Source organism: Roseateles sp. FW305-36 (assembly GCF_058787015.1).
Genome location: NZ_JBYSZK010000016.1, coordinates 108,005 through 165,178 on the forward strand (window position 1 = coordinate 108,005; position 57,174 = coordinate 165,178).

Sequence of the window (57,174 nt, forward strand, 5' to 3'; positions counted from 1 at the left end):
GGCCTTGACGGCCGGCCAGGCGCCCAGGTCGACGCCGGCATAGGGCGCCCAGTTCAGCACGACGGCCAGGTAGATGTCGGCAATGCCATAGCTGCCCTCGAGGTGCTCATGCTGCTGCAGATGCGCTTCCAGCGCGCCCAGGCGCAGGGCCGCCTTGTCCATCGAATAGGCCTTCACCTCGGCGCTGGCCTTGGGGTCCAGCAGCGGCACGAAGACGGCCTTGTGCAACTCGGTGCCGATGAAACCCAGCCACTGGCGCACGCGAGCCCGCGCATCGGCCGCCGTGGGCAGCAGGCCCGCCTCAGGCCAGGCTTCGGCCAGGTACTGCAGCACGGCCGGGTTCTCGGTCAGCACCCAGCCTTCGGGCGTGCGCAGCGCCGGCACCTGGCCCATCGGATTGATCTGCCAGTAGTCGCGGCCATCCAGCGTGCGCTTGGCCTTGCCGTCGACCTGCGTGAAGCGCGCCTCGGCGCCCACTTCATACAGCACGGTGCGACTCGCCAGCGAACAGGCCATGGGGGAAAAGAACAACTCCATCTCGGTCTCCAACAGTGTTTTTGTACTGTATTGAATAGAATTCACTGTCGTCAATGAATTTCGTTCATCGTGGTACAAAAATCTGAAGAAGAAGGGAAGCCGGCGTCACGTCCGCGGGGACGGCCGCGCAGCTTCGACACCGAAGCCACGCTGGCCCAGGCGACCCTGGCCTTCTGGCAGCGTGGCTATGCGTCGACGTCGATGGACGACCTCAGCGCCGCCACCGGCCTGAACCGGCCCAGCCTGTACGGTGCCTTCGGCGACAAGCACGAGCTCTATCTGCAGGCGCTGCGCCTGTACACCGAGCAGTCCAACGCGGCCATCGCGGCGGCGCTGGAGGGGCGCTCGCTGCGCGACGGGCTGCTGCGGGTCTACGAACTGGCCCTGCAGCTCTACTACCCGGCCGACGAGGCCGCCCGCGGCTGCCTGCTGATCGGCACCGCGGCCACCGAGGCGCCGCGCGACGAGGCCATCCGCCAGCAGCTGGGCGATTCGTTGCGGGGCTTCAATGCCGCCTTCGAGCTGCGGCTGCAACGAGCCGTCGATGAGGGTGAATTGCCGGCCGGCACCGACGCCACGATGCGCGCCCAGCTCGCCTCTGCGGTGCTGCATTCGATGGCGCTGCGCGCGCGTGCGGGCGATCCGCGCAGCGAACTCGCCGCCCTGGCCCGGGCCGGGGTCGAGATGGTCTGCGGCTAGTCGGCTGGGAACAGGCGCTCGATGACCACGTCGATGACCATGCCGCACAGGCTGTAGATCAGCGAGCCGATCAGCGCGGCGGCGAAGCCGGTCACGGCCAGGCCGTCCAGCAGGGTGGCTGCCATCCAGAACATCAGCGCGTTGATGATGAACAGGAAGAGGCCCAGGCTGAGCACCGTCACCGGCAACGTCAGCAGCACCAGCAGCGGGCGCAGCAGCGTGTTCAGCAGGCCGAGCACGAAAGCCGCGATCAGCGCCGACGTGAAGCTCTTGACGATGACGCCGGGATAGAGGTGGGCCACCAGCAGCAGGGCACCGGCGAGCAGCAGCCAACGAACGAGGACCTTGGTCATGGCCGCGAGCATATCGGGCGGCGCCCGCTCGGGTGTCGCGCCACCGCCGCAGCTTGATAGAAGTTAAATAGGAATCGTTCGCATTCGTGTTAAGATTTTCCTCGAATTGAACCGAACGCCCTGCCCGTGAAGCCGCTCGCCTTTGTCGCCCCCACCTCGGTTGTCGTGCCACCACGGCCGACCGTGGCGCGCCCGATGCAGCCGCGACCGAGCTTTGCGGAGATGTCGCGCCCGCCGCGCAGCCGTCGCCTGCTGCTGGTCGGCATCGCCGCCCTGCATCTGCTGGGCCTGTGGGGCCTGAGCCAGGTGCAGGACCTGCGCCGCAAGGTGGCCCAGGTCGCGCCTGTCGTCGTGCGCCTGATCGCGCCGATCGAGCCGCCCAAGCCCCGGCCTCCGATCCCGGTTGCACTGCCGCAGATGCAGGCGCCGGCGTTGACGATGGTCGAGCCCCCGCTGATCGCTGTCGCGACGGCACCGGCTCCTTCTCCCGTCGTCGCCGCCCTGCCGCCGCCTCCGCCAGCTGTTGTACCGGTGCAGACGACGCCGGCGCCCGTCATCCAGCTCACGCCGCCGCCCGCTCCGCAGATCAAGCAGATCCCGGCCAGCGCGGTGCGCTATCTGAAGGAGCCGAACACCACGGTGCCGCTGATGTCGCGGCGGCTACGCGAGTCCGGCACCGTGCACCTGCGCATCGTCGTCGACGTGCGCGGCCAGCCGCGTGAGATCACGCTGGCCAAGTCTTCGGGCTTTGCCCGCCTGGACGAGCAGGCGCTGCAGGACATGCGCGCAGCCCGCTTCGTCCCCTATACGGAGAACGGCCAGGCCGTCGAGTGGGAGGTCACCGCGCCCGTGTTCTACCCACTCGATCGCTGACCCCCTTTTCCTTTCCCGAGTAGCCATGCCGTGGGCGGCGCCTTGCGCCGTCAGGGGCAAAGCCATGCCCATCCACGATCCATCGGAAATTTCCATGTCCCGCAAGCACAAATCGAACAGGGCTCCGGCCCTGCTGCCCCTGGGCGCCCTTGCCGCCGGCTTCGGCCTGGCCACGGCTGCCCTGGCCCAGACCACTCCCGCCGAGAAGGCGCCCGCCAAGGAAGAGAGCGTGCTGCCCACGGTGCGCGCCAAGGTCAATGTCGAGCCGCAGGGCAAAGACGGCTACCAGGCCACCGAGACCCGCATCGGCAAGGGCAAGCAGGACATCCGCGACATTCCGCAGTCGCTGACCGTCGTCACCGAGAAGCTCATCGACGATCGCAACCTCGACAACGTCAAGGAAGTGCTGAAGAACACCGCCGGCATCACCTTCCAGGCGGCCGAAGGGGGCGAGGAAGACATCAAGATCCACGGCATCTCGCTGCAGAGCACCGGCGACATCTTCATCGACGGCATGCGTGACCCGGCCTTCTACGACCGCGACACCTTCTTCCTCGACAAGGTCGAACTGCTGCGCGGCTCCGGCGCGCTGATGTTCGGCCGCGGCTCCAGCGGCGGCGCCGTCAACCAGGTCACCAAGCAGGCCCTGCTGGCCGACCAGAACCAGATCGACGTGACCATGGCCAGCCACAGCGGCATGCGCCTCGTCGGCGACCTGAACAAGCGCCTGGGCGAAACGTCGGCGCTGCGCGTCGGCGTGATGGCCACCGATGCCGACAACGACGGCGCCGGCACCTCGCTGGACAAGCGCGGCCTCGCCGGCAACCTGCGCTGGGGCATCGACGAGCAGGACGAATTCAGCCTGACCCTCTACGCCCTGGACAACAACAACGGCATGAACTACGGCATGCCCTGGATCAAGCCGACGCTGACCGCGCCCACCAGCGCGACGACGCTGCTGCCGCTGGACCCGACGGCCTACTACGGCATGGCCAGCGACTACAACAAGGGCTCGGCCAACTACGGCATGCTGACCCACACCCACCGCTTCAGCCCCAACGTCGAGCTCGTCACCAAGGCCCGCTATGCGTCCTACACGCGGGACCAGCGCGCCGGCACGGTGCGCTTCGCCGCAGCCAACCTGCAGCCCACCAAGGTGGCCGTGTCTCTCGACACCTTCGGCCCCAACGCCGTCATCAACCGCGGCACCCAGCTCAAGGTGCAGGACATGCAAACGGTCACCGCGCAGAGCGACCTGAGCGCCAAGTTCAAGGCCGCCGGCATGGACCACAACCTGCAGACCGGCGTGGACTTCTCGCAGGAAAAGAAGCAGGTCTACGCGGCCTACTCAGCGGCCCAAGGCGGCGTCGTGCCGACCAAGCCGACCACCACCATCGGCGCACCGGACGACGGCGCCTGGATCGACGAAGGCAAGCGCAGCTTCCGCACCAACAACGACTACGTCTCCAAGGGCTATGGCGCCTATGTGCAGGACCTGATCCAGGTCGCGCCGATGTGGAAGCTGCTGGCCGGCCTGCGCTACGACAGGCTCGACGGCGACTACAGCGTCTACAACATCCCCAACAACGCCGCGACGCCGGTCACGACCCAGCCCTATGCGATGCGCATCTCGGAGTGGAGCAAGCGCGCCGCCGTGCTGTTCCAGCCCAGCGCCCAGTTGTCCTTGCACCTGATGGGCGCAACGTCCTTCAACACCTCGGGCGACACCTATTCGCTGAGCGCCGCCAACGCCAACATCCCGCCCGAGAAGTCGGTCAACCTCGAGCTCGGCGGTCAGTACGACTCGGCCGACGGCAAGCTGACGACGCGCTTCGGCATCTTCCGCGCCACCAAGCTGCATGAGCGCAATACCGACCCGCTGACCAACCTGGTCGAGTTGTCCGGCAAACGCCACGCGCAGGGCATCGACGTCGACATCACCGGCCGCATCACGGCCGACTGGGAAGTTTTCGGCAACTTCACGTGGATGCCGACAGCCATCATCGACATCGCCGCCGAAGGTGCCGAAGGCCGGGGCGCGCGTCCGTCGCTGACGCCGCGCTATTCGGGCAGCCTGTGGACGACCTACAAACTCACGCCGCAATGGCGCGTCGGTGGCGGCGTCAACGCACGCAGCGGCCAGCAGCCCAACCGCAACCCCGGCTTCTACGCACCCAAGTTCATCATCGCCAACCTGATGGCCGAGTACACGGTCGTCGAGGACGCGCTGCTGTTCCGCCTCAACATCGACAATGTGGCCAACAAGCTCTACGCCGACACGCTCTACACGGGCCACTATGTGCCCGGCAAGGGCCGGGTCGTCGCGCTGACCGGCACCTACAAGTTCTAATCCCGAAAGACCTGCGCACCGCCATGCTGCTGAAGATCCCCCAGATCCTCGACGCTGCCGGCGTGGCTCGCGCCCGCGAACTGCTGGCCATCGCCCCTTGGGCCGATGGCCGCACGACCGCCGGTCGCCAGGCCGCCCAGGTCAAGAACAACGAACAGCTGCAACCCGGCAGCGAACAGCAGCGCGAGCTGCAGGCCCTGGTGCTGCAGGCGCTGGAGAAGCATCCCGTCTTCTTCTCCGCCACGCTGCCCAAGCGCGTGCTGCCGCCGCTGTTCAACCGCTACGGCGGCACGACCAACGCCTACGGCAGCCATGTCGACCAAGCCGTGCGCTACCTGCCCGGGGGCCTGCAGCGCGTGCGCACCGACATTTCCTGCACGCTTTTCTTGAGCGAGCCGTCCGAGTACGACGGCGGCGAGCTGGTCATCGAACACGCCTACGGCGAGCAGCGCGTCAAGCTCGCGGCCGGCGACATGGTCGTCTACCCAGGCAACAGCGTGCACCGCGTCGAGCCGGTCACGCGCGGTGCGCGCCTGGCCAGCTTCTTCTGGATCGAGAGCATGGTGCGCGCCGACGAGCAGCGCCGCTTGCTCTACGAGATGGACATGAGCCTGATGAAGTTGCGCGGCGAGTTGGGCGAGACGGAAGAGTTGGTCCAGCTCACCGGCACGTATCACAACCTCCTCAGGATGTGGGCCGACACGTGACGGCACCGCGCATCGAATCGCTGCCGGAAGGCCGGGCCAACCTGGCCGATTTCGAGGCGCCCGCAAAAGCGCGCATCGACGCCCCCGCCTGGGCCTATCTGAACGGCGGCGCGGCCGACGAGATCACGCTGCGCGCCAACCGCGCCGCCTGGGACGCGATCAAGCTGCATCCGCGCGTGCTGCGCGACCTGTCCGGTGGCCACACCCGCGTGAGCCTGCTCGGCCGCGAGCTGCGCCACCCCATCCTGCTGGCGCCCATCGCCTACCAGCGCCTCTTCCACGCCGACGGCGAGCTGGCCATCGCCCATGCCGCCGCCGCCCAGGAGGCCGGCCTCATCCTCAGCGCCCAGGCCAGCGTCGACATGGAGGCCGTCGCGACGCCCATGTTGGCGGACGCGTCCGCCGGTCCGCTCTGGTTCCAGCTCTACTGGCGCGACGACCGCGACTTCATGCGTGCCCTGCTGCGCCGCATCGAGGCGGCCGGCTTCCAGGCCTTGGTGCTGACCGTCGACGCGCCCGTGCACGGCGCGCGCGATCGCGAACGCCGCACCGGCTTCAAGCTGCCCGACGACATCCGCGCCGTCAACCTCGGCGGCATCAAGAGGCCGCTCACCCTGCAGCCCGGCCAGAGCGCACTCTTCGACGGGCTGATGCCGCGTGCAGCGACTTGGGGCGAGATCGACTGGCTGCGCGCCGAGAGCAAGCTGCCGCTGCTGCTCAAGGGCGTCACCCATGCCGACGATACGCGCGAGGCCATCGCCCGCGGCGTGACCGGCTTCATCGTCAGCAACCACGGCGGCCGCGCGCTGGACACGCTGCCCCCCACCGCCGAGCTGCTGCCGCCACTGCGCGCGGCCCTCGGTCCCGACGTGCCCCTGCTCGTCGACGGCGGCATCCGCCGCGGCACCGACGTTCTCAAGGCCATGGCCCTCGGCGCCAACGCCGTGCTGCTGGGCCGCCCCTATGTCCACGCCCTCGCCGCCAGCGGCGCTCTCGGCGTGGCCCATGCGCTGCGACTGCTGCGCGACGAGCTGGAGATCGCCATGGCCCTCTCCGGCTGCAAGACTCTCGCCGACGCCGGCCCGGCGCTGCTCTGGCCCGGTAACTCCCGTTGAAGGACTCCCCATGAAATATTTCGCTCCCCTGCTCCTCGCTGTCACCGCCTCTACCGCCTTCGCCCACGGCAACGTCTCCTGCCCGGCCATGCCCAAGGAAGAGATGAAGCCGCAGATGGAACTGCAAAAGAAGCTGGAAGGCGAAGGCTGGAAGGTCCGCGTGGTGAAGAACTACAACGGCTGCTACGAGGTCTACGGCTTCGATGGCGCCGGCAAGAAGGCCGAGGCCTTCTTCAACCCGAAGACCTTCGAGCGCGTCTATCCGGAGGGCGAGCAGCCCGCCGAGAAGAAGTAATCGGCGATGCGCATCCGCGTCTGGGACGGCCTCGTTCGCCTGCTGCACTGGACGCTGGCGGCCGCCGTCGCGACCGCCTGGATCAGCGGCCACTGGCCGCCCAGCCATTTCGACGAATGGCACCACACCGCCGGCTATGTGGCCGCCGCGGCCGTGGCGCTGCGGCTGATCTGGGGCTTCACCGGCGGCCGCTATGCGCGCCTCGCGCAGTTCGTGCGCGGCCCGCGCGCCGTGCTGGCCTATGCCCGCTCGATGCGCGCCGGCCATGAGCCGCGCTACATCGGCCATAACCCGTTGGGTGGATGGATGGTGCTGGCGCTGTGGTCCACCGCCGCGGCGCTGTCGCTGACAGGCTGGCTCTACACGACCGACTGGCTGTGGGGCTACGAGTGGCTGTCGGACCTGCACGCCTGGCTGGCCTGGGGCATCGCCACCCTCGTCATCGGCCATCTCGGCGGTGTCGTCGTGACCAGTTGGCGGCATCGCGAGAACCTCGTCGGCGCGATGTTCAGCGGCTCCAAGCGCGCCGCCGATGGCGACGACGTCGCCTGACTGCAAGCCTCGAGAAGGCCCAAGTGATGCGGCCTCGCGACATGCAGGGCCTCAAAGGGCCGATTTCATGGGCCTCTGCGGGTCATCCCCTCTATGAAAGCCTTCTCTTCCCCTGGGGAGCGCAGTACCATCGCCGCCGCAGGGTGCTAGAGAGTATTGAAGGCTTACGCGGCCTTCACCCGGACCCGGCACATCAACAACCTTTGATGGAGTGAATCGACATGGCAACTGCGAAGAAGGCCGCGCCCGCGAAGAAGGCGGCACCGGCAAAGAAGGCCGCCCCGGCGAAGAAGGCGGCGCCCGCGAAGGCGCCTGCTGCCAAGAAGGCAGCTCCGGCCAAGAAGGCCGCGCCCGCGAAGAAGGCAGCTCCGGCCAAGAAGGCCGCAGCCCCCGCCAAGAAGCGCACGCCCAACGCCGCCTTCATGAAGGCACTGACCCCCAGCGCGGCCCTGGCCGCCATCGTCGGCGCAGCACCCCTGCCGCGCACCGACGTGACCAAGAAGGTCTGGGAATACATCAAGAAGAACAAGCTCCAGGACGAGCTGCAGAAGCGCGTCATCAACGCCGACGCCAAGCTGAAGGAAATCTTCGGCAAGGCCAAGGCCGACATGTTCGAGATGACCAAGCTGATCAACAGCCACCTGAAGTGAAGCGGCGCCGCGCTTGCCGCGGCCTCGTCAACGCAAGCCCGGTTCCACCGGGCTTTTTTTCGTCCGTTCCTGCCTGGCTACTCGCAGGTAGCCAGTCCTTCGCAAGGCGTCAGACAGCACGCAGGTGCTGTCCTCGGTCCTTGTCATGCCTGTCTGCTCGTAGGCAGCCAGTCCTTCGCAAGGCGTCAGACAGCACGCAGGTGCTGTCCTCGGTCCTTGCTCAGCCCAGCAGCTTGCGTAGCCCGGCTTGCAGCACCGGCACGTCGATGGGCTTGAGCCAGTAGTCGTCGAAGCCCGCCGCGCGGGCGGCGCGCACGACGGCACCGGGGTTGTCGGCCGACAGGGCCACCCAACGCACGTCTCGCAGCGCCTCGGTCAGGGCTGCATCGGCGGCCACGCGTGCACGCAGCTCCAGGCCCGTCATGTCGGGCAGGTGCATGTCCACCAGCACCAGGGCCGGGGGGCACTCCGCCAGCGCCGCCAAGGCCTCGGCGCCCGTCTCCACCATGCGCAACTCCCAATCCGGCAGCAGCCGGAACACCTCCTCCATCAGGATCAGGTGGATGCGGTCGTCTTCGACGTAAAGCACCAGCGGCGCGGCGCGGTCGGGCATGGGGAGGTCTGGGGGCAGGAACAGCGGCAGGCACGATAGCAGCAATGACCGGGTTGCCCGGTGGTGTGCAACTGCCAATCGTTTTCAAGGATTTGCGTGATTTATCGCACTCCGCGCCCACCCCCACTTTGCGGGTCTTCAACGAGTACAAACCCTCTATCTCCCTAATACTAGGGACATGCGCCCTGGTTCGGGCGCGACCCTTTTCTGGGCCCCGCATGTCCCTGATCGCCACGCTCGCTCTCGCCGTATCCGCCGGCTCCACGCTGCCCCAGTGCAGCTGGGACCGTCCGGGCGTCAACCCTTTCATGGGTGACGTGGTCGCGGCGGTCGATCACTACAAGGACATCCCGGCCGCCACTCGTGAAAAGCTGAAGGCCCGGATGAAGGCGCGCAGCTATGACGACATCGCCGTCATCGAACGCGACGGCATCACAGGCAAGGCGAGCTACGCCCCCGAGATCCGCGACATGCATTTCGGCCCCGGCGCCATCTGCCGCACCGTGACACGCACCAAGTGGACCGCCACGACGCAGGAGCGCGGCCTGGTCTATTGCGAGGACGGCCAGTGCATCCTCGTGCCCACCGTCTGCCGCAACGTCAGCCGCATCCGCCGCCTGGACAAACCCACTGCCGTCGCGCCCGCGCGCGCCGCCAATGTCGCCTCGTCGACCCGCGAGGGCCAGGAGACCGCGCCCCTGGAATTCGAAGCGCCGGCTGCCGGCCCGGCCCCCGCCGCGGCACCGGACAGCTTCGCCGCCACGTCCGGCGTGCCAACGCTGGCCAGCGCGCCCGTCCCACCCGGTTCGCTCCTGACCGGCGGCCCTGGTGGCCCCGTCATCATCGGCATGCCGCCGTTGCCGCCCGGTACGGTGACCACCGACCTGGCCCATACGCCGGCCGTGCCCGAGCCCGGCACCTGGGCCATGATTGCCCTGGGCCTGCTGGTCGTCATCTTCCGGGCCCGCCAGCGCAGGCCCTGATCAGCGCTTCCTGAGCAGCGGCGCCAGATAGCGCCCCGTGTGGCTGGCCTCGCAGGCCGCCACGTCCTCGGGCGTGCCGGCCACCAGCAGCGTGCCGCCGCCTGAGCCGCCTTCCGGCCCCATGTCGACGAGCCAGTCGGCCGTCTTGATGACGTCCAGGTTGTGCTCGATGACGACGATGGTGTTGCCCGCGTCGCGCAGCTGGTGCAGCACCTTCATCAGCAAGGCGATATCGGCGAAATGCAGGCCGGTGGTCGGTTCGTCCAGGATGTAGAGGGTGCGCCCCGTGTCGCGCTTGCTCAGCTCCAGCGCCAGCTTGACGCGCTGGGCCTCGCCGCCCGACAGCGTCGTCGCGCTCTGGCCCAGCTTCACATAGCCCAGGCCCACGTCCAGCAGCGTCTGCAGCTTGCGCGCGAGAGTGGGCACGGCGTTGAAGAGCTCGAAGGCGTCCTCCACCGTCATGTTCAGCACCTGGGTGATGTTCTTGCCCTTGTAGAGCACCTCCAGCGTCTCGCGGTTGTAGCGCCGGCCCTGGCAGACGTCGCAGGGCACGTAGACGTCGGGCAGAAAGTGCATCTCCACCTTCAGCACGCCGTCGCCCTGGCAGGCCTCGCAGCGGCCACCGGCGACGTTGAAACTGAAGCGCCCCGGGCCATAGCCGCGTTCGCGCGCCGTGTTCATCTCGGCGAACAACTCGCGGATGGGCGTGAACAGGCCGGTATAAGTGGCCGGGTTGGAGCGCGGCGTGCGGCCGATGGGCGACTGGTCGACGTTGATGACCTTGTCGAAGGCATCCAGGCCCTCGATCTCGTCGTGGGCAGCCGGGTCGGCGTGGCTCTGGTAAAGCTTCTTGGCGACGGCGGCGTACAGGGTGTCGTTGACCAGGGTGCTCTTGCCCGACCCGGACACACCGGTCACGCAGGTGAAGAGGCCCACCGGGATCTCGACCGTCACGCCCTTGAGGTTGTTGCCGCGCGCGTTGACGATGCGCATCACCTCGCCCGAGGCCTTGTGGCGTGCCACCGGCACTTCGATGCGCGCCGTGCCGCTCAGGTACTGGCCGGTCAGCGACTGCGGATTGGCCGCCACCTGGTCGGGCGTGCCCTGGGCCATGACCTGGCCGCCATGCACGCCGGCGCCGGGGCCGAGGTCCAGCACCCAGTCGGCCGCGCGGATGGCGTCCTCATCGTGTTCCACCACCAGCACCGAATTGCCCAGGTCGCGCAGGCGCCTCAGCGTCGCGATGAGGCGGTCGTTGTCGCGCTGGTGCAGGCCGATGCTGGGCTCGTCCAGCACATACATGACGCCGGTCAGGCCGGAGCCGATCTGTGAAGCCAGCCGGATGCGCTGGGCCTCGCCGCCCGACAGGGTCTCGGCGCTGCGGTCCAGGCTCAGGTAGTTCAGGCCGACGTCGTTGAGGAAGCGCAGCCGCGATGCGATCTCGCGGATGACCTTGTCGCCGATCTCGGCCTTGTTGCCCTTGAGCTTGAGCGACTCGAAATAGTCCAGGCATTCGCGCAGCGTCGAATGCTCGACCTCGTAGATGGGCCGGCCGCGCACGCCTGCCGGCGCATCGGCCGGCTGCAGCACCACATGGCGCGCCTCGCGCCGCAGCCGCGAGCCCTCGCAGGACGGGCAGGGCTTGGCCGCCATATAGCGGGCCAGATCCTCGCGCACGGCGGCCGAATCGGTCTCCTTGTAGCGCCGCTGCAGATTGGGCAGGATGCCCTCGAAAGGATGCTGGCGCTTGACCGAGCGCTTCTTGCCCGAGGCCGATTCGGCCTGGTAGACGAAGCTGATGTCTTCTTGTCCAGAGCCGCGCAGCAGCACCTCCTGGGCCGTGGCGGGCAGGTTTTCCCAGGGCATCTCGACGTCGAACTTGTAGTGGGCGGCGACCGACTCCAGCAGCGAGAAGGTGTAGGGGTTGCGGCGGTCCCAGCCCTTCACAGCACCGCTGGCAAGGCTCAGCGTCGGGAAGGCGACGACACGGTCGGCGTCGAACACCGTCACCTGGCCCAGGCCCTCGCAGCTCGGGCAGGCGCCCACCGGCGAATTGAAGGAGAACAGCCGCGGCTCCAGCTCGGGCAGCGAATAGGAGCAGATCGGGCAGGCGAACTTGCTGGAGAACAGCGTCGTCTGCTCGTTGTCCATGTTCATGACCAGGGCCCGGCCGTCGGCCAGCCGCAGCGCCGCCTCGAAGCTTTCGGCCAGGCGCTGGCGCAGGCTGTCGGCCGAATCGTGGCGCAGCTTGATGCGGTCGATGACGACGTCGATGTCGTGCTTTTCGGCCTTCTTCAGCGCCGGGATGTCGGGCGCCTCCACCGTCGCGCCGTCGACGCGGAAGCGCACATAGCCTTGGGCCTGCAGGTCCTGGAAAAGCTCGACGAACTCGCCCTTGCGGTCGCGCACCACCGGCGCCAGCAGCATCAGCTTGCTCTCGTCCGGCATGGCCAGCACGGCGTCCACCATCTGGCTGACCGACTGCGCCTCCAGCGGCAGGTCGTGGTCGGGGCAAAAGGGCGTGCCGGCGCGGGCATAGAGCAGGCGCAGGTAGTCGTGGATCTCGGTGACCGTGCCGACCGTCGAGCGCGGGTTGTGCGAGGTGGCCTTCTGCTCGATGGAGATCGCCGGGGACAGACCCTCGATGATGTCCACGTCGGGCTTGTCCATCAGCTGCAGGAACTGGCGCGCGTAGCTGGACAGGCTCTCGACGTAACGCCGCTGCCCCTCGGCATACAGGGTGTCGAAGGCGAGCGAGGACTTGCCTGATCCCGACAGGCCCGTGATGACGACCAGCGCATGCCGCGGCAGGTCGACATCGATGTTCTTCAGGTTGTGGGTGCGCGCGCCGCGCACGCGAATGAATCTGGATTCGGGGACTTCGGGCAGATCCGGGAGAGCCATGGCAGTTTTCACAAGCGAACCGGCCATGATAGGCCGCCACAATCCGCCGCGTCCAAACACCGACTGGGAGGTCCCGATGAGGACGTTGCTTGGCATGCTGGCCCTGGCCATCGGCTGCGCTTTTGTCACCCCGCCCGCCGAGGCCGCACCGCCGGTCACGGCCTTCTTCAAGCGCCCCGGCATCAGCCAGCCCAAGCTCAGCCCCAGCGGCCGCTACCTGGCCGTGCTGGCGGCGGGCAAGGGCGACCGCGTCTGGCTGGCCGTCATGGATCTGCAGGACCTGACCATGCCCAAGATCGTCGCCGGCTTCCATGACGCCGACATCGGCAACCACCACTGGGTCAACGAGGACCGCCTGGTCTTTCAGGTCAGCAACTCGCCCGACGGCAGCACCCGCGTCTTCCAGCCCGGCCTGTGGGCGGTGGATCGCGACGGCAGCAAATACCGCCAGCTGATCAACAGCGACAAACAGTGGCTCAGCAACACCAGCAGCCTCATCAACGACCGGCGGCTGGAGGCCAACTGGCGCTTCTTCGACACCCTGCCCGACGGTGGCGACGAGATCCTCGTCAGGCGGCTGCGCTGGGCCCACGAGAAGGAAAGCACCGGCATGCAGCTGGTGCGGCTGGACACCCGCACCGGCCTCACCCGCAACCTCAACCAGGGCCTGCCCGACAACGTCATCGACTGGAAGGTGGACTGGCGCGGCGAACCGCGCGCCGTCGAGGCGCTGGCCCAGGGCGGCGTCAAGGGCTATCTGCGCCAGGCCGACGGCAGCTGGAAGCTCTGGTACGAAGACACCGCCCATCGCCGCCAGGGTTTCCGTCCCTACTGGTTCGGGCCGGAGGGACAGACCCTGGTCGAGGCCAGCTACCACGGCTATGGCGCCCTGTTCCGGCTCGATCCCAAGACCCAGCAGCCCGAGGCCGAGCCGCTGATCAGCTTCAAGGGCTATGACTTCGACGGCGCGCTGGTCTTCGATCCGGTTGCCAAGCGCCTGCTCGGGCTGCGCTACGAGACCGACGCGCCGGGCACCCTCTGGCTGGACGCCACCATGAAGGCCCGCCAGGCCGACATCGACGCCCAGCTGCCCGGCACCGTCAACCGCATCGAGTGCGAACGCTGCCTGGACGTCGCCAACCTCGTCGTCACCTCCATCTCGGACCAGATGCCGCCGCGCTACTGGCTCTACAAGCCGGCCGACAAGAGCATCCAGCCCCTGGCCGGCACGCGGCTCGACCTGCCGCTGCGCGAGATGGGCCAGCGCGACGTCGTGCGCTTCAAAGCCCGCGACGGCCTGGAGATCCCGCTGCTCGTCACCCAGCCGCCCGGCAAACCGGCGCCGCGCCCGACCGTGGTGCTGGTGCATGGCGGTCCCTATGTGCGCGGCACGCACTGGCGCTGGGAGGCCAAGGCCCAGTTCCTGGCCAGCCGCGGCTATCTGGTGCTGGAGCCCGAGTTCCGCGGCAGTACCGGCTACGGCTTCCAGCTCTTTCACGCCGGCTGGAAGCAGTGGGGCCTGGCCATGCAGGACGACCTCGCCGACACCCTGGCCTATGCGGTCAAGCAGGGCTGGGCCGACCCGAAGCGCGTCTGCATCATGGGCGCCAGCTACGGGGGCTATGCCGCCATGATGGGCGCGGTGACCCAGGGCGATCTGTTCAAGTGCGCCGTCAACTGGGTCGGTGTCACCGACATCGGGCTGATGAGCAGCATCCAGTGGAGCGACGCTTCCGAGGAGTGGAAGCAGTACGGCATGAAACAGCTGGTGGCCGATCCCGACACCGACGCCGAACAGATCCGCAAGACCTCGCCGTTGGCCCGCGCCGCCGAGATCCGCATGCCGCTGCTGATGGCTTATGGCGGCGAAGACCGCCGCGTGCCCCTGAAGCACGGCACCGACCTCAAGGCCGCCCTGCGCCCCGACCAGCCCCTGGAATGGGTGGTCTACCCCGAAGAAGGCCACGGCTGGTTCGATCTCAAGACCAACGAAGACTTCTGGGGCCGCGTCGAGCGCTTCCTGGCCCGCCATATCGGCAACGCCCAACCCTGATGATGAAACTTACTCTCTTTTCCCTGCTGCTCGCCGCCTCCATCGTCCAGGCCGCCCCGCCCAGCATCGACGACTTCCAGCGTCCGCCGGCCTTCTCCGGCCCGGTGCTGTCGCCTGACGGCAAGCATGTCGCCGCCATCGTCAACCCCGATGGCAAGACCACCAGCCTGGCCGTCATCGACACCGACAAGCCGACTGAGGCCGTGCCCATCAAGGCCTTTGCCGAGGCCGACATCCGCGAGATCCACTGGCTGGACGACGAACGCCTGGCCTTCACGGTGCGCGCCCGTGTGGACGGCGAGGGCTGGGGCGTCGGCTCCGGTCTGTGGACGCTGAACCGCGATGGCAGCAACCTCAAGCAATGGGTCAACCCCTTTGGCCACCGAAGCAAGGACGGCACGCCCCAGGCCGCGCGCATGCTGGACGCCAATTGGAGCCTGTACGAGCCGCCGCTGCGCGATGGCACCCTGGTGCTGCGTCACTATGTCGGCGACCTGCAGCACCGCATCGTCCACGTCGACCTGGCCCGGCTCGACCCCAGCACCGGCGAGCGCCACGCGCTGACCGAGGGGGCGCCCGGCCGCGTCACGTCCTGGGTGCTTGACGCTGACGGCAACCCGCGCTTCGCCATCGGCCTCAACGGCATCGGCGGCACGCGCATCTGGTGGCGTGAAGGCGACGGCCCCTGGCAGGTCTGGCAGGACTCCGGCGAGGGCGACCTCTCGCGCTGGCCGCTGCGCGTGGACCGCAGCGGGCGCCTCTATCTGCTCGTCACCGAACAGGGCCGCTGGACCCTGCATCGCGCTGACAAGCTGAACCCCGATGCGCCGACGACCAAGCTGCTGGGCTCCAACACCCATGCCCTGCAGCCGCGCCTGGTGCTGGACGCCAGCGGCGAGCTGATCGGCGCCCACTTCGAGACCGACGTGCCGCAGAGCGCCTGGTTGGCGCCCATGCTGGCCGAGGCCCAGGCGGAGGTGGACCGCCGCTTGCCAGGCGCGGCCAACAGCCTGCATTGCCGGCGCTGCCTGACGATGCCGATGATGTTGGTCACGTCCCAGACCGACCGCCGGCCGCCGCGCTACTTCCTGTTCAACCGCGACAGCAAGCAGCTCACGCCGCTGGCCGCCAGCATGCCCTGGCTGCCCGAAGGCCGGCCGCGCCAGGCCACGGCCACCGCCGCGCGCGACGGCTACCGCCTGCCCATGGTGGTCACCTACCCCGAGGCGACCGGCCCGGCACCCACCGTCATCCTGGTGCATGGCGGCCCCTGGGTGCGCGGCAACCACTGGGCCTGGCAGGCCGAGCCGCAGTTCTATGCCTCGCGCGGCTACCTCGTGCTCGAGGTCGACTACCGCGGCAGCCTGGGCTATGGCTACCGCTGGCTGCATGCCGGCGACAAGCAATGGGGTCTGGCCATGCAGGACGACCTCGACGACGCCCTGGCCTGGGCCGTCAAGCAGGGTCTGACGGATCCCAAGCGCGTCTGCATGGTGGGCAACAGCTACGGCGGCTATGCAGCCCTGATGGGCCTGTCGCGCGGCCAGATGGCCTGCGCCGTGGCCGGCTTCGCGCCGACCGACCTGGCCAAGCTCGCCTCCCGCCACTGGGCGGATGCCGAAGCCGAGATCCTGACCTTCACGCTGCCCCGCTTCCTCGGCGACCCGGACAAGGACGCCAAGCTGCTCGCCGCCCAGTCGCCGATCAATCGGGTGGACCAGCTGCAGGGCCCGCTGCTGCTGGCCTATGGCGAGCGCGACGAGCGGGTGCCCCTGGCCCACGGCAGCCAGCTGCGCTACGCGCTGGCCAACGCCGGCAGGCCGCCCGAATGGCTGTCCTATGCCGGCGAGGGCCATGGTCTGTATCAGCGCGACCACCAGCGGGACTACTGGCAGCACATCGAGGCCTTCCTGGCCACGCATCTGGCGCCGAAAAACTGACCGTCCGTCGCGGCCGCATGCAGCTCGCGGCCCGCGTCTGACGATTCATCGCAGCGCCCTGGCGGCGCGGGCTTCGGTTGCCGAAACTGCTTCCATCGACACAGCAATACCGCTGAACGAAACCCCAAGGAAGCACCATGAAGACCACCGTCCTGATCCAAGCCGCCGCCGTCGCCGCCTTCGCGTTCACCGCCTTTGCCGCCAGCGCCGCCCCGCAAGAAATCCAGAAGCTGCCCCGCGTCGTCATCACCGGCAAGGCCACGCAGGAAGTCGCCCAGCTGCCGCGCGTCGTCGTCACCGGTTACGCCGTCCGTGAAGTTGCGCAACTGCCCCGCGTGACCATCACCGCCCGCCGCGCCTGAGCCCTCGCATGACCCTTGAAATGACCCCCGACACCCGAGCCGAGTCGCCGGCGCAGCAGGCCGGCGGCCCTTGCTGTGCCGACGAGTCGGCTTGGCGTGAAAAAATCACGCGTCTCTGAAAGACAATCCGGGCTTCTGATTGGAGCCCGCTTTGAAAGAAGAGCTGCGCAAACGCCGGTCCTGGCTGGATGGCTTCATGGCTTATCCGGCCCCCGCTGGCCTGAGCGAAACCGCCCTGCGCGAGAACATCATCCTGCTCGACCAGGCCCTCTACACGCTGTGGGGACTGGGCGACAACCTGATCTACGCCTGGACGCCCGAGTCCCGCGGCCTGCGCGTCCTCGTCGCGCCGCACCAGATGCTGACCGAGTACACCTTGGGCGACGGCACCTCGCCGCTGACCGAGGTCACGCGGCGCACGCGGCTGCTGGACAAGCTGCTGTCCAACCAGGAGCACCTGGACAAGCAGGCCTTCGACAGCGTCTCTGCGTCCCTGGGCATCACGCCCAAGGTCATCGACCTGCCCTTCAACCCCGAGCGCGGCCTGGGCCTGCCGCTGATCGCGGCCATCGCGGCGCGCTACGGCATCCGCCTGGTCGAGGACCGCGCCGTCATCCTGTTCGATGCCGTCGGCTTTTCGCTGCTGACGCCGCTGCAGCAGGTGGTGCAGCTCAACAGCCTGTCCTGCTCGGTCAACGCGGCCTACGCCAAGCTGCTGGACCGCGAGATCAACATCAACTTCGCCCGCACGACGACGGGCGACGGCTTCTACATCTGGAACCGCATGCGCGGCGTCGAGGCCAATGTGGAGCTGTACCAGCTGATGCAGTTCATCCTGGCCGACAACGCCCTGGCCCGCGAGCGCGCCACGCGGCCCGAGTCGGTGCCCAAGCTGCGCGCCTGCTTCCACGTCGGCTCGCACTACGAGTTCTACCAATCCGAAGGCCTGAACCCGACCTCCTTCAGCTATTTGGTCGGCCAGGTCACCATCGAGCTCGCCCGCATGATCGAGCGCGCCGAGCCGGGCCAGATCCTGGTGGGCAAGTTCAACACGCTGATGCACGACGAGTCCACCAGCGAGGACATCCGCATCGACAGCCTGGACTTCGTCGAGCGCACCCGCGCCCCGCTGCGCAGTCTCAACGGCCTGAAGCTCGCCGGCTCCGAGGTCGACGAGATCGCCTGCTACCTGACCGGCCGACGCGACAACACCGGCCTGTGGGGCATCAGCGAGTACCAGATGGCCGACAAGCACGGGTTGATCCACCGCGTCTACAACGCCAAGATCAACATCCACCGGCGCAACGGCGAACCCATCTACCTGGGCCTGCGCGAGGAAGACCTGCCCCCCGACGCGCCGCGCACGGTGGCGGACACCGATTTCCAGCCGCTGCAAGGTTGACGAAGGTCAACCGGCGACACGACCCTTAGAGCTGGGTCCCCAAAACAGCCTGTTCATGCGGTTACCCTGCGGGTGCAACAGCTAGGATGGCCGGCGCCGTGACCGAGTCCTCCGCTCCCTTCGCTGCAACACCCGCCCCCGTCGGCCAGCGCCGGCTGCTGACCCTGCTCTTCGTCGACCTCAGCGGCTCCACGGCCATGGCCGAATGGATGGAGGCCGAGCACTACGCGGCCATGCTGGCCGGCCTGCGCACGCTGTACGAGCGCATCGTGCCCCACCACGGCGGCGTCATCGCCCGCATCCAGGGCGACGGCATGCTGGCCGTCTTTGGCCACCCCGAGGTCCGCGAGGACGACGGCCGCCGCGCCACCGAAGCTGCCCTGGAGCTGCACAACGCGGTGCGTGAGCTGATGCCGCCCGGCCCCCGCCCCGCCGACTTCCCCGGCCTGGCCCTGCACAGCGGCATCCATGCCGGCATCGTCCTCGTCAACGAGGGCGACCAGATGCGCGGCCGCTTCGAGCTGCTCGGCAACGCGCCCAATATCGCGGCGCGGCTCTCGGAGGCCGCCAAGCGCGACGAGATCATCGCCAGCGAGGAGAGCCTGGGCCTGCAGAGCCAGTTCTTCGACACCGGCCCGCGTTTCTCGCTGCAGCTGCGCGGCCGCGCGACGCCGCTGGCCGTCTACCGCGTCTTCGGCCGCGCGCCGGTGAGCCGCCGCTACGAGGCCAGCATGCGCCGCGGCCTGGCACCCTTCGTCGGCCGCTGCGCCGAGCTGGCCACGCTGGACGCCGCCCTCGCCCGCACCCTGCACGACCGCACCACGCTGTGGCTGGGCATCCGCGCCGGTGCCGGCGTCGGCAAGACCCGGCTCACCGAGGAATTCCTGCGCCGTGCGGCCGACCAGGCCTGCCAGATCCACCGCGGCTACTGCGAGAGTTATCTCAGCGCCGAGCCGCTGCAGCCCTTCCTGCAGATGCTGCGCGGCCTGGACGGCCTGCACGAGGCGCCGCCCGAGCTCTTCGCCGCCCAGCACAGCCAGGCCGGGCAGCGCGCCGACGCCCTGCTGACCCTGCTGCTGGCCCTGGCGCGGCGCACGCCCCAGCTCGTCTTCATCGACGACCTGCAGTGGGCCGACGATGCCTCGCTGCGCCTGCTGCACCGCCTGCGCGCCGGCGCCGAGCGCGAAGGTCTGCCGCTGATGCTGCTGACGGCCAGCCGTCCCCTGCCCAGCACCGCCGCCTTGCCCAGCGCGAACGACGGTGACGCCGACCTCATCGAGCTGCCGCCGCTGACCGAGACCGAGGCCGCCCGCGCCGTGCAGCAGCTGCTGCCGCAGATCGACCCCTTCATCGCCGCCGAGGTGCAGCGCCACGCCGGCGGCAACCCCCTTTTCATCGAGGAGCTCTGCCACGCCGCCGCCGATGCCGGCGAAGGCCAGGGGACGATGGCTGCCGGCCAGAGCAGCTCGGCCTGGCTGGCCGCCCTGGTCGAGTCCCGCGTCGGCCGCCTGCCGCCCGACCAGGCCCAGCTGGTGCGCATCGCCGCCGTCATCGGCAATGTCATCCCGGTCTGGCTGCTGGAGGCCCTGGCCGGCTGCGGCGAGCAGCACCCGGCCGTCCAGGCCCTGGCGGTGCAGGATTTCATCTTCCCGGACCAGCGCCCCGGCCATCTGCGCTTCAAGCACGGCATCACGCGCGACGTCGTCTACGAGGCCACCGGCCTGCACGAGCGCCAGGCCCTGCACCGCCGCATCAGCGCCGAGCTGGCTGCCCACGGTGGCAACGAGCTGCACGAACAGCTGGCCTATCACGACGCCGCGGCCAACGACTGGCCCGCCGCCGCCCATCATGCCGAGGCCGCCGGCGACCAGGCCCTGGCCGCGTCGGCCCTGGACCGTGCCAAGAAGCAGTTCCGCGCGGCGCTGGCCGCCCTCGAGTTCCTGCCCGACGGCGATGACCAAGGACGCGAGCGCCGTCGTCGCTGGGTGGCCATCGCCCAGCGCCTGGGCATGGCCTGCGTCTTCGATGCCTCCCAGGACGACCTGCGCGTGCTGCGCCACGCCGCCGAGCTGGCCCAGGCCGAGCGCGACACCGGCCTCATCGCCCGCACCGAGTACTGGCTGTCCTATGTGGGCTATGCGCTGGGCGAAACGCGCGACAGCCTCAAGCATGCGCGCGCCGCCGTCGAGATGGCCCAGGACTGCGGCGACCATGCCCTGCTGGCCCAGCTGCCCGGCACCGTCGGCCAGCTGCAGGCCGCGGCGGCCGACTACGCCAACGCCCTGCCCATGCTGGACCTGGCCATCGCCCGCCAGCGCGCCCGCGCCCGCAAGAGCGCCGTCAACCAGATCGGCCTGTCCTTCTCGCTGTGCTGCCGCGCCTATGTGCTGGGCGACCAGGGCCATTTCGACCAGGCCCACGAGATCTTCGCCGAGGCCCTGACGCCCTTCGACGGCAGCGGCCATGCCGTCGAGGCCAGCATCCAGGGCTGGCGCGCCGCCGTGCTGCTGTGGCAAGGCCGCTGGGGCGAGGCCCGCGAGGCCGCCCTCGTCGCCCACCGCGTCGGCGCCCAGGTGCGCAGCATGTTCACCTGCGCCATGGGCCACGCGGCCGGTGGCTATGGCGCCTGGATGCAGGAGGCCGACCCGACGGCCCGCCAGCACATCCTGGACGCCACCGCCTGGCTGGCCCCGCGCGGCGGCGGTCTCTACAGCAGCTTCCAGCACGGCTGGCTGGCCGACATCCTGGCCACGCAGGGCGACGCCGGCGCGGCCCGCCACCATGTGGCCCGGGCCCTCAAGCGCGGCCGCCAGCACGACTGGATCGGCGGCGCCATGGCCTACCGCGCCTCGGCCCGCCTGGCAGCCAGGCTGGGCGACACCGAGCGCGCCAAGCGCTACCTGGGCCTGGCGCGCGGCGCTGGTGAGCAGCGCAACTCCCTGCACGAGGCCGCTGTCACGGCCCTGCTGGAGGCCGAACTGCGGCTGGACGACAGCTGGCAAGCCGCCCGCGACCGCGCGGGGCGCGAGTTCGAGCGCCTGGGCATGACGGGCTTCCTGGAACGCGCCCTGCAGCTCTGAGCCGGACTCGATGCCGGCAAATCCACAGATATCGGGATGCGCCAGCCCTGGCCTCCTCCCTATGCTGCCGTTGTTTGCCTGGGAAGGACGAGAACATGCGCATTCCAACCGGTCATGGCCTGAGCCGCCTCTTGCTCGGCCTGCTCCTGGGTCTGATGCTGGCTGGCTGCCAGAAGAAGGAAGAGCTGGCGGCCGCCCCGCCACCTGTTCCGACAGCTGCCCCCGCGCCCGCAGCTTCAGATGCCGCTGCGCCGCAGCCATCGGCGGCGTCCTCACCGCATCCCAATCGTGGAACCGGCCGGGCCCCGGCGTCGGTCGATTCACCCGGGCCAGCGGTCGACCCCGGACAGGCTGCAGATCAAGCGCTGGCGCAACTGGAAAAGGCCAATGTCGCGTTCAAGGCGCCGACTGGCATGCACCAGGACGATCAAGCCATGGTGGAGCTCCGCCTGAGCCTGAAAAAGGAAGCGGCCCAACTTGAGCGCGAGCTGCGCAGCGCCCAGTCAGAGCACGTCGAAGGAGCCGGCGTGCGCGTATCGCGACGCGTTGAGGCCCTGCTGACAGCGTCCAAGTCGGACTTCGAGATCACGCCCACCAGTGCGACGGAGCAGGTCCTGGGCTCGGACGATGATGTCAGCTGGCGCTGGGAGATCAAGGCCCTGGACGGCGGCACCAAATACCTCCACCTGACGCTGAACTCCATCGTCAGCGTCGATGGCGCCACGACCCGCAAGACGGTGCGCGCCTTCGATGAGCAGATCGAAGTGAAGGTCAGCTGGCCGAGCCGGGCGCAAGCCTTCATCGCCAAGAACTGGCAATGGCTGTGGGCGACCCTGCTGGTGCCAATCGCCGGCTGGGTCTGGCGCCGCCTGCGCCAGGCTCCCCCGGGCGCGCAAGCCTGAGCGTCACTCGCTTCGGCTTCATGAAACTTCGTATCCAATTAATCGGAACGCTGTTCCATAGTTGTTTCGCGATGTGCGGCGATGCCCGCACCGACCTGCAGTCGTCGCGACCATGCGCGCGGATCGACCGGTAGCGACCTGACGTCGGCTCCGGTTTTCTTCTCTCCCTGCCCGACAGCCTTCGCGGCGGCCTCTTCCCGGCCCCGTGACGGTCAGCTGCGCGCATCCGGAAGGAAACCGCGCGCCCACACAACAGACCGGAGACAACCCATGATCACCAAGAAGCTCACCCCGCCGCCCCTGCCCGTCGTTCGCACCACCGGCGCCGCCCTGTCGCTGCTGCTGGCCGCCACGGCCGCGCACGCGGTCGACTGGCCCTCGGGCTATTCCAAATGCGCCGACGAGGGCGGGACCTGCAAGGCCGGCACCGCCACCCGCCCCGTGTCCTTCGGCATCAAGGACAAATGGGTCATCAAGAACCTCAGCGGCGACATCGCCTGCACGACGGCCACCTTCGGCTCCGACCCCAATCCCGGCATCGCCAAGAAATGCGCCGTCGGCCCGGTCGGCAGCCCGGCGCCTTCCCCGGCACCAACGCCCGCTCCCACACCCGCACCGACGCCGGCGCCCACGCCTGCTCCCTCACCGGCCCCCAGCCCCGCACCCGCTCCGGCCGGCGCCAGCGGCGGCTATGCGGGCACGGTGACCGGCGGCGGCAGCAAGGCGGCCGTGACGGTCAGCACCGCCGCCGCCATGCAGGCCGCCATCGACGCCTACGACGGCAGCTCCGGCCTGGTGCTGCGCTACACCGGCACTTTCGACTTCGGCACCATCCCCGACGCCTGCACCCAGTGGCAGAAACCGGCCGGCGCCATCGTCGAGATCAAGAACAAGAACAACGTCACCATCGAAGGCGCCAACGGCTCGGCGGCCAACTTCGGCCTGGCCATCAAGGCCGCGGCGCAGAACGTCATCATCCGCAACATGACCATCGGCCTGCTGCCCGGCAGCATCGACGCCATCGGCATCGAAGGCCAGAGCGGCAAATACCCGGGCTATATCTGGATCGACCACAACACGCTGTTCAGCAGCCTGAAGGAATGCAGCGGCGCGGGCGACCTGGAGTTCGACGGCCTGGTCGACAACAAGGCCGGTGCCCACCACATCACCTATTCCTACAACTACCTCCACGACCACCACAAGGTCGGCCTGATCGGCTCCAGCGACAGCGACGCCAGCGACCGCTTCATCACCTTCCACCACAACCACTACAAGAACGTCGGCTCACGCCTGCCGCTGCAGCGCGCCGGCTACACCCATCTGTACAACAACCTGTACACGGGCGTGGTGACCTCGGGCGCCAACATCCGCATGGGCGGCTACTCGCTGATCGAAGGCAACTGGTTCGAGAACTCCCAGAACCCCGTGACCTCGCGCGACAGCTCGGCCATCGGCTACTGGCAGCTGCGCAGCAACAACATCGCGAGTCCTGCCGACTTCGCGACCTATGGCATCACCTGGGTGGCGAGCGGCTCCTCACCGTCACGGGATGCGACGGACTGGGTCACGACAGCCAACTTCCCGCTGGGCATCCCCTACAGCTATTCCCTGCAGGCGCCGTCCTGCATCAAGCAGAAGCTACCGGCGGCGGCGGGGGCGGGAACGAACCTGGCCAAGGTCAGCTGCTGATGAAGTGGCGAGCCAGCGCCGACGCAATGCGGGCGTTGGCTCACCTCAGCAACGTGCGGGCCTCGTCCAGTTCTGCGTGCTCGAAGGCCGGTGCGAACGGGTCGAGTTCGGACTCGGCCAGGCCGACGTCGGGCGAGCGCGCGACGTCTCGGCAACGATCGACCACCGCCACCACCTGCGCCAGCACCTGCCGGGCTTCATCCACATCGAGTTCGAAGCGCGGCGCCTGCGCGAGCAGCTCGTGCACGGAATCGTCAAGACACAGTCTTTTGACACCCAAATTTGGACGCCTAAGGGTTTCAAAGATCCATATATAGATGTCTATTGCGGTCGCGTTCGCACGAGTCCTGCCGACTTCGCGACCTATAGCATCACCTGGGTCGCCAGCGGATCGTCGCCGTCGCGCGATGCGACGGACTGGGTCACGACGGCGAACTTCCCGCTGGGCATTCCCTAGGGCTGTTCGCTGCAGGCACCGTCTTGCGTGAAGCAGAAGCTGCCCGCGGCGGCGGGAGCGGGGACGAACTTGGCGAAGGTCAGTTGCTGATGAACTGAAATGCCGGCGTCCGCATCGCGCGGCCGCCGGCTAGATTTTTTCGCTGCCACGTACGCCGAAGAACCAGAACAGACCGCCAGCTACGGCACCAAAAGGGGCCATCACGACAAGGCCCCTCACGTACGGAAGTAAGCCCAACTCGGGTCTCAGAAAAATCACGTGCGGCAGCGCGCTCAGTAGCGCAGCAACCACCGCACCAGCTGCTGCAAACACCAACGGGCCCCGCCAGCGACGCTCACGAGCCAGCTTCGCAAATGGAATCGCAAAAACCAGATTGGCGACCACGAGTACCGAATACGAGGCAACGAAAGCCGCCGGTCCAGCCATCGATGGGTTCGGCGACTGCATCAGCGCAGCGACAGCCAGAAGCAGCGGCGCCGGTAAAGCGCTGACCAGCGCAGCGAAGAGCAGCCTTGTCATGACCTGCCCTGACTACTTCGGCAGCGCTTCACGCGAGACGACCTCAGCCAGCTTCGAATACCTGACCCGCTGATCCAGCGTGCCGTCCTTGTCGGTGTCGACGTCGGCAAACTGCAGCACGCCCAGGACGTAATGCTCGACCCGCAGCGGCCGGCCCGACGCGGGGTTGAGGTATTCGACGGTGTCGACCACGCCATGGACGTACTGCGTCCTGAGGTCGGGCACGCCATCGCCGTCGCTATCGGTCAAGCTGTATTCAATATTGCCACGCTGAAATTCCTGACTGGTTTCAAAGACGCCGTCGAAGTTGTCATCCGACTCGACAGAGTCGATGACGCCGCGCCCGTTGTAGTGCGCCACGTAGTCGACCTTGTGATCGAAGTTGCGGTCGATCTCCGCCTTCAGCAGCAGGCCGTTGGGGGAATAGGTCCACTTCTCATCGATCACCCCGTCCCGGTCATGGTCGATGCCGTCGGTGGTGACTGGCGCCCGATAGGCCGCATAGGTCGCGCCAACGCCAACCGCGAGCCCCAGCAGAAAGCCGCGCAGGCCCGCCGATTTCGGGGCGGGCTTGGGGCTGGGCGTGGGCGCAACTTCGGTGCTTTCCCAGCGTTCGATGACGCCCCGCGCCGCCGCATGGTCCCCTTCAGCCACCACCAGGCGTACCAGGCCGTTCATGGGGACCTCGCCCATCGCCCCCTGCAATGCCTCGCCCTGGATTTCCGCGTGGAGGCCCTCCTGCTTGAGCAGATCGACCAGCATGTGGGCTTCGATGGCGTTGGCGGCTTCGTAGAGTTTCTTCATTGTTCGCTTGAACAAGGCTCGACGCGGAATCCCGCACGGGCCTCCGCGGCCTTGGGGCGCCATGCCTCGAGAAGGCGAAAGATCTCGGGGTCCGATCCGACGTGGATGTTGACGACGATGGTCGTGTTCTCAGGTCTTGGCTTGCCGAACTGCTCGGCATAGTCGTCGGAGCCGATGAATGCAGCGTAGTTCGCGAGCTTCTGCAGCAACCGCCTGCAGGAGTAGTCATCGGCGCCAAGAGGTGAACCGATGATCACGACGAGGTCGGTGCCGCCGGCCTTCAGGAAACCCTGGATGTCGATGACGTCCAGCCGCGGAATCGGATGGGTCAGGTCTTCGTTGTCGAGCGCGTCCGTCATCGTCGTGCTCAATCCACCCCCATCGCCACCACCGTCTGCGCCCCCGTATAGCGCAGCACCCCGGCATCCAGCACCGCCGCGATGACGCCCAGCATGACGCCCATGCCCATGCCATAGCCCGAGCAAGCATGGGGCGGCGGGCCCTGGGGGTCGGCGCGGTCGCCGCCGAAGGCGACGTGGTGGCGTAAAGGGTCCTGCTGGGTGGCCGAGCCCAGGCCAACGACGACGACGCGGCCGGCCTCGACGTCTACATGACCGAGGCGATGCGCCACGCGCGCCTTGCGCCAGACCTGGAAGGGCGTGGGGCGCTGGTTCAGCGTGGCGACCAGCGTCGGGCGCAGGCAGGCCACGGCCTCGGCGTAGGGGGGCGGGGTGTCCTGGGTCTCGGGCTGGACCTCGTTCCACTGCGGCTGCAGCTCCCACAGCTTGCGCGTCTGCACCCAGGCAGCCAGCACCGTCACGAGGTTGGCATGGGTGGTGGGCGGGAAGCCCAGCATGATGCCGGCCAGCGTGCGCGCCGGCAGGTCGGGCGTCGCATCGGGCACGGCCTTGGCCGCGTCGATGATCTTTGCGGCAAGCGGCGGCAGCACGGTGCCGGGCTCGGCCAGCCAGGCCTCGACGGCGGCGGTGAAGCGGCGCCCCGCGGCACGGCCCTCGGCCTTGACGGCGTCAGTCGGGTAGGGACCAAAGACATGGCGCGATACCTTGAAAAGGTCGCGCGGGCAGCGTGCGGCCACGCCTTGAGCCGGTGCCTCGGCAATGAACTCGGTGCCCCAGATGTGGCGGCCGTCGGGCTGGCCGAACCAGCGCCGGCACAGCTCGGCCAGCACGCCTTCGCTGAGCCGCTCGAAGTCCAGCGGCGTGTCGGCAGGCAGGTCCACGGGCTTTTGCGAGGCCGGGAAGGCGTCCAGCAGGGCGCGGGCTTCCTTTTTCAGCTGCGCGAGACCGCCCTTGGCGATCTGGTAGGCCGCGGCATAGCAGTACTCCTCGCTGTAGGCCTCGATGGCGGCATTGATAATGGGCGCCTGCTCGCGGTGGCCGGTGTCGTCGTCCAGGCCCAGATAGCCCACGCCGATGGAGTCGTGCATGCGCTCGCCGTAGCCGCTGACGGAATAGCGATCGGGGTCGTTCCTCAGCACCTCGCAGACGCGCTCGGCCGCGCCCACCAGCACGCCATAGGCCGTGTCGACGACGCCGCCGGGCTGGGCGCGCACCCAGGCCCAGGCGCCGTCGCGCGTGGTGGTGTCTTCCAGCCAGAGCTGCATCGCGACCTTGTCCTGCAGGTCGGGAATGCGCTCGGGCAGGGCGACGGCGGGCGGCAGCGGCAGTGGCAGCTCGACCAGGCCGGGCAGGCCCTTCAGCGCGGCGATGGAGGGCACGAAGAAATAGGCGCCCCATTGCAGGGTGACGAAGGGCTCGGGGCCGAGGTCGATCTCGTGAGGCTTGCCGTCGACCTCAAACGGAAACAGGCGCGGGCCGCCACTGCCGTCAACCACGCCCAGCAGCGGGTCGCTCTGGCCCGAGTAGCCGCCGCTGGCATTGCCGCCGGCCACCCAGCGCTGCACGACCTCGAACTGCTCGGCGAGGTGGGCGTTGTAGGCCATGAAGATGAGGCCACGGTCCTCGTCGTCGGGCGCATCGGGGTGGACCGGCGCGCCATAGCTCATGCCGCGGCGCAGGATGCGCGGCATGCGGTTCTTCGAGAAGGCCGTGCCGCCGAGGTCGCGCGGGTTGGTGCGGCGGATGTGGGCATGGAAGGGGCAGGCCGCGCCTTCCTTGTCCTTGGCGAAGTTGAAGTCGTTGCCGGCGGTCTCCGGTGCAGCCAGCGCGCGACCGTCCTGCCAGCGGCCCATCAGCTTGGCCAGCACCAGCTCGTGGTCGAGGCCGATCTTTTTCGCCTCCTGGTAGGTGCGCCGGGCGAAGCGGCCGGTGTACTGGCGCAGCTTGCGCACGACCAGGAAGCTGCCGCGGTCCAGCAGCGCGTCGGCCTTCTCGGGCACGGCATAGCCCTTGTCGCGCTCGGTCGGGAAGCCCTGCAGTACCTCGCCGACCTTGACCTTGTCGTCCCACGACAGGCCGGTGGGCGGCGCGTCGTCCGGCGCCGGCACCGGCTGGCTGATGCCGTCCTTGAAGCCGAAGTGCTCCTTGTCGGCGGCGTTGCTGCGCATGGGCTCGATGGCCATCAAGGCCAGGCCGGTATTGACGGTCAGCGCCTCGGCCAGCTCGCGCAGGCGCTTGTCGTCGGCGGCCGTGAAGTTTTCGCCCGGCTCGGCGGCCGCGAAGCGCAGCTGCACCAGCACATGGGCATCGGCCGGGGCGATGCGGTCGATCTTGTTGACGTGGGGGGCCAGCACCCAGTGCGCCGGATGGTTGTGGCGCACATCGCCCAGCAGGCCGGCGCGAGCGGCCATGCCCTCCTTGAAGGCCTGGGGGAAGCGGTCCAGCCTCGAGGCCGGCACGCCCAGGGCCTTGAGGCCGGACAGGGTCAGGGCGATCTGGCGCCAGGCGGTCAGCTGGGCGCCGTCTTCGTTGTCATGCTGGACCGGTGCCGTGCTGAGCCAGGCCACGGCCTGGGTCGGCTGGGCCACGCGCAGCAGCACCAGCCCCCCGCGGTTGCCCGGCGGCTTGCTGAGCACGCAGCATTGCAGGTCGCCGGGCTTGAGCGACAGCTCGCGCGACTTCACCACCGGCTCGGGCAGGTCATGTTCGAACCAGGCCAGCATCTCGTGATGGCGCAGGCGCAACTGGCCGCCGGGCGTCTTGCCGCCGTCCTTGGGGAAATGCTGGGCGGTGCCCAGCTCGCGCAGCTCGAACAGCACATCCTGCGTCGCGCGCAGCAGGCAGTCGCGATCGGGCGCATCGGCGCCGAAGAAGCGCTGCAGCATGTACAGGCCCGCCAGCGGCAGCAGGCCGCGCGCGGCCATGGCGAAGCGCTCCTTCTCGCCTTTGGGCAGGGACGGTGTCTCGCCCGAGGCCGGCGCACGCAGGCGGTTGAACTCCAGCTCGTTGGCGCGGCCGCGCTGGGCGGCTTCCAGCTTGGCCAGGTATTCGGCATCGCCGACGCTGCGGCCGGATTCGATGAAGAGGAAGTCGGCCGACACCTCGTGCTCGCGCACCCAGCGCGCATAGGTCTCGAAGCTGCACTCGCGCGACAGCGTGTAACCCTCGGTGTGGCAGAGCATCAGGTCCAGCGTCGAGCCGAGCTGGTCCCAGATGACGCGCATATACGGCTCCCAGCCGCCGTCGAAGTTGACCGACAGCAGCAGCCGGTCGGGCGCGCCGTCCTTGCCGTCGACGATGCTCCAGCGGAAGGAATGGACGATGCGCCAGCGGGCGACGATGTCGGTATAGGGCGAGGCGGGCGAGCTGGACTCGCGCGAGCCCAGGCGCAGGCCGTTGAGCGTCTTGAGCACCTTGCGCAGGCGGTCCACATAGGTGACCACCTCCAGCGCATCGACAAAGCCATGCTTGATGTCGGCCAGCAGGTTGAGGTCGGTGATGCCGCCCAGTTGGACGTCGTTGCCCCGTGCCATGACTTTTCTCCCTAGCTTTTAGGCCGGGAGTATCCCGGCACCGCATGACGGCGGGGTCAGGGTCGCCCCTCAAGTTTGACGATGGGTCTGGCCATCCCCGCCAGCCGCATTTCATCCGCCAAAAGCGGCAACCTATCGCAAACCCTTAGATCGCAACCCCCTCCGGGAACACACTGGCGCCGCACACAGAGAGAAAGAAAGAAGGTCGCCATGAACCGCATCAGCACCACCACCGCCCGCACCCGCCTGCAAGCCGTCAGCGCCGCCGTCCTCGTCGCGTTGATCGCCCTGACCGGCGCCACCTGGATGACCATCACGGTCCCGGCCGAGGCGCCCGAGGTCATCAAGCTCGAACGCGTCGTCATCGAAGGCACGCGCGCCGCCGACACGGCCATCGCCCAGCTGCCCCGCGTCGTCATCGAAGGCCGCCGCACGGTGGACAACACCCAGATGGCCAGCGCCGAATTGGCACCGGCCGTTCGCTGACCCCCCACGAATCGCAGGCCGGGATGGCCTGCTTTTCCCCAAGCATGGGGATGGTGGCCACCGACCGGCTGCCTAGCATCGGAGCCCTCGCAACCGGGGTACGCCGATGAAGTCAGTCCGATGGTCCAGTGGTTTGTTCGCAATGGCCATGGCCTGCGGCTCGGCGCAGGCCGCGAGCCTTGATGCCGCCTATCAATGGCTGGGCGGTACGGACTGGCAGGTGGCGTTCACCCTGCATGCCGACGGCACCCCGGCCAGCGTGTCGGAGTTCAGCGTCTATTTCCCCGAAACCAGCTTCGGCACGTTGACGCTTCAGGCCGCGCCCGCGAGCTGGGACAGCCTGGTGGTGCAACCCGACACCGCCCTGTCATCGGCCGGCTACCTTGACGGCCTGCTGCCCGCACCCGCGCCGGGCCTGACCGCCGGCCAGTCGCAGGGCGGCTGGGTGGTGAAGTTCAACTATCTGGGCGCCGGCCAGCCGGGCGCCCTGCACTTCGACATCCTCGACGCCAACTTCGCCGTCGTCGCCGGCGGCCAGACCACCGTGGTGCCCGAGCCCGCGTCCTATGCGCTGCTGCTCGCCGGCATGGCCGCCATCGGCCTGTGGAACGCGCGCCGCCGCCAGGGGGGTGCCGCATGAACACCCTCCTCACCAGCCTGCGCCGCCATGCGCTGCCGGTCCTCGCCGCCTCCCTGCTGCTGAGCGCCTGCGGCGGCGGCGGGCAGGACGCGACCCCCGGCGTCATGCCTGCCGAGGCGCCGCAAGCCAAGGCGCTGGCGGTCAACGCGGTCACGTCCGCCAGCGTCACCGGCCTGACCAAGCTGAGCGAGAAGCGCATCGGCCGCACGCTGTTCGAGTACGAGTTCCGCATCACCGTGCAGAACGGCGCCGCGGCCCAGACCGGCCTCAAGGCCGAGCTGACGTCGGCGGGCCCGGGCACCACCATCGTCCAGGGTCTGGTGGACGTCGGCGACATCGCTGCCGGCGCCAGCCTCACGCCCAGCGGCACCATCACGTTGCGCCAGGATCGCCTGCAGGCCTTCCAGCTCAACCAGATGGCGTGGAACTTCACCGCCAGTGCCGCCCCCCCCGCCGCCATCAGCCTGGCGCTCAACCAGGGCGTGATCGGCGCCGGCGGCGCGCTGACGGTGACGCCCACCGTGACCGATGCCGGCGGCCAGGCCCTCAACCCGCAACCCGCCGTGAGCCTGCAGGTGCTGGTGCCCACCAGCGGCGCCCTCGGCGCCACACCCACGCTCAGCGGCAACCAGGTCCTGACCTCGGCCGACACGCGCGGCGGCTTCGAGCTGCAGGCCACGCTGGGCGGCCTGGTGGCCAAGGTCGGCTTTGTCGTCGTGGCCAACAACGGCCAGTCGGCCAACAACGGCCAGTTCGCCGATCTGTCGGCCAACCATGCCAGCGTCGTCAACAACCTGGCCTTGCTGCGCGACGCCGTCGCCCGCGGCGACAACGCCGCCGTGGCCACGCTCAAGGCGGCGCTCGCCGACACCAGCAGCCGCATCGACCCCAACACGCTGTACTTCGGCAGTGCCTACGCGCCCGACACCGGCTTCGTGCCCGATGCCGCCAAGCTCAGCGCCGCCGGCCTGAATGCCACGCCCGCCGACGCAGCCCACGCCACGGCACTGACGCAGCTGCAGGCCAAGCTCGCGCAGATCACGACGCTGCTGAACAGCACCACCGGCACGGACGCCGACAACACCGCCCTGCTGACCCAGTACCAGGCCGACCTGGCGGCCATCGCCGCCCAGCTGCAGGCCCCGCAAGCCCAGCCCAGCGCCCATGGCGTGGTGGCCAACGGGGCCCTGCTCAACCGGCTGCTGACCCAGGACATGCCCATCGCCATGCGCGCCATGGCGGACCGCGCCGTGGCCCAGGCTTCGGTCTCGGTGCTGACGGCGCAGGCCCCGACCGCCCATGCGGCCGAGGCGCTGGCCATCAAGGCCATGGCGGCGCCGCGCCTGGCCAATGGCGCCGGCCGGCGGGCACTTGCCGCCTGGCCGCGCGCCACGGCCAACGGGCCGACGCCGCAGTTCCTGCTGTCGGGCCTGCTGAATGCGCTGGGCCCCATCGGCAAGCTCATCGACGGCATGTACGGCCAGGGCCTGTCGCAGATCCAGAACATGATGACGCTGCTGATCGCCAAGGACCTGCTGGACAAGCTGCTCACGCAGACGCTGGTGATCGAGGGCGTTCACTCCGGTGCGGCCCTGCTGGGCCCCTATGCCTACAACTACCCCGACAGCACCATCGAGCTGACCAACACCAGCGCCGCCGAGATGCAGGGAGCGGACGCCTATCTGATCGGCGCCTCGGCCGTGAATGCGCTGACCTCGCTGGGCAAGTCGCTGCAACCACCCAAGGAAGCCAAGTCGTTCAAGGAGATCTTCGACTACTTCAAGGGCATCGTCGACGCGATCAAGGGCGTGGGAGAGGCCTACGATTTGGCCCACCAGCTGCCAGCACAGACGGTGGACAACAGCTTCAGCGACAACTTCGGCTGCCTGGTGTCCCTGTCGGACAGCTGCGTGGAGATGCAGTACCCCGCCGGCTTCAAGAACGTGGCCGGCGGCGAGCGCTTCAGCTTCACGGTGCTGATCCTGGTGCGCAGCGGCGGCCCCAAGCCCAAGTACGGCTCGATCGTGACCAACTTCGTTCCGACGACCTGATCGCCAGAGGCTCCCCGCTCGCGGGAGCCTCGGCCATCGCTTGCTCAGCGCCCGAGCACTCGAAGAATCTCGCGGCCATAGGCCTCGAGCTTCTTCGCCCCGACGCCGCTGATCTCGCCCAGTTCGGCCAGATCGCCCGGCAGCACGCGCGCCATCTCGGCCAGCGTGGTGTTCTGGAAGATGACATAGGCCGGCAGGCCATGCTCCTTGGCCACCTCGGAGCGCCAGGCTTTCAGGGCCTCGAAGCGCTCCTGACCCTCGGCATCCAGGCCCAGGGCCGGATCGGTCTTGGGCCTGGCGCCGCCGCGCGACGACTTGGCCCGGGGCTTCTTCTCCTCGGCCTCGCGCAACCTCAGCTCCACCTCGCCCTTGAGCACCGCCCGGGCGCTGTCCTGCAGGGCCAGGGTGCTGAACTCACCCTCGGCGGCGACATGGCCCAGCGAAATCAGCTGGCGCAGCACGGCCCGCCACTGCTGCTCGGACAGGTCGGCACCGCAGGCCCAGGTGGATAGCTTGTCGTGGCCGTACTGGCGCGTCTTGTCGGTTGCCTTGCCGCGCAGCACATCGATGAGGTGGCCGGCACCGAAGCGCTCGCCGCGCTGGTGGAAGCGGTAGATGCAGGACAGCAGCTTGCGCGCTGCCTCGGTGCCGTCCCAGGTCTGGGGCGGGTTCAGGCAGTTGTCGCAGTTGCCGCAGGGCGTCGCCGCTTCACCAAAGTAGTTCAGCAGCCGCACCCGCCGGCAGTCGGTCGCCTCGGCCAGGGCCAGCAGCGCGTCCAGCTTGCCGCGCTGGCCCTGCTTGAAGGTCTCGTCGGCCGGGCTGTCGTCGATCATGCGGCGCTGGTTGACGACGTCGGCCAGCCCATAGGTCATCCAGGCCTCGGCCGGTGCGCCGTCGCGGCCGGCACGGCCGGTCTCCTGGTAGTAGGCCTCGATGTTCTTGGGCAGGTCCAGGTGGGCGACGAAGCGCACATCGGGCTTGTCGATGCCCATGCCGAAGGCAATGGTGGCCACCATGATCAAGCCGTCTTCACGCAGGAAGCGGTCCTGGTGGCGGCGGCGCACTTCGGCGTCCAGGCCGGCGTGATAAGGCAAGGCGTTCAGGCCTTCGCTCTTCAGCCATTCGGCGGTTTCATCGACCTTCTTGCGGCTCTGGCAGTAGACGATGCCGGCCTCGCCCTCGTGCTCGTCGCGCACGAAGCGCAGTAGCTGCTCGCGCGGCGAGGCACTCTTTTCGGTGATGAGGTAGCGGATGTTCGGCCGGTCGAAGCTGCTGATGAAGACGCGGGCGTCCTGCAGCTGCAGCCTCTGGATGATGTCGGCCCGCGTCAGCTCGTCGGCGGTGGCCGTCAGCGCGATGCGCGGCACCTCGGGGAAGCGCTCGTGCAGCAGGCTGAGCTGCAAATACTCCGAGCGGAAGTCGTGGCCCCACTGACTGACGCAATGCGCCTCGTCGATGGCGAACATCGACAGCAGGCCGCGCTCCTGCAGGGACGCCAGCTGCGCCAGGAAGCGCGGCGTCGTCAGCCGCTCGGGCGCGGCGTAGAGCAGGGTCAGCCTTCCGCTCATCATCTCGCGCTCGATGCGACTGGCCTCCTCGCCGGTCAGGCTGGAGTTCAGGAAGGCGGCGTGCACGCCGGCCTCTTCCAGCGCACCGACCTGGTCGTGCATCAGCGCGATCAGCGGGCTGACGACGATAGCCACACCCTGCTGGCGGGTGTGGCGCAGGATGGCCGGCACCTGGTAGCACAGGCTCTTGCCGCCGCCCGTGGGCATCAGCACCAGGGCGTCGCCCCCATCGGCCACATGCTCGACGATGTCGGCCTGCTGGCCGCGGAAGGCGGTGTAGCCGAAGACTGCTGACAGGACCTGGTGAGCTGCAGATTGCAGGTCGTCGGTAGGGCTTGGAAGATGCACGGGCGGATTCATTCAACCCGCATTGTCCCCGGAGACCCTGAATGCCCACACCCGCCGAACTGCGTCAGACCCTGATCCGCAATTTCAAGGAAGCGCCGCGCGAGCGCTTCGTCCGCGCGCCGCGCTACGACACCGAATCCACGTCGCTGTCCAAGGGCACCGCCGCCCGGCAGCTCGGCGCCAGCTTCGACATCCTGGCCCCCGGCCAGATGGGCTGCCCCTACCACTTCCACTATGCCGAGGAAGAGATGTTCATCATCCTGCAGGGCGAGGGCACGCTGCGCGTGGCCGGCGAGAGGGTGCCCATCCGCGCCGGCGACACCATCAACATCCCGGCGGGGCCCGAGTACCCGCATCACATCATCAACACCTCCGACGCGCCGCTGCACTACATCAGCATCAGCACGCAGAAGGAGCCGGAGATCTGCGTCTATCCCGACTCGGGAAAGATCGGCGCCTTCGCCCCCGGGCTGCGCTATCTGCACAAGCAGGACGCGGGGCTGGACTACTGGGTGGACGAGCCCTGACGCAGCGGCCCATGCCGGTCTGCTGGCAGGCAGACCGTCCTTCGCCAGGCGTCAGACAGGCCGCAGTGGCCTGTCCTCGGTCCGGGCTCAGTACTTCGCGTTCGGGGGGAAGTAGTCGAGGCCGCCGGTTTCCCAGTGGTATTTGTTCTTGTCCTTGTTGTTGCCGCGTGAGCTGGCGGTGTCCACCACGATGGGCGTGACCTTGTACTGGGCCTCGTCCAGCACGTAGATGAAGGCCACGCCACCGCTGCCGCCGTCGATGTGGGCATGGCCCTCGAAGCCCACCTTGAGCACCGAACCGCCGGCGGTGGTGTTCGAGCGCAGCTGGCCCTTGCCGAGCAGCGCCAGCTGCTGGGAGCTCAGGCTGGAGCTGGACGTGCCGTTCTTGTAGGCCACCGGATTCATGACCCAGGTGTCGGAGCGGTCATAGGCATAAACCGATTTGCGGCCCGCCAGGGTGGTGAGGTCGGGCTTGGTGGGCGGCTTGAGCGCCTCGCGCATGAAGCCCAGCAACTCGTTCTGGGCCGCGATCAGCGTCTCGAAGGGGTCGTAGCGATCGCTGGGCACGATCTGCGTCGGCGCCTGCTTGTCCTGCAGCGCCACCTTGGCCTCCAGCTTGACCAGCTCGGGCTTCTTGCCGGGAATGCGGCTCACCAGATCGCGGTCCAGCTTCTTGATCTCCTTGACGATGTCGTCGACCTCCCGGCGCTGGCCGACGAAGACCTTGGCCAGATCGGCGGCGTTCTCCAGTTCGTCCTGCACCTCGTCCAGCTTCTTGCCCAGCGCCTTCCAGTCGGAGGCCTTCTCGGCCTCCAGCGCCTTGCTCACCACTAGCAGGACCTCGTTGATGGACTTCAGGTTCTTGGGGTGCAGGGCGGGGTTCTTGAGGCCGTCGCGCAGCTTTTCCAGCTCGTCGATGCGCTCCAGCAACTCGGCCGGTTCGCGCAGGTCGGTGCTCTCGATCATCTGCAGGGCCTTGGCCAGGCTGACCACGGTGGCCACGGCCTCCTTGCCCGACTTCTTCTCGACCAGTTCCTTGAATTCCTTGACCGCGGCGACCAGGCGGCTCCTGTGGTTGTCCGCCGCCCACTTCAGGGCGACACCCAGGCGCGCCTTGAGGCCGTCGAACGCCTTCTGGGCCTTGGCGGTCAACTCGCCCTCGTCCTTGCTGGGCGGGGTGGCGGTCTTGAGCTTGAGCAGGGCCTCGGCCACGTCCTTCACCCGCAGGGCCGGCTTGCGGATGCTCGCGTTGAGGAACTGCACGGTCAGTGCCTTGTCGGTCAGCTGGGGGCCGATCTCGAACAGGATGGCCTTCTCGGTCTCGGCGATCTTGCCGACCAGCACCTTGAGGCCCGAGTCCTGCTTCTTCATCAGCGTCACCATGCCGCCCCCGACATCGCCGATGAAGACGACCGCCGGCTGCTTGTCAGCGCGGTCGTAGATATAGCGCAGCGGCGCTTCGTCGCCTCCGCTGTCCTTGAGTTCGGTCTTGAGCAGGCGGGTGTAGTTCGCCGGCAGCAGCAGATCCAGTTTGGCGGTCGTCATGAGGTCTCCTGAAAGCCCCCATGAGTGACGGCCCGTCGCTGTGGGTTCCCGCCTCAGTAATGCGGCGGCAGCTCGTCGCGCAGGCTGCGGGCCTCGCCAGGCTCGGCCGCCGTGGCGCGGTTGCGCAGCTCGACGAGCTCGCGCACCAGCCGGTCGATCTGCTCCTGTTGGCGCACGATGACCTGATTCAGCTGCTCCACCGTGTCCTCAGCGAAGCTGGCCTTGATCTCGAGATCGGTGATGCGTTGTTCCAGGGCTTGCAGGGTATCCATGCCGCTATGGTGCCGCAAGCTGGAACTCCACCCGCGCCCAGCGGCCCAGGCCGTCCATGACGGTGAGGCGATGCGGGCCGGCGCGGTCGATGCGCAGGGTCTGCGCCGCGGCCGCCTTGGGGCTGTCGGCCATCCATTGGCCATCCAGCAACCAGGTCGTGCCCTGCTGGGCGCCGACGGCCTGCAGCTTCACCACCACCTCACGCTGACCCGGCGTCGGACGCAGCACCGTGCCCGGCTCCAGGCCGACGACGCGCAGCCGGTTGGCCACGGGCTGGTTGCCGCCGCAATCGGCCCGCCAGGGCAGGCGCTCCAGCGGATGGCGCTGCTCGGCGTCGAGGAAGGGCCCGAGCAGGGCCGGCCAGCGCACGGCCTCGAAGCGCTCGGCCGTCGGCGCGCAGCTGGGCAGCACGCGCTGACCCGCAGCCACCCAGACGGGCTCGGCCAGCGGCCCCGGACGCAGCCGGTCGGGCAGGGTCGGCGGCACGGCGCCGTCCAGCGTCCAGGCGGTGCGACGCTGCAGGCACAACGCCGGCTCGGTGGCCGACTCGGCCGTGCCCGTCGGCCAGCAGATGGGCACGGCCACGACGCTGTCCGGCCGGTGCCGCGGCCCGAGCTGCTGACGCGACTCGGACGGGCCGAGGGCCGCGGCCAGGTCGCGCAGCAGCGGTGCGGCCGAGTTGGCGCCGAAGTGGCCGGGGTTGGGCGTGCCGTCGGGCCGGCCAATCCAGACGCCGAAGGTGTAGCGGTCGGTCACGCCCAGGGCCCAGGCGTCGCGAAAGCCGAACGACGTGCCCGTCTTCCAGGCCACGCGCTGGGCGCTTTCGCGAAACGGATTGCCGGGCCGTCCACCGTTTTCCAGGATCTCGCGCACGATGAAGGCAGCACCCGGGCTCATCAGCCGCGCTTCCCGCAGCGGCTCTTCCGGCGTCAGGGGCGTGAGATGAGGTCGCGCGGCAATGCCCTCGCGGGCCAGGGCCGTGTAGGCGCCCACCAGCTCCTCCAGCGTCGTGCTGCCGCCGCCGAGGATGAGGCTCAGGTTGGGCGCGGCATTGGCCAGCATGCGCAGCTTGAGGCCGGCGTTGCGCAGCCGGCCGGCGAAGCGCTCCGGGCCGATACGGTCCAGCAGGTCCACGGCCGGCACGTTGAGCGAACGCTGCAGGGCCTCGCTGACGCTGACCGGCCCCGAGAAATCGGCCTGGAAGTTGCCCGGCGCGTAGCCGCCGAAGTTCTGCGGCGCGTCGATGAGCAGGCTCTCGGAATGGATCAGCCCCTCGTCCAGCGCCATGGCGTAGAGAAAGGGCTTGAGTGTGGAGCCCGGCGAGCGCTTGGCCCTCACCATGTCCACATGGGCGCCGCGTCGCGCGTTGTTGAAGTCGGCCGAGCCCACATAGCCGCGCACGTCCAGCGTGCGGTTGTCCACCACCAGGGCCGCGAGCGACACCGCGTCGGGCAGGCTGTTGAGGCGGTCGGTCAGCAACTGCTCCAGCCGCGCCTGCAGGCCGGCGTCCAGTGTGGTCTGGATGACGGCAGGCGCATGGCCGCTCTTCCTGGCCTCCTGGCGCACCCGCTCGGCCGCGAGCGGCGCCAGCCAGCGGGCGCGCAGCGGCGGCGCGAAGACGCGCTCGAGCTTGGCGTCGGCCACGTCGGCGGCGCTCCACACGCCCAGGGTCTGCATGCGCGTCAGCACCTTGTCGCGCGCCGCCTGTGCCGACGCCACGGCGCGGTCGGGCCGCAGCCGCGTGGGCGACTGCGGCAACGCCACCAGCAGCGCGGCTTCAGCCTTGGACAGATCGGCTGCGCCCTTGCCCAAGTAGGCGCGGCTGGCCGTCTCCACGCCCTCCAGCGGCCCGCCCATGGGCGCGAGGTTGAGATACAGCGACAGGATCTCGTGCTTGCTGCAATGCAGCTCGAGCTGCAGGGCGCGGGCGATCTGGCGCAGCTTGGCCGGCACGCTGCGGCCGGCGGCCTTCTCGTCGACGAGGCGGGCCACCTGCATGGTCAGCGTCGACCCGCCCGACACGATGCGCCCATGCCGCACCCACTGCCAGGCCGCGCGCATCAGGGCCACCGGGTTCACGCCCGGATGCCAGCGGAACCAGCGGTCCTCGTAGTGCAGCAGGGCCTGCAGATAGTTGGCCGACACGGCCTCGGGTGTCGTCGGGTGGCGCTGCGCGCCGTCGTCGCCCGGCCAGGCGCGCAGCGGGCTGCCGTCCGCAGCCAGCACCGTCAGCGTCGGCGAATTGCTGGCGGGCGTGGGCAGGGGGAAGACGAAGTCCAGCAGCAGAACAAGCAGCAGCAGAGCTGCGAGGCCCAGCTCGAAGCGGCGCAGGCGTGAACTGCGGTTCGCCTGGGCCGACGCGGCGCCTGTCACTTAGGACGAGTGGATGGGCTGGGCCACCAGCCGCACCCCGAGAGCCGCGCAGACGCGGCTGACCGTGTCAAAACGCGGCTCGCTGCCCGGGCGCAGCGCCTTGTAGAGGGCTTCCCGCGTGATACCCGAATCCTTGGCCACCTGCGTCATTCCGCGGGCGCGGGCGATATCACCCAGCGCTGCTGCCAGCAACGCCGGATCAGCCTCCTCCAGCACCGTCGTCAAATAGGCGGCAATGTCTTGCTCGCTGTTCAGGTATTCAGCAGCATCGAACTCTGGCAGTTCGGTGACCTTGGTCTTGCGGGTCATGTTCAATCCTCCAAAGACTGGGCCAACCGGATGGCCTTGCGAATGTCCGCCTGCTGCGTGGACTTGTCACCACCGCCCAGCATCACGATCAGCGTGTCACCCCGCTGGACGTAATACATGCGCCAGCCCGGGCCGAAATGCTCGCGCATCTCATACACCCCATCGCCGACGGCCTCCACATCGCCGAGGTTGCCCAACTGCGCTTTGCGCAGGCGCTTGATGAGGCGCACACGGACGAGGCCGTCTTTCAGGCTCTTGAGCCAGGTGGAAAACTCGTCGAGTTGGCGAACGGTGATGGCCACGGCCAAACTGTAATCGAACGATTACACAAACTCAAGGCGAAGCGAAGAAGCCCCGGGTCAGCGCGGGCTCGAAGCCGCCTTCGCCGCCCGCAACTGCTGCAGCTCCGCCTTCAGCCAGGTCCCGCTTTCCACCGGCGCCTTGCCGGCGCAGCGCACCAGATAGGCCTTGCCGCTGGTGCTGCTGGTGGACGCGCCCTTGTCGATGAACTGCTCGGCAGTGGCCACCATGTCCTTGCCTTCGAGATAGTCCAGCTTCTTCAGCAGATGGGCCTTGGCCTCGGCGCCGGCATACCAGCTGCCGTTGCGATTGAACTCGCAGCCGGAGGACTGCAGCCGGTTCATCAGCGCGTCGACTTCGGCGCGGGCCGCGGGCGGCAAGGGGGCGGCGACGGCCGCAGTGGCGACGAACAGCAGGAGGGCAGGCAGGATGCGCATGGCCGGGATGCTACGGGCTGCACCCGAGGACAAACACGTGGCGGAAGAGATCTTCCGCGCCCGCAGAATCGGCGCGATACGCCCACGCGCCCTATGCAGAAGCAAGCCTGGAAGCTCTTCCCCACCCTCGTGCACCGCTACACCGAGGTGCTGGCCGCCGACCAGCTCGCCACCATCCTCGAGCACTGCCTGCAGATTGACGCCGGCCAGCACGGCGCCCTGCTGGGCGACGCGAAGTCGACCTTCGCCAAGCAGTCTCATTTCATCGAAGCCCTGGAAGCCGCCCACGACAACCTCAAAGGCCTGACCCAGGGCCTGGCGCGGCTGATGAACGCCTATGCCCAGGAGCTGGGACTGGGCAGCGCCACCCTGTCCAACTCCTGGTTCAACATCCAGCGCCCGGGTAGCCTGCTCAAGCACCACACCCACCCTGACTCGCGCGTCTCCGCCGCCCTGTGCATCGCCAGCGACGAGGCCAGCAGCAAGCTGCACTTCGAGAACCCCAACCCGCTGGTCGGCTTCATCGAGGCCGCAGAACCCACCGAGTTCAACATGGAGATGGCCAAGTTCAAGCTCGCGCCGGGCGACCTCGTGCTTTTCCCGTCCTGGCTCAAGCATGGCTCGGGCTTCGAGGCCAACCAGTCCGAGTTGCGCGTGGTCATCAGCCTGAACGCGGGCCCCTGAAGGAGAAGCCATGAGCGAATCCCGCTGGCAGGTCCACCCCGAAGTCGCCCGCGCCGAGACCCTGGACAAGGCCTTCTACCTCGACCCTGCCGCTCAAGCGCTGCAGTACGAGCGCGTGCTGGCGCGCAGCTGGCAATGGCTGTCCGACCTGCATGGCGTGCAGGCGCCCGGCAGCCTGCAACCCGAAACCCTGCTGCCGGGCAGCCTGGACGAACCCCTGCTGCTGTCGCGCGACGCCGCGGGCGCCCTGCGCTGCCTGAGCAACGTCTGCACCCACCGCGGCAACATCCTCATCCACCAGCCCTGCCAGGACGCCGCCCAGATCCGCTGCGGCTACCACTCGCGCCGCTTCGAGCTGGACGGGCGCATGGTCTTCATGCCCGAGTTCCAGCAAGCCCTGGACTTCCCCCGCCCCTGCGACCATCTGCCCCAGGTCCCGCTGCAGGACTGGGGCGGCCAGGGCTTTGTCGCGCTGGAAGCGCCGCTGGACAGCTTCGACGCCTTCTTCGGCCCTGCCATGCAGCGCCTGCACTGGCTGCCGCTGCAGGACTTCCGCCTCGACGCCAGCCGCAGCCGCGACTACGAGTTCGACGCCCACTGGGCCCTCTACGTCGAGAACTACCTCGAAGGCCTGCACATCCCCTTCGTCCACCCCGGCCTGACCCAGACCCTGGACCTGAGCCAGTACCGCTACGAGCTGCACGACTGGAGCAATCTGCAGTTGGCCGTGGCCCGAGCCGACGAAACGGCCTTCGACCTGTCGCCCGAGGCCGCGGAATTCGGCCAGCGCATCGCGGCCTACTACTGGTGGGTCTTCCCCAACCTGATGCTGAACTTCTACCCCTGGGGCCTGTCGCTGAACCAGGTCACGCCCATAGGCCCGGCGCGAACCCGGGTGCGCTTTCGCTCCTATGTGTGGAAGCCCGAGTTGCTGGGCCGCGGCGCCGGCGGGGCGCTGGATGAGGTGGAAATGGAAGACGAAGCCGTCGTGATGACGGTGCAGCAGGGCCTGCGCTCGCGCTTTTATCGACACGGCCGCTACTCCCCGACCCGCGAGCAGGGCGTGCACCACTTCCACCGGCTGATCGCCCGGGCCATGGAGGCCGCGGGAGGCTGAAGCCGCCCCGGGGGCGTCTCCGGGTTGACCCGTAGCCTCCGCGACAGCCCTGCCGGCCGGCCGGGCACCGTTTCCGGGCGACAATCGCAGCTTCGCGCGCGCGTTGTGCTTGGGCGCGCCCGATTGCCCCCCAGAGATCCCCCCAAGAGGCCTCCATGATCGTTTTGAAAGCTCCCCAGGACCAGGTGCTCGGCGCGCTGCAAGCAGTGTCCGGCATCGTCGAGCGGCGCCACACGCTGCCCATCCTGGCCAATGTGCTGATCCGCAAGACCGGCAACCAGGTGGAGCTCACGACCAGCGACCTCGAGATCCAGGTGCGCACCACCGTCCAATTCGACGGTGACGCCGGCAACCTGTCCACCACCGTGGGCGCCCGCAAGCTGATCGACATCCTGCGCTCCATGCCGGCCGACCAGACGGTCAGCCTGACGAGCAACCAGAACAAGATGACCCTGCAGGGCGGCAAGAGTCGCTTCACGCTGCAGACCCTGCCCGCCGACGACTTCCCCCTGGTGCAGGAAGCCGCCGACTTCGGCCCCGCCTTCAGCGTGCCGCAAAAGGCGCTCAAGGGCCTGATCAACCAGGTCCACTTCGCGATGGCGGTGCATGACATCCGCTACTACCTGAACGGCATCCTGTTCGTCGCCGAAGGCAAGAACCTGACGCTGGTGGCCACCGACGGCCACCGCCTGGCCCTGGCCCAGGCCGAGCTGGACACCGACATCCCCAAGCAGGAAGTCATCCTGCCGCGCAAGACCGTGCTGGAGCTGCAGCGCCTCCTGAAAGACGGCAAGGACGACGAAGCCGCCATCGAGATGCGCTTTGCCGGCAACCAGGCCAAGTTCAGCTTCAGCGGTATGGAGTTCGTGACCAAGCTGGTCGAGGGCAAGTTCCCCGACTACAACCGCGTCATCCCCAAGAACCACAAGTTCCGCCTGACCCTGGGCCGCGCGCCGCTGCTGTCCAGCCTGCAGCGCGCCGCCATCCTGACCAGCGAGAAGTTCAAGGCCGTGCGCCTGACCTTCGAACCGGGCCTGCTGTCCATCGCGTCCAGCAACGCCGAGCAGGAAGAGGCCAAGGAAGAGATCGAGATCGACTACGCCGGCGACAAGATCGAGACCGGCTTCAACGTCACCTACCTGATGGATGCCCTGGCCAACATGAGCCAGGACATGGTCTGCATCGACCTGAACGACAGCGCCAGCAGTGCGCTGCTGACCATTCCGGACACCACCGGCTTCAAGTACGTCGTGATGCCGATGCGAATCTGAGTCACGACCTGACTTGGACACAGCGGGCTTAGGCCCGCTTCAGTGCTTTTATAGGGCGATGAAAAGTCGCCCGCGAGTGAGAGAGAGTTCCCGATGAGTGATGTGAATAGCAGCCCCGAACACCCGGATGGTCTGAACGCCAACCAACAGGCGGCGGCTGCGGCCGAGGCCAAAGCGGGCGAGGCCTATGACGCCAGTTCCATCCAGATCCTGGAAGGCCTGGAGGCGGTACGCAAGCGCCCGGGCATGTACATCGGCGACACCTCCGACGGCACGGGCCTGCACCACCTCGTCTTCGAAGTGGTGGACAACTCCATCGACGAGGCCCTGGCCGGCCACTGCGACGACATCGTCGTCACCATCCACACCGACAACTCCATCTCCGTCATCGACAACGGCCGCGGCATCCCCACCGGCGTCAAGATGGACGACAAGCACGAGCCCAAGCGCTCCGCCGCCGAGATCGCGCTGACCGAGCTGCACGCCGGCGGCAAGTTCAACCAGAACAGCTACAAGGTCTCCGGCGGCCTGCACGGCGTGGGCGTGAGCTGCGTGAACGGCCTGTCCAAGTTCCTGCGCCTGACCGTGCGCCAGAACGGCAAGGTCCACTTCATCGAGTTCGCCAAGGGCATTCCGCAGAACGGCGAAAGCGTCATGGTCGACGGCTTCGAGACGCGCCCGATGAAGATCATCGGCGACACCGACAAGCGCGGCACGGAAGTCCACTTCCTGCCCGACACCGAGATCTTCAAAGAGAACAACGACTACCACTACGACATCCTCGCCAAGCGCCTGCGCGAGCTGAGCTTCCTGAACAACGGCGTCAAGATCCGCCTGGTCGATGAGCGCAACAACAAGGAAGACAACTTCGCCTATGCCGGCGGCGTGAAGGGCTTCGTCGAGTTCATCAACAAGGGCAAGACGACGCTGCACCCGAACATCTTCCACGCGCAGGGCGACAAGGTCAGCGACCAGGGCACCAACGTCGGCGTCGAAGTGGCCATGCAGTGGAACGACGGCTTCAACGAGAACGTCCTCTGCTTCACCAACAACATCCCGCAGCGTGATGGCGGCACCCACCTGACCGGCCTGCGCGCCGCGATGACCCGCGTCATCAACAAATACATCGACGACAACGAGCTGGCCAAGAAGGCCAAGGTCGAAGTCGCCGGTGACGACATGCGCGAAGGCCTGGCCTGCGTGGTGAGCGTCAAGGTGCCCGAGCCCAAGTTCAGCTCGCAGACCAAGGACAAGCTGGTCAGCTCAGAAGTGCGCGCCCCGGTGGAAGACATCGTCAGCCGCCTGCTGACCGACTACCTGCTCGAGAACCCCCTCGACGCCAAGACCATCTGCGGCAAGATCCTCGACGCCGCCCGCGCCCGCGAGGCTGCCCGCAAGGCTAGAGAGATGACGCGCCGCAAGGGCGTGCTCGACGGCCTGGGCCTGCCCGGCAAGCTGGCCGACTGCCAGGAAAAAGACCCCGCCCTGTGCGAGATCTACATCGTGGAGGGCGACTCCGCCGGCGGCTCCGCCAAGCAGGGCCGCGACCGGAAGTTCCAGGCCATTCTGCCCCTGCGCGGCAAGATCCTGAACGTCGAGAAGGCCCGCTACGAGAAGCTGCTGACCAGCAATGAAATCCTGACGCTGATCACGGCGCTTGGCACCGGCATCGGCCGCGGCGCCGGTGGCGACGACTTCAACCCCGACAAGCTCCGCTACCACCGCATCATCATCATGACCGACGCGGACGTGGACGGCGCCCACATCCGCACCCTGCTGCTGACCTTCTTCTACCGCCAGATGCCCGAGCTCTGCGAGCGCGGCCACATCTACATCGCCCAGCCGCCGCTGTACAAGGTCAAGGTCGGCAAGCACGAGCAATACCTGAAGGACGGCCACGAGTTCGACGCCTTCCTGCTCAAGGTCGCGCTGCAGGACGCGAGCCTGGACACCGGCGCGGGCGACACCCTCAAGGGCGACACGCTGGACACCCTGGCCCGCAAGTACGTCGCGGCCCAGTCCGTCATCGAGCGCCTGTCCAACTGGATGGACATCGAAGCCCTGCACGTGCTGGCCAACGGCCTGGCGCTCAAGCTCGACACGCGTGAAGAAGCCGAAGTCAGCGCCGCCAGCCTCAAGGGCCTGCTGCACGACGCGTTGGTGACGGTCGAGACCGACCCGCGCACCGACAAGCTCTTCCTGAAGATCGCCCGCACCCACCACGGCAACGTGCGCGCCAGCGTCATCTCCGCCGACTTCGTGCACGGTGCCGACTACGCCGTGCTGGCCGACGCAGGCCTCAGCTTCCAAGGGCTGATCAAGCCCGGCGCCATCGTGCGCAAGGGCGAGGGCGAGAAGGCCAAGGAATCCAAGGTCGACGACTTCCGCGCCGCCATGGCCTGGCTGATGAGCCAGGCCGAAGGCAGCGTCGGCCGCCAGCGCTACAAGGGCCTGGGCGAGATGAACCCCGAGCAGCTCTGGGAAACCACCATGGACCCGACCGTGCGCCGCCTGCTGCGCGTGCAGATCGACGACGCCATCGAGGCGGACAAGGTCTTCACGATGCTGATGGGCGACGAGGTCGAGCCGCGGCGCGACTTCATCGAGACGAATGCGTTGAGGGCGGGGAATATCGACGTTTAGTCATGTGTTGGTAAGTTTTCGCAGAATTTCAATTTTGTAGAGGGGGGTGAAATGATTTCGTATAAGGCGTTCGCATTTCGTCAAGCAAAGAATTCGCCTGTGCAACTCACTTTTGTTGCACCTTCATACGAAATTGATTCCTGGGCAAAAGTCCCTACGCGTCTTTCAAACAAGAGGACCGGGTTTCAGCGCGCGGCACTTCCTTCTCACGTGAAGGACATCAAGAAGTTTTTTTCAGATGACGATTCGAAGCGGAACTCTAGTCCCACGGCCGTCCTCATTGGTGTCGAGCCAAGTTCCCAAGGTTTAGTCCGAATCCTTGATGACGCGGGTGCGCCTATAGATTTAGAGTCAATTCAGCAATTGCCAGTCCAATGCGTTGTAGTGCTTGACTATCAGCCTTGGAATCCAAGCGAATTTGATGGCCAACCCGATCTCGAGATCGCGGCATTGGCAAAGAAGCTGGGGCTTCTCGACGAGATTGCGGAAAGCGAATCTCCCGAGTCCGACGATGCCAATGATGATGAGCACGTCTCGGATGCTAGCGGTGACGATGATGCCACCAATGCTGTTCTCGAGGATGACGATGATGTTGATTCGCCCCTTGAACAGACTGAGAGGGCTATTGAGGAGTTCTTCGCTGGACTCCGGCCCGATCAGCTTAGAAGTATCCTCGCTACCGCAGATTACGTAGGTTGGCAACCTGCGAAGAAGGCTCGGTTGCTGGAGATATTGAAGGATGAGCCCAAGCCTTGCGTAATTATCGATGGGCAGCATCGAGTTAAGGGGACGCACAAAATCGGGAATATTCCATTCTGTGTTTCGTTCTTGCCATATGCTGATTGGGCGGAGCTATCCTTTCAATTCATCGTAAACAATAGCAGTGCTAAGAAGGTTGACGAAAATCTTCTTTTTGGCATCGTCGGACATAGTCTTACTCCTGAGCAGTTGGCAACCACTGAAGGACGCCTCAATAGGGCAGGCATCAAGGTTTCCTTGATCAAGGCTGCTATGCGCGTTCAACTGGAGAGCAATCCATTTGTCGGAATGTTAAGGACGAATACTCCCGGCGAGCGCGGATTCTTAGACGCGACGGCATTTCAAAAGAAGGTTATCGAACTTTGGTACGGCGGAAGAAGCAAGAACGGACTAGAGTCAAAGTTTAAACAGTTCCGAGCAACTGAAAACCGTGCCGCCCGGTCTATGGGTGATATTTTCGGTCCACTTTGCAAGGGGTCAAATAGTAGAGACCGCGCCGAATATTGGCAGGAAAAACTCTGGTTTGACTATTTCAAGGCTTTTTGGACACCGATCGCCAAACAATACGCGGTTCAACTTTGGCCAAAGTCTGAAGCAGAATGGTTGCCGACCGATCAATCCAAACTGGCAAAAGATAGTCAAGCGAAGACGCGGCAAAAATTGATGCGCGCTACGGTTCTTGGGTTGCTGCAGGTTGCCGTGCTGCAAGCTTGGGCTGACTTCACCCTTAGCAATCTGGAAATGGAAGACAAGACTTGGGCAGACCTGAAACTCACGCCCGAAAAGTTTTCTACGCAGATTGAGAAATTCGTAAAGCGGTTGCCAGAAGAGTTTTTCTCTACGCTGACTTATACAGGTTTTGACGCATCCAAGCCGCTTCGAGAGGAAATGGTCGATTGCATGTTGGACATTCTGGAAAAACATAAGACGCTTCCTGAAGTGAAAGACCTTCACAAGCGCTTCTGGGAGTGATTGAAGAGCTATTCAAGGTCCTCAAGGGCGCGGTCCTTAAGGATCCAACTAGTGACGAACTCGAAAATCTGCTCGAGTTGGCCAACTTTTACTCAGCAGACACCTCTAGACTTAGGCGCGATCTCGAGAATTTGGTCAAGGAGCGTCTGCTGATGCACTTGATAGGGGACGTGCCCACGCACCTTAATTTCGGCGAGCGGTTGCAATTCGTCGCAAGACGCCTGCAAACGCTTTCTATGGCGTCGGATAAATATCAGCCAACTTCTAGTGCGGTAGAAGTCGTGGCGTTGACTACGATACAGCAGGCCGTTGCAGGGGCCCTATCGGAGTCAAAAGACGGAGTTGCAGGATTGGATGAACGCTTAGCACTTGATCTAATTCAACTGCAAGGGCACCGTTGTGCCGTTTGCGGCATGCCGCTCAGAGCACATGTACGCAAAAATTCTCCTAGATTCTCCGATGGATTCGAGCCAATCGCGGAGAACCTTCACCTCGACCATATCCTTCCCTACTACTTCTTGGGTAACGAAGGAGGGCGGCGCATTCTCTGCGGGGGATGCAATACTCTCAAGAATGATCGTATAGGAGTGCAGGAAGATGGATTTGTAATCTCCGGCAATCATGTTAGGACTAGAGATAGAGCGTCAATTAGGCGTCGAATGGTGTATTGGGCGCTCGAGCATTCGCGCAAATGTGAAGATCCCGAATGCACCGTAACTCCTTCAACTGGGATACTCTTGGTCGAATCTTTCCGCCGAGACGTTCCCTTCATGCATGGCAATCTCGCGGTCCGGTGTGACTCACACGGATCAAACAAAGCGGTGTGGGTTCACGAGTAGGGGCGAGTCGACTCCTAGTACGCTGCTTTTCTTAATTAACGCGGGCGGCGATATAGTTTTCATACCCCTTCGCGCGTAGCTCGCAGGCCGGGCAACTTCCACACCCGAAGCCCCATTTATGTAGTTTGGCGCGGTCGCCCAAATAGCATGTATGCGTTTTTTCGCGGACCAGGTTTAGAAATAACTCACCGCCAAGCTGCTCCGCCAGGCTCCAGGTGGCGGCCTTATCTATCCACATGAGCGGCGTTTCAACGACAAGCCTCGTATCTAGGCCGAGATTAAGGGTTACCTGAAGTGACTTCAAAGTGTCGTCACGACAGTCCGGATAGCCTGAGTAGTCCGTTTCACACATTCCCCCCACCATCGTCTTGATTCCGCGCCGATACGCGACGGCGGCTGCGAAGGTGAAAAACATGAGGTTTCGGCCGGGCACGAATGTGTTGGGGAGACCTGACTGTCCGAACTCAATAGCCTTCTCAGCAGTTAGCGCCGTATCGCTGATCTGTCCTAGCAACTGGAGATCAAGAAGATGGTCCGGTCCGAGCTTAGCTCCCCACTCAGGAAACGACCTGCGCAACTCCGCCATGAAGTTGACCCGGCTCTCAAGTTCGACGCGGTGCCGTTGTCCGTAGTCGAAACCGATGGTCTCAACTCGGTCGTAGCGCTCAAGCGCCCATGCGAGACACGTTGCGGAGTCTTGTCCACCTGAAAACAAGACTAGTGCGCGCGTTCGATCAGTCATGAGTCCCCCCCGCCCTAAGTGTTGGCTGCGCGGCGCTGCTTGCGTAGCGCCTTCTTTGTCGACGCCACCAGGTAACGTGTGAGCGCGTCAATGTCACTAGGAGTGTTCTGAATTCCATTCCAAGGACGCACATCCACCTCGGTGAGCGCCCATTGCCCACTAGTCCAAGCGGTGTACGGCTTCAGCGCTTCCAGGCCATCCATGAACTGCCGCCGTTTGGTTGCGCCCTCGGCATAGAACAGATGGTCCATGACGAAGCCCATAGCAACCAGGCCGGCGCCATGCACAAGGCGGCTTTGGCGCGGTGTCATCCCAATCCACTCGGGACCGAACACCTCCTCAACGGCGGCGAAGAACTCGCTGACAAGTTCGTACGAATGGTCTTCACGGTTCTCGTACTGAATGAAGTCACGGATGGCACCATCGGACGCGGAGTTCATGACCAATTTCTGCATGGCGATGTCGCTGAGCACGCCGCCGGGATTGGTGTGCTGCTTCACCTGTCGATGCAGCGATGAGGCCGGGGTGAAGTTCAAGCGATCAACGATGCGCGCAGAGAACTTGCGGGCTGTAAATCGCTCAGGCAGGCCGTCCACCTCAGGCAGCAACTCGTAGATCAGCGTCTTGGGCAACGGGCGAGTGTTGTTGATCAGCACGAACTGCTGCCGAAGTTCGTTGTAGTCCTTGCAGACCAACGCTGAGACGAACACCTGAAAGCCGGGTTTCTCTAGTCCAGAGAGCGCCGTGAGCCGCTGCTGGCCGTCGACCACGAAGCCGGGTTTTTTCCCGTCCTCAACGTCAACTTCGATGTCCAGCACACCGCCGGCCGACTCGGTGATTCGCACTCCATCGATGAAGGCGACGATGACCGCGTTGGGCAGTAACGCGTCTTCTCGCGAGAGGTAGTCACGGATGTCCTTGATGTGCGATGAAATTTGATGTCGCTGGAAACCCGAAAGTGCGCCGTCCTCCTTGCGAGCCACGCGCTCGATCTCTGAGAACGCCAGGACGTCGTGTGGATCAGCCGCAAAGACAAACACATCGTGATTGGGGGCTTGCTTGGCGCGGATCGCCTTGAAGCGAAACTTGTTCATGGAGCAGAGGCCAGCGTGCGCTGCACGTGGCGGTGATAGACGCCTAGGTTGTGAAACCCACGGCGGCGGTTGTGGTTGTTAGAGCGGAAGACGAGAACGTCAATGCCGATGGAGCGGCAGATACTGCAAGTGCAGCGCTTCCACGGCGCGGCAGCTAGCGTTTCGTGAGCGGCGGCTTGGATTTCGGAGAGCTTCTTTTCGCGTTTAGCTTCGTCGTTGTAGAGCGGCGTTTCGATGGCACGGTGATAGGCCGTCACGGCATCTAGTGCACTGGAGAGCGGCGCCGAACCCGCATCGAACGCGCGCAGAGTCTTGAGGGCTTGAGCTTCAAGCTTGGCAAGCTCTTCGGGCTTGTAGATGCCGTTCTTGACGCCCTGCATGAGCTTGGCGCTACCCAAGGTTTGCGGAACGCGGATTGCGGTGTAGTACTCCAAGCCGCTGCCCGGCTTCTCAATGTAGTAGTTGCACTTGGCGTCCTTGAACGCACGAATGAGCGGTGATGTCGAGTCGAAGCTGGTGATGCCAAAGCCAGTGAACTCGTCGATGGACTCGGCTTTCGCAAAACCCAGAAGATGGATCTTCGTCTCAGGCTTGATCTTGCTACGGATCGCGCGAAGCACTGCTTTGATGGCAGGCACCTTGAGCGGCACCATGCCACCGATAGCAAGGTACCGATAGCCCATCGCCTCGAGCGCCTGGGCTGCTTGCCCCATGCTCGCGGGCGACCATCCTTGCACAGGGCCCATGGGCTCAAAGGGCTCATCCTCGCTTTGCGCGATGTCCAAGAAGCGGCGCGCGTTGTCGAGCGTGATCTCGTAGCGATCCTGGATTCGAGCGACATAGCTCGCCTTGTCCTCGGCGGGCAGTTCATTCGGTGCATGAGGCACCTTGGGATCGTTCAGATCGCAATCGAAAATGATGTGATCCGGTGACACGCCATGCGTAAAACCAGCGTCGTCGTAGAAGTCAAAAACCTCTCGCGGCGTGAATGCTGGACGAGCGAGATCTGCGTAAGCAAAGGCGCCGCAGTCGCCCATCAACATCAAGTCGCGAAAGCGCGGACCGCCGAAGCGTAGGTAGCGCCTGGCCCCATCGCGGAGAAAGCGCTGCTCTTGGGCCGTTGTGTAGCGCACCTTGGACTTGGCCACGCCGTCGGCCTGACGAACCGCGCTCATCGCGACTAGCAAGCCGTCGTACGGCGGTTCGTCGAGCAGTTCGTGGGCGTAGGCGTCCGTGTGATCCTTCTCGCGGCCAGGGGAGTACTTCTCCTTCTCAAAGTCGAAGTTGGGGTCGACGAAATCTTGGGTGTCGGAATACAGGAACTTCATCTGGATGCGCCTGTCGTATAGGCGCGAACAAGGGCGTCTTGCAGGCGTTTGATATCGCGGGGCGTGTTCTGGACTTCGTTCCATGCCATGCCGATGCTTTCCCATGCACCTTTGGTCCAGCGGCAGTGCGGAACAACGCGCTCAACTTCGCGTTGAACGGTCTTCAGGTCTTCGTCGGCACTCGAGAGCTTGGCGTAGATGCGGTCCATCAATACGCCCATCGCCTCAATGCCGGCGGAGTGCATCAGGCGGCTATGACGAGGGTCTCTTGCCCATGCTTCCGGAAACACGTTCTTGACCGCGGTCCAGAACGTACACAGCACTCGGTACATCGCCTCCAGATTGGCGGCATCTAGGTGAGTGGCCTTGTATTGAGCCAAGGCACCCAGCGGGTTGTTCATGCTGTTCCGAATCATCGTGATCACAGCCGTATCGGTGATCACAGCGCCGCTTGACCCCTTGTCCGAGGGGCGTTTGATGAGCTTGTGGAACGGCGAACTGGGGTCTCGGTTGAGCAGCCCGCACAACTCAGACGGAACGCGCCTGGCCGTCAACTCTCGTGGCAGATGGACACCGCCGGTCTCCGGCAGCAGTTCGTTGATCAAACGAGTAGGTAGCGGCTTGGCCTTGTTGACCAAGATGAACTGCTCTCGCTGAATCTCGAGGCTATCTGAGATGAAGCCAACCACCGGCACCGGAATGTCGCGGTTCTGCGCCTGCGCGAGTGCGAGGGAGCGCTGCTGACCATCAACGATCCAGGCAACACACTCGCCTTGCGGCCGTACGGGGATGGTGAGCGTGCCGGACTGTGCAATGCCCTCATCGCCCTTTGGACTAGGGCCGCGCGAGGCAACAAACTTCACCTCGGGCGACATCGCCAGGATGATGGCGTTCGGAAAAAGCACCGCGCCTTGGTTCAGGTAGTCGACGATGCCACGCACGTGGCTACGGATCTCGGGTCGCTGGAAGCCCTTGAGCTCCTCGTTGCCATCTCGCTCGATTCGACTGATGTCGGCAACTCGGACGATGTCAGCGCCGCGGATGAAAAAGGCGAGGACATCCAAGTTGTCCCCCTGCGCTGTACGCAGCGCTCGCACGACGATGGGCTCGTTCTTCGACTTTGGCTTCATCGCATACGTCCTTGTTCAAGAGCTAGCGCTTCGCGAACGCGGTGATAGAGCTGGCGGAAGCGTCCTTGCTCGCAGGCAACGCCGAGACCCGTGCGCAGATGCCGCAGGAGGCGCCCCGACTGGCCAGACTGGCCCTGCCAGTGCTCATGGATGAGCCGCATTGCCTCGGCGTCAGTGATAACTCGGCGATTCGGTCGCTTAGGCATCTCGCGGACCGCAAGCGCCTGCTCAACCGCTTCTACAGCGGCCGCTGCCGAGATGCCAAGTTTTAGGTTGAGCCCGATGAAATGCGTCAAGCATCGCTGAGGGAAATCGGACTGCGTTCCGGCTGGTCCAACCGACTCAAGCCTTGGGTCATAAGGGAGCGCGCGCGTGCGAATTGCCGATGGCAGTGCGCGCCGTCCCGGCGCCCCAGTGAAGATCCAAAGCCGCTGTGCGTCGTCAGTGCTGGCAATCGCTTCAAGTTCTCGACTCAGCAGCGCAAGGTAGGGCGCCGGGAGCGCGAGATACACGTTGCCGTTTGACTGCCGTGCAATCAACTCAGCCAGGCTCAGGCCGTCTCCATCGACCAAGGCTGCCCACCAGTCTGTTGGCGTTGCGGCAAGCGCCTGCAGGTGCGGTGCAATAGAACCCTGCCCCTGAGACAAGGTCAGGTCATATCGAGGAATCGGACGTTCGCTATGGACCAGCCCTAGGCCAGCGGAGACGAACCACAACTCCGCGTCCAACCTCCGCGCGCAACTCAACGCTTCTTGTACCGAGCGCCCTTGGTAGACCGAAGCCGCGCTGCTAAGACGGGAAACCTCTTTGACTCGCGCTCGCCACTGCTTGGCAGCACTGGGGAGAGACGCCCAGGCTTCCGCCGTGAGCGCCTCTACATGCGGGCCCGCTGACTTGCGTGAGGTGCAGTTTGTGAGAACAAGCGAGCCCATGATCTGCAGTAATGTTGGAAGCGGCTGCAGAAAGTCAGAAATAACTGCAAGACAATCTAAAGTGTAGTTCAGCAGAAAAGCGAAAGGTCGCCATGACGATTCAAGTTTTTACTTCCGCAGCGGCGCCCTTCGAGGCCGCGCGGCAGGTCTCCGCACTGCCCCAAGGTCATCGCAGTCGTGGCCTGCACGGTCACAGCTTTCTCGCCACCGTGCGAGCGACTGACGGCAGCGCTTGGGAGGAGTTCCCTGGATCTGCTTCTTGGACGTTGAACAACCTGCTCAGCAAGTGCGTTCAGCGCCTGGACTACAAGTACCTCGGGACGGTTCTTGAGCAACCGACCGACGAGAACATCGCCCGATGGATTCGAGATGAGTTTGCGCGCCTGCACCCGACAGTGCGCCTGGTCCAAGTCGGCGTGAAGAGCACAGCAGGTACAGGCGTCGATGTAGATGCGCAGGGACAAGCACACGTCTGGCGTCGCTACAGGTTTCAAGCCGCGCATCGACTGCCGAACGTGCCCGTTGGCCACAAGTGCGGGCGCATGCATGGCCACTCGTTCGAGGTCATCCTGCATGCCAACCAAGACCTGGGCGCACGCGACCTGAGCATCGACTACGACTATCTCGACGAGATCTGGGCGCCTTTCCACGTGGAGTTGAACTACCACTGCCTCAACGAAATCGACGGCTTGTCGAATCCGACGAGCGAGGTGATCTCCGCGTGGTTGTGGAAACAACTGAAGACAGTGCTGCCGGAACTCAGTTCGGTGACGGTCTACGAGACCGGATCATGCGGCGCGAACTTCGATGGCAGCAACTACCGCATCTGGAAGGGGATGACTCTGGACAGTGCTGTGCAGATGCGCGCAGCGCCGCCGGGACACCCGTTGACTGCTTTACATGGTCATACCTACGACCTCAGGCTCCACCTGCGTGCGCCGTTGGACGAGGTGATGGGCTGGACGATGGACTTCGGCGACGTGAAAACACTGTTCGATCCGATCTTCAAGGCGCTGGATCATCAGCCGCTTCACGAACTACCGGAATTGCAGGACTGCACGGCAGAGCAGATCGCGCGCTGGGCTTTTGCCAAGGCTCAAGAGGTGCTGCCGGCCTGCGAGCGCATCGACGTGTTTGAGACCCATGGAGCCGGCAGCTTGCTGATTTCGGGCGAAGCGCCGGACCTCATGCCGATTTAATCGACGCCACAATCACTGGTGGTTGACCGGCGCCCTTGCTCTTCTAAATCGTCTACGTTATTCATATGTTCAGTTGGCTTAGGAGAAGAAAATCGATGACCGAAAATAAAGATCAGTCGCTAGAAAAGCGATTGGAGTCATTGGCGCGTCTTTGGTTCATCGCAGACACTCCTTTGTTCCTCGACGGGGAGTTGGTTGAGCGCTTTTATGACGCCGTATTCAGGCCAGAGGTTGAATTGGCATCAAAATCTGAAACACTCGCGAATGAGCTTTCAGCGAAAGTCGCGGGAAGTGCAAAGGTTTCGGCAGAAATAGCCCCAAAACTTCCACCCTTCCTATCTTTGTTTGGGTTGGATGTACTAAATGCGAAAGCCAGCGCTGAAGCCTCTATTTCTGGCGAAGGGGCCACGAAGCGCACCAGAACGGGCGCACTGAACTATGTTGCGGTAAAGTCAACCGAACGGCGTTTAGAGAAGTTGGTATCGTTGTATGCGGAGCGATATGGCCAGAGGCTATTTTGGGTAGATGCGTCTCTTCAATTTGCAAATGATCTAAAAGATGTCACGCAACGACTGACCTGGAGTCAAATGGCTGACGAATTAGACAAGCCCGGCCCTCGTCCAATTGTCATTCTGGACCTCGAGCCGGGCTCTAAATTGATGCCGATGTACGGGGAATTGATGAACGGGAAGGATTGCGAGCTAATAAAGGACTATCTTTCGGAGCGCGCAAAGAAAGATGAAAGTGAATATCCAATCCCGAAGTACCCATCTAGCAAATTACCTCTCAATGAACAATCGATGCAGCGACGTCAATATTGGCAGAAGGTCAATGAGCGGTTTGAGTCTATTGATGTGCTGCGCGTGATAGAAATCGCGGCTGGTGGCGAGCGTGCTCGGTTTGACTGGATCGACTTTCGGGCAATGTTTGATTTGACACAGTCCGAAGAAATGATCGAGCCCCCTCACCTGCACTTCATGGCCAGGGGTGCCTATCCAACCGGAAATTTTGCCTATCAATTGGTGCGCAGGGGGCATCGCCACGGTCTTCGGATAATAGGAACCCTGAAAAAGGGGCAGGACATAAACGTTCTGGCCGCGTATGAGCGTTAGAAATACTGTGAGTCAATAAATAAATGAATGAAGCCAAACCCGTCGAGCTAGTTATGTTGGTCGACGGAGATAATACGCTTTGGGATACTGACGCTGTATTCGCAAACGCCCAACTAAGGTTGCTTTCAGACCTTGAGCGCGAACTAGGCATTGAATGCAAAAGCGCCGATCGCCTTGCCTTTGTGCGCGCTTATGACCAAGCACTCGCATCAAAGCACCATTTGCATCTTAGGTATCCAATACAGATGCTCGTCAGAGTGCTTGGTGCCGCTCTCATGGCTCCCCGTCCTGCTGATGCGTTGGCCTTGGAGGCCATCGCAGGACGCCTTAGCACGGACGGCGACTCGGAACTGGTCGACTCGGTTGTTGGCTCATTCGTTAGTGAACTGTCTCGTATGCCAAATTTGCTTCCAACTGTTCAGGACGGACTGGCTTTGGCGGTCAGATCAAATATTGATCTTTTCCTAATGACAGAGGGCCCAATTGAGAAGCAGAAACTAGTTCTACAACACCACAAAATTGCAGGATCTTTCACTGACGTTTGGCAACTTACAAAGGATGTCGCGCAATTTCGGCGTATCCGCCAGCGCTTCGCCACATCGACGCTCATAGTGATTGGCGATCAACCTGATCGCGACATCGAACCCGCCCGCCAAGCCGGCTGTCTCGCCGCGCTAGTCCCTAGTCGTTTCCGTCCTACATGGCATGCAAGTACCGCTTGGGAAACAGCAGACTACGTTGCGACGGACTTCGTTGGCGCAGTA

Annotated in this window: 49 protein-coding genes (2 of these 49 only partly in view); 28 read left to right on the forward strand and 21 right to left on the reverse strand. The window is 65.9% G+C overall.

Features of this window, described 5'->3' with window-relative positions:
• Positions 1-537, reverse strand: the 5' portion of a protein-coding gene (locus tag AC3WOE_RS24705; protein WP_492694131.1) for a glutathione binding-like protein. It extends 96 nt beyond the left edge of the window; the window shows 537 of its 633 coding nt (coding positions 1-537); the start codon lies at positions 535-537; its stop codon lies beyond the left edge, outside the window.
• 69 nt (positions 538-606) lie between these two features.
• On the opposite strand from AC3WOE_RS24705, the gene AC3WOE_RS24710 reads away from it, so the two are divergent.
• Complete coding sequence (locus AC3WOE_RS24710; RefSeq protein ID WP_492694133.1) at positions 607-1,236, forward strand: TetR/AcrR family transcriptional regulator; 630 nt, start codon at positions 607-609, stop codon at positions 1,234-1,236.
• On the opposite strand, the gene AC3WOE_RS24715 is transcribed toward AC3WOE_RS24710, so the two are convergent.
• Positions 1,233-1,589, reverse strand: coding sequence for a phage holin family protein (locus tag AC3WOE_RS24715; protein WP_492694135.1), 357 nt, complete (start codon positions 1,587-1,589; stop codon positions 1,233-1,235). The two genes, AC3WOE_RS24710 and AC3WOE_RS24715, sit on opposite strands and share 4 nt — an antisense overlap.
• A 126-nt stretch (positions 1,590-1,715) precedes the next feature.
• Here AC3WOE_RS24715 and AC3WOE_RS24720 point away from each other — a divergent pair, with 126 nt between their 5' ends.
• The 7 genes from AC3WOE_RS24720 (at position 1,716) to AC3WOE_RS24750 (ending at position 8,131) form a co-directional block, all read left to right on the forward strand.
• Positions 1,716-2,462: an energy transducer TonB gene (locus AC3WOE_RS24720; protein WP_492694137.1), complete on the forward strand. Its 747-nt coding sequence runs from the start codon at positions 1,716-1,718 to the stop codon at positions 2,460-2,462.
• 94 nt (positions 2,463-2,556) lie between these two features.
• Complete coding sequence (locus AC3WOE_RS24725) at positions 2,557-4,812, forward strand: TonB-dependent receptor (RefSeq protein WP_492694139.1); 2,256 nt, start codon at positions 2,557-2,559, stop codon at positions 4,810-4,812.
• Between the two features lie 23 nt (positions 4,813-4,835).
• Positions 4,836-5,519, forward strand: coding sequence for a Fe2+-dependent dioxygenase (locus AC3WOE_RS24730; protein WP_492694141.1), 684 nt, complete (start codon positions 4,836-4,838; stop codon positions 5,517-5,519).
• Positions 5,516-6,634, forward strand: coding sequence for an alpha-hydroxy acid oxidase (locus AC3WOE_RS24735; RefSeq protein WP_492694143.1), 1,119 nt, complete (start codon positions 5,516-5,518; stop codon positions 6,632-6,634). Before AC3WOE_RS24730 ends, AC3WOE_RS24735 begins: the two co-directional genes overlap by 4 nt.
• Before the next feature lie 10 nt (positions 6,635-6,644).
• Positions 6,645-6,929, forward strand: coding sequence for a PepSY domain-containing protein (locus AC3WOE_RS24740; protein ID WP_492694145.1), 285 nt, complete (start codon positions 6,645-6,647; stop codon positions 6,927-6,929).
• Positions 6,930-6,935: 6 nt separating this feature from the next.
• The gene (locus tag AC3WOE_RS24745; RefSeq protein ID WP_492694147.1) at positions 6,936-7,481 is read left to right on the forward strand and encodes a cytochrome b/b6 domain-containing protein; all 546 of its coding nucleotides are present in this window, start codon (positions 6,936-6,938) and stop codon (positions 7,479-7,481) included.
• A gap of 221 nt (positions 7,482-7,702) precedes the next feature.
• Positions 7,703-8,131, forward strand: coding sequence for an SWIB/MDM2 domain-containing protein (locus AC3WOE_RS24750; RefSeq protein ID WP_492694148.1), 429 nt, complete (start codon positions 7,703-7,705; stop codon positions 8,129-8,131).
• A gap of 220 nt (positions 8,132-8,351) precedes the next feature.
• On the opposite strand, the gene AC3WOE_RS24755 is transcribed toward AC3WOE_RS24750, so the two are convergent.
• Positions 8,352-8,744 (reverse strand): response regulator, encoded by a 393-nt coding sequence (locus tag AC3WOE_RS24755; protein WP_492694150.1) that lies wholly within the window; start codon positions 8,742-8,744, stop codon positions 8,352-8,354.
• A gap of 218 nt (positions 8,745-8,962) precedes the next feature.
• Between AC3WOE_RS24755 and AC3WOE_RS24760 the strand changes: the two genes are divergently transcribed.
• Complete coding sequence (locus AC3WOE_RS24760; protein WP_492694152.1) at positions 8,963-9,727, forward strand: MHFG family PEP-CTERM protein; 765 nt, start codon at positions 8,963-8,965, stop codon at positions 9,725-9,727.
• On the opposite strand, the gene uvrA is transcribed toward AC3WOE_RS24760, so the two are convergent.
• Positions 9,728-12,631 carry an excinuclease ABC subunit UvrA gene (gene uvrA, locus AC3WOE_RS24765; RefSeq protein ID WP_492694154.1) on the reverse strand — a complete coding sequence of 968 codons (2,904 nt, stop codon included), beginning with the start codon at positions 12,629-12,631 and terminating at the stop codon, positions 9,728-9,730.
• 76 nt (positions 12,632-12,707) lie between these two features.
• On the opposite strand from uvrA, the gene AC3WOE_RS24770 reads away from it, so the two are divergent.
• From AC3WOE_RS24770 to AC3WOE_RS24800, 7 genes are all read left to right on the forward strand, one after another.
• A complete protein-coding gene (locus AC3WOE_RS24770) occupies positions 12,708-14,684 on the forward strand; it encodes an alpha/beta hydrolase family protein (protein WP_492694156.1) in 1,977 nt (658 codons plus the stop codon).
• A gap of 2 nt (positions 14,685-14,686) precedes the next feature.
• Entirely contained in the window at positions 14,687-16,624 is a 1,938-nt protein-coding gene (locus AC3WOE_RS24775) for an alpha/beta hydrolase family protein (protein WP_492694158.1), read from the forward strand.
• A 137-nt stretch (positions 16,625-16,761) separates the two neighbouring features.
• Positions 16,762-16,986, forward strand: coding sequence for a hypothetical protein (locus tag AC3WOE_RS24780; RefSeq protein WP_492694160.1), 225 nt, complete (start codon positions 16,762-16,764; stop codon positions 16,984-16,986).
• 196 nt (positions 16,987-17,182) lie between these two features.
• Positions 17,183-18,388 carry a hypothetical protein gene (locus AC3WOE_RS24785; RefSeq protein WP_492694162.1) on the forward strand — a complete coding sequence of 402 codons (1,206 nt, stop codon included), beginning with the start codon at positions 17,183-17,185 and terminating at the stop codon, positions 18,386-18,388.
• A 98-nt stretch (positions 18,389-18,486) separates the two neighbouring features.
• Complete coding sequence (locus AC3WOE_RS24790; RefSeq protein WP_492694164.1) at positions 18,487-21,468, forward strand: AAA family ATPase; 2,982 nt, start codon at positions 18,487-18,489, stop codon at positions 21,466-21,468.
• A 434-nt stretch (positions 21,469-21,902) separates the two neighbouring features.
• Positions 21,903-22,370, forward strand: coding sequence for a hypothetical protein (locus tag AC3WOE_RS24795; protein ID WP_492694166.1), 468 nt, complete (start codon positions 21,903-21,905; stop codon positions 22,368-22,370).
• Between the two features lie 270 nt (positions 22,371-22,640).
• Complete coding sequence (locus AC3WOE_RS24800) at positions 22,641-24,059, forward strand: pectate lyase family protein (RefSeq protein ID WP_492694168.1); 1,419 nt, start codon at positions 22,641-22,643, stop codon at positions 24,057-24,059.
• A gap of 40 nt (positions 24,060-24,099) precedes the next feature.
• On the opposite strand, the gene AC3WOE_RS24805 is transcribed toward AC3WOE_RS24800, so the two are convergent.
• From AC3WOE_RS24805 to AC3WOE_RS24825, 5 genes are all read right to left on the reverse strand, one after another.
• Entirely contained in the window at positions 24,100-24,306 is a 207-nt protein-coding gene (locus tag AC3WOE_RS24805) for a hypothetical protein (protein WP_492694170.1), read from the reverse strand.
• Between the two features lie 339 nt (positions 24,307-24,645).
• Positions 24,646-25,035 (reverse strand): hypothetical protein, encoded by a 390-nt coding sequence (locus AC3WOE_RS24810; protein WP_492694172.1) that lies wholly within the window; start codon positions 25,033-25,035, stop codon positions 24,646-24,648.
• 12 nt (positions 25,036-25,047) lie between these two features.
• Positions 25,048-25,839, reverse strand: coding sequence for a putative signal transducing protein (locus AC3WOE_RS24815; RefSeq protein WP_492694174.1), 792 nt, complete (start codon positions 25,837-25,839; stop codon positions 25,048-25,050).
• The gene (locus AC3WOE_RS24820) at positions 25,836-26,198 is read right to left on the reverse strand and encodes a hypothetical protein (protein WP_492694176.1); all 363 of its coding nucleotides are present in this window, start codon (positions 26,196-26,198) and stop codon (positions 25,836-25,838) included. The genes AC3WOE_RS24815 and AC3WOE_RS24820 overlap by 4 nt, the downstream gene beginning before the upstream one ends.
• Before the next feature lie 8 nt (positions 26,199-26,206).
• Positions 26,207-29,731, reverse strand: a complete 3,525-nt coding sequence (locus tag AC3WOE_RS24825) for a Dyp-type peroxidase (protein ID WP_492694178.1) — start codon at positions 29,729-29,731, stop codon at positions 26,207-26,209.
• A gap of 210 nt (positions 29,732-29,941) precedes the next feature.
• Between AC3WOE_RS24825 and AC3WOE_RS24830 the strand changes: the two genes are divergently transcribed.
• The 3 genes from AC3WOE_RS24830 to AC3WOE_RS24840 all read left to right on the forward strand — a co-directional run bounded on the left by AC3WOE_RS24830 (position 29,942) and on the right by AC3WOE_RS24840 (position 32,908).
• Positions 29,942-30,217 (forward strand): hypothetical protein, encoded by a 276-nt coding sequence (locus tag AC3WOE_RS24830; protein ID WP_492694180.1) that lies wholly within the window; start codon positions 29,942-29,944, stop codon positions 30,215-30,217.
• A gap of 106 nt (positions 30,218-30,323) precedes the next feature.
• Positions 30,324-30,857 (forward strand): PEP-CTERM sorting domain-containing protein, encoded by a 534-nt coding sequence (locus AC3WOE_RS24835; RefSeq protein ID WP_492694182.1) that lies wholly within the window; start codon positions 30,324-30,326, stop codon positions 30,855-30,857.
• Positions 30,854-32,908, forward strand: coding sequence for a hypothetical protein (locus tag AC3WOE_RS24840; RefSeq protein WP_492694184.1), 2,055 nt, complete (start codon positions 30,854-30,856; stop codon positions 32,906-32,908). The genes AC3WOE_RS24835 and AC3WOE_RS24840 overlap by 4 nt, the downstream gene beginning before the upstream one ends.
• A 44-nt stretch (positions 32,909-32,952) precedes the next feature.
• On the opposite strand, the gene recQ is transcribed toward AC3WOE_RS24840, so the two are convergent.
• A complete protein-coding gene (gene recQ, locus AC3WOE_RS24845; RefSeq protein ID WP_492694185.1) occupies positions 32,953-34,836 on the reverse strand; it encodes a DNA helicase RecQ in 1,884 nt (627 codons plus the stop codon).
• 29 nt (positions 34,837-34,865) lie between these two features.
• Here recQ and AC3WOE_RS24850 point away from each other — a divergent pair, with 29 nt between their 5' ends.
• The gene (locus AC3WOE_RS24850) at positions 34,866-35,351 is read left to right on the forward strand and encodes a cupin domain-containing protein (protein WP_492694187.1); all 486 of its coding nucleotides are present in this window, start codon (positions 34,866-34,868) and stop codon (positions 35,349-35,351) included.
• Between the two features lie 87 nt (positions 35,352-35,438).
• On the opposite strand, the gene AC3WOE_RS24855 is transcribed toward AC3WOE_RS24850, so the two are convergent.
• Genes AC3WOE_RS24855 through AC3WOE_RS24880 form a run of 6 tightly spaced genes read right to left on the reverse strand, consistent with a single transcriptional unit; the run spans position 35,439 to position 40,588 of the window.
• Positions 35,439-36,896, reverse strand: a complete 1,458-nt coding sequence (locus AC3WOE_RS24855) for a hypothetical protein (protein ID WP_492694189.1) — start codon at positions 36,894-36,896, stop codon at positions 35,439-35,441.
• 53 nt (positions 36,897-36,949) lie between these two features.
• Positions 36,950-37,168, reverse strand: coding sequence for a SlyX family protein (locus AC3WOE_RS24860; protein ID WP_492694191.1), 219 nt, complete (start codon positions 37,166-37,168; stop codon positions 36,950-36,952).
• 4 nt (positions 37,169-37,172) lie between these two features.
• Entirely contained in the window at positions 37,173-39,542 is a 2,370-nt protein-coding gene (gene pbpC / locus AC3WOE_RS24865) for a penicillin-binding protein 1C (protein ID WP_492694193.1), read from the reverse strand.
• Positions 39,543-39,851, reverse strand: a complete 309-nt coding sequence (locus tag AC3WOE_RS24870; protein ID WP_492694195.1) for an addiction module antidote protein — start codon at positions 39,849-39,851, stop codon at positions 39,543-39,545.
• Positions 39,852-39,853: 2 nt separating this feature from the next.
• Positions 39,854-40,153: a type II toxin-antitoxin system RelE/ParE family toxin gene (locus tag AC3WOE_RS24875; protein WP_492694196.1), complete on the reverse strand. Its 300-nt coding sequence runs from the start codon at positions 40,151-40,153 to the stop codon at positions 39,854-39,856.
• A gap of 57 nt (positions 40,154-40,210) precedes the next feature.
• Positions 40,211-40,588 carry a YfeK family protein gene (locus AC3WOE_RS24880; RefSeq protein WP_492694198.1) on the reverse strand — a complete coding sequence of 126 codons (378 nt, stop codon included), beginning with the start codon at positions 40,586-40,588 and terminating at the stop codon, positions 40,211-40,213.
• 93 nt (positions 40,589-40,681) lie between these two features.
• Here AC3WOE_RS24880 and AC3WOE_RS24885 point away from each other — a divergent pair, with 93 nt between their 5' ends.
• The 5 genes from AC3WOE_RS24885 to AC3WOE_RS24905 all read left to right on the forward strand — a co-directional run bounded on the left by AC3WOE_RS24885 (position 40,682) and on the right by AC3WOE_RS24905 (position 48,034).
• Positions 40,682-41,272, forward strand: a complete 591-nt coding sequence (locus AC3WOE_RS24885; RefSeq protein WP_492694200.1) for a putative 2OG-Fe(II) oxygenase — start codon at positions 40,682-40,684, stop codon at positions 41,270-41,272.
• A gap of 10 nt (positions 41,273-41,282) precedes the next feature.
• Complete coding sequence (locus AC3WOE_RS24890) at positions 41,283-42,389, forward strand: aromatic ring-hydroxylating oxygenase subunit alpha (protein WP_492694202.1); 1,107 nt, start codon at positions 41,283-41,285, stop codon at positions 42,387-42,389.
• A gap of 155 nt (positions 42,390-42,544) precedes the next feature.
• Complete coding sequence (gene dnaN, locus AC3WOE_RS24895) at positions 42,545-43,660, forward strand: DNA polymerase III subunit beta (protein ID WP_492694204.1); 1,116 nt, start codon at positions 42,545-42,547, stop codon at positions 43,658-43,660.
• A 93-nt stretch (positions 43,661-43,753) separates the two neighbouring features.
• The gene (gyrB, locus tag AC3WOE_RS24900) at positions 43,754-46,303 is read left to right on the forward strand and encodes a DNA topoisomerase (ATP-hydrolyzing) subunit B (RefSeq protein WP_492694206.1); all 2,550 of its coding nucleotides are present in this window, start codon (positions 43,754-43,756) and stop codon (positions 46,301-46,303) included.
• Positions 46,304-46,513: 210 nt separating this feature from the next.
• Positions 46,514-48,034, forward strand: a complete 1,521-nt coding sequence (locus AC3WOE_RS24905) for a hypothetical protein (protein ID WP_492694208.1) — start codon at positions 46,514-46,516, stop codon at positions 48,032-48,034.
• 870 nt (positions 48,035-48,904) lie between these two features.
• Here AC3WOE_RS24905 and queC read toward each other — a convergent pair.
• Genes queC through AC3WOE_RS24930 form a run of 5 tightly spaced genes read right to left on the reverse strand, consistent with a single transcriptional unit; the run spans position 48,905 to position 53,883 of the window.
• On the reverse strand, positions 48,905-49,615 hold the full coding sequence (gene queC / locus AC3WOE_RS24910) for a 7-cyano-7-deazaguanine synthase QueC (protein WP_492694210.1): 711 nt from the start codon (positions 49,613-49,615) through the stop codon (positions 48,905-48,907).
• A gap of 14 nt (positions 49,616-49,629) precedes the next feature.
• On the reverse strand, positions 49,630-50,709 hold the full coding sequence (gene dbpB / locus AC3WOE_RS24915) for a DGQHR domain-containing protein DpdB (protein WP_492694212.1): 1,080 nt from the start codon (positions 50,707-50,709) through the stop codon (positions 49,630-49,632).
• Complete coding sequence (gene dpdA / locus AC3WOE_RS24920; protein WP_492694214.1) at positions 50,706-52,037, reverse strand: tRNA-guanine transglycosylase DpdA; 1,332 nt, start codon at positions 52,035-52,037, stop codon at positions 50,706-50,708. Before dpdA ends, dbpB (AC3WOE_RS24915) begins: the two co-directional genes overlap by 4 nt.
• Positions 52,034-53,167 carry a DGQHR domain-containing protein DpdB gene (gene dbpB, locus AC3WOE_RS24925; protein ID WP_492694216.1) on the reverse strand — a complete coding sequence of 378 codons (1,134 nt, stop codon included), beginning with the start codon at positions 53,165-53,167 and terminating at the stop codon, positions 52,034-52,036. Before dbpB (AC3WOE_RS24925) ends, dpdA begins: the two co-directional genes overlap by 4 nt.
• Positions 53,164-53,883, reverse strand: coding sequence for a hypothetical protein (locus AC3WOE_RS24930; RefSeq protein WP_492694218.1), 720 nt, complete (start codon positions 53,881-53,883; stop codon positions 53,164-53,166). Before AC3WOE_RS24930 ends, dbpB (AC3WOE_RS24925) begins: the two co-directional genes overlap by 4 nt.
• Before the next feature lie 308 nt (positions 53,884-54,191).
• Here AC3WOE_RS24930 and AC3WOE_RS24935 point away from each other — a divergent pair, with 308 nt between their 5' ends.
• The 3 genes from AC3WOE_RS24935 to AC3WOE_RS24945 form a co-directional block, all read left to right on the forward strand.
• The gene (locus tag AC3WOE_RS24935; RefSeq protein WP_492694220.1) at positions 54,192-55,298 is read left to right on the forward strand and encodes a 6-carboxytetrahydropterin synthase; all 1,107 of its coding nucleotides are present in this window, start codon (positions 54,192-54,194) and stop codon (positions 55,296-55,298) included.
• A 95-nt stretch (positions 55,299-55,393) separates the two neighbouring features.
• Complete coding sequence (locus AC3WOE_RS24940; protein ID WP_492694222.1) at positions 55,394-56,410, forward strand: hypothetical protein; 1,017 nt, start codon at positions 55,394-55,396, stop codon at positions 56,408-56,410.
• A gap of 23 nt (positions 56,411-56,433) precedes the next feature.
• On the forward strand, positions 56,434-57,174 hold the 5' portion of the coding sequence (locus tag AC3WOE_RS24945; RefSeq protein ID WP_492694224.1) for an HAD hydrolase-like protein. The gene runs 27 nt beyond the window's last position; the window shows 741 of its 768 coding nt (coding positions 1-741); its start codon is at positions 56,434-56,436; the stop codon falls past the right edge of the window.

What these genes read in the sequence shown, in the direction of transcription:
- AC3WOE_RS24715 (WP_492694135.1), bottom strand. Translation starts at nt 1,589, where the DNA reads ATGACCAAGGTCCTCGTTCGTTGGCTGCTGCTCGCCGGTGCCCTGCTG.
- AC3WOE_RS24725 (WP_492694139.1), top strand. Translation starts at nt 2,557, where the DNA reads ATGTCCCGCAAGCACAAATCGAACAGGGCTCCGGCCCTGCTGCCCCTG.
- AC3WOE_RS24730 (WP_492694141.1), top strand. Translation starts at nt 4,836, where the DNA reads ATGCTGCTGAAGATCCCCCAGATCCTCGACGCTGCCGGCGTGGCTCGC.
- AC3WOE_RS24740 (WP_492694145.1), top strand. Translation starts at nt 6,645, where the DNA reads ATGAAATATTTCGCTCCCCTGCTCCTCGCTGTCACCGCCTCTACCGCC.
- AC3WOE_RS24745 (WP_492694147.1), top strand. Translation starts at nt 6,936, where the DNA reads ATGCGCATCCGCGTCTGGGACGGCCTCGTTCGCCTGCTGCACTGGACG.
- AC3WOE_RS24750 (WP_492694148.1), top strand. Translation starts at nt 7,703, where the DNA reads ATGGCAACTGCGAAGAAGGCCGCGCCCGCGAAGAAGGCGGCACCGGCA.
- AC3WOE_RS24755 (WP_492694150.1), bottom strand. Translation starts at nt 8,744, where the DNA reads ATGCCCGACCGCGCCGCGCCGCTGGTGCTTTACGTCGAAGACGACCGC.
- AC3WOE_RS24760 (WP_492694152.1), top strand. Translation starts at nt 8,963, where the DNA reads ATGTCCCTGATCGCCACGCTCGCTCTCGCCGTATCCGCCGGCTCCACG.
- uvrA (WP_492694154.1), bottom strand. Translation starts at nt 12,631, where the DNA reads ATGGCTCTCCCGGATCTGCCCGAAGTCCCCGAATCCAGATTCATTCGC.
- AC3WOE_RS24770 (WP_492694156.1), top strand. Translation starts at nt 12,708, where the DNA reads ATGAGGACGTTGCTTGGCATGCTGGCCCTGGCCATCGGCTGCGCTTTT.
- AC3WOE_RS24775 (WP_492694158.1), top strand. Translation starts at nt 14,687, where the DNA reads ATGAAACTTACTCTCTTTTCCCTGCTGCTCGCCGCCTCCATCGTCCAG.
- AC3WOE_RS24780 (WP_492694160.1), top strand. Translation starts at nt 16,762, where the DNA reads ATGAAGACCACCGTCCTGATCCAAGCCGCCGCCGTCGCCGCCTTCGCG.
- AC3WOE_RS24785 (WP_492694162.1), top strand. Translation starts at nt 17,183, where the DNA reads ATGGCTTATCCGGCCCCCGCTGGCCTGAGCGAAACCGCCCTGCGCGAG.
- AC3WOE_RS24795 (WP_492694166.1), top strand. Translation starts at nt 21,903, where the DNA reads ATGGTGGAGCTCCGCCTGAGCCTGAAAAAGGAAGCGGCCCAACTTGAG.
- AC3WOE_RS24800 (WP_492694168.1), top strand. Translation starts at nt 22,641, where the DNA reads ATGATCACCAAGAAGCTCACCCCGCCGCCCCTGCCCGTCGTTCGCACC.
- AC3WOE_RS24810 (WP_492694172.1), bottom strand. Translation starts at nt 25,035, where the DNA reads ATGACAAGGCTGCTCTTCGCTGCGCTGGTCAGCGCTTTACCGGCGCCG.
- AC3WOE_RS24815 (WP_492694174.1), bottom strand. Translation starts at nt 25,839, where the DNA reads ATGAAGAAACTCTACGAAGCCGCCAACGCCATCGAAGCCCACATGCTG.
- AC3WOE_RS24820 (WP_492694176.1), bottom strand. Translation starts at nt 26,198, where the DNA reads ATGACGGACGCGCTCGACAACGAAGACCTGACCCATCCGATTCCGCGG.
- AC3WOE_RS24825 (WP_492694178.1), bottom strand. Translation starts at nt 29,731, where the DNA reads ATGGCACGGGGCAACGACGTCCAACTGGGCGGCATCACCGACCTCAAC.
- AC3WOE_RS24830 (WP_492694180.1), top strand. Translation starts at nt 29,942, where the DNA reads ATGAACCGCATCAGCACCACCACCGCCCGCACCCGCCTGCAAGCCGTC.
- AC3WOE_RS24835 (WP_492694182.1), top strand. Translation starts at nt 30,324, where the DNA reads ATGAAGTCAGTCCGATGGTCCAGTGGTTTGTTCGCAATGGCCATGGCC.
- AC3WOE_RS24840 (WP_492694184.1), top strand. Translation starts at nt 30,854, where the DNA reads ATGAACACCCTCCTCACCAGCCTGCGCCGCCATGCGCTGCCGGTCCTC.
- recQ (WP_492694185.1), bottom strand. Translation starts at nt 34,836, where the DNA reads ATGAATCCGCCCGTGCATCTTCCAAGCCCTACCGACGACCTGCAATCT.
- AC3WOE_RS24850 (WP_492694187.1), top strand. Translation starts at nt 34,866, where the DNA reads ATGCCCACACCCGCCGAACTGCGTCAGACCCTGATCCGCAATTTCAAG.
- AC3WOE_RS24855 (WP_492694189.1), bottom strand. Translation starts at nt 36,896, where the DNA reads ATGACGACCGCCAAACTGGATCTGCTGCTGCCGGCGAACTACACCCGC.
- AC3WOE_RS24860 (WP_492694191.1), bottom strand. Translation starts at nt 37,168, where the DNA reads ATGGATACCCTGCAAGCCCTGGAACAACGCATCACCGATCTCGAGATC.
- AC3WOE_RS24870 (WP_492694195.1), bottom strand. Translation starts at nt 39,851, where the DNA reads ATGACCCGCAAGACCAAGGTCACCGAACTGCCAGAGTTCGATGCTGCT.
- AC3WOE_RS24880 (WP_492694198.1), bottom strand. Translation starts at nt 40,588, where the DNA reads ATGCGCATCCTGCCTGCCCTCCTGCTGTTCGTCGCCACTGCGGCCGTC.
- AC3WOE_RS24885 (WP_492694200.1), top strand. Translation starts at nt 40,682, where the DNA reads ATGCAGAAGCAAGCCTGGAAGCTCTTCCCCACCCTCGTGCACCGCTAC.
- AC3WOE_RS24890 (WP_492694202.1), top strand. Translation starts at nt 41,283, where the DNA reads ATGAGCGAATCCCGCTGGCAGGTCCACCCCGAAGTCGCCCGCGCCGAG.
- dnaN (WP_492694204.1), top strand. Translation starts at nt 42,545, where the DNA reads ATGATCGTTTTGAAAGCTCCCCAGGACCAGGTGCTCGGCGCGCTGCAA.
- gyrB (WP_492694206.1), top strand. Translation starts at nt 43,754, where the DNA reads ATGAGTGATGTGAATAGCAGCCCCGAACACCCGGATGGTCTGAACGCC.
- queC (WP_492694210.1), bottom strand. Translation starts at nt 49,615, where the DNA reads ATGACTGATCGAACGCGCGCACTAGTCTTGTTTTCAGGTGGACAAGAC.
- dbpB (WP_492694212.1), bottom strand. Translation starts at nt 50,709, where the DNA reads ATGAACAAGTTTCGCTTCAAGGCGATCCGCGCCAAGCAAGCCCCCAAT.
- dpdA (WP_492694214.1), bottom strand. Translation starts at nt 52,037, where the DNA reads ATGAAGTTCCTGTATTCCGACACCCAAGATTTCGTCGACCCCAACTTC.
- dbpB (WP_492694216.1), bottom strand. Translation starts at nt 53,167, where the DNA reads ATGAAGCCAAAGTCGAAGAACGAGCCCATCGTCGTGCGAGCGCTGCGT.
- AC3WOE_RS24935 (WP_492694220.1), top strand. Translation starts at nt 54,192, where the DNA reads ATGACGATTCAAGTTTTTACTTCCGCAGCGGCGCCCTTCGAGGCCGCG.
- AC3WOE_RS24940 (WP_492694222.1), top strand. Translation starts at nt 55,394, where the DNA reads ATGACCGAAAATAAAGATCAGTCGCTAGAAAAGCGATTGGAGTCATTG.